Origin of the sequence: Amycolatopsis sp. M39 (assembly GCF_001651785.1) — a bacterium.
GTDB lineage: Bacteria > Actinomycetota > Actinomycetes > Mycobacteriales > Pseudonocardiaceae > Amycolatopsis > Amycolatopsis rubida.
In genome coordinates this window covers 1-56,546 of sequence record NZ_LWSF01000024.1, presented here as the reverse complement: position 1 = coordinate 56,546, position 56,546 = coordinate 1, and the positions used below count along the sequence as shown (strand labels likewise).

The 56,546-nt window shown below is 70.5% G+C and carries 51 protein-coding genes, 1 tRNA gene and 3 pseudogenes; 25 read left to right on the top strand and 30 right to left on the bottom strand.

What is annotated here, in order from left to right:
* Positions 1–11: 11 nt before the first annotated feature.
* The gene (locus A4R44_RS35075; RefSeq protein WP_067590469.1) at positions 12–686 is read left to right on the top strand and encodes a fasciclin domain-containing protein; all 675 of its coding nucleotides are present in this window, start codon (positions 12–14) and stop codon (positions 684–686) included.
* Positions 687–894: 208 nt separating this feature from the next.
* Here the strand turns inward: A4R44_RS35075 and A4R44_RS48475 are convergent, their stop codons facing one another.
* From A4R44_RS48475 to A4R44_RS35045, 9 genes and pseudogenes are all read right to left on the bottom strand, one after another.
* Positions 895–1,116 (bottom strand): hypothetical protein, encoded by a 222-nt coding sequence (locus tag A4R44_RS48475; protein ID WP_157905069.1) that lies wholly within the window; start codon positions 1,114–1,116, stop codon positions 895–897.
* A gap of 176 nt (positions 1,117–1,292) precedes the next feature.
* On the bottom strand, positions 1,293–2,060 hold the full coding sequence (locus tag A4R44_RS35070) for a GAF and ANTAR domain-containing protein (RefSeq protein WP_067590466.1): 768 nt from the start codon (positions 2,058–2,060) through the stop codon (positions 1,293–1,295).
* A gap of 1,649 nt (positions 2,061–3,709) precedes the next feature.
* Positions 3,710–4,069: an HPF/RaiA family ribosome-associated protein gene (locus A4R44_RS35065; RefSeq protein WP_067590463.1), complete on the bottom strand. Its 360-nt coding sequence runs from the start codon at positions 4,067–4,069 to the stop codon at positions 3,710–3,712.
* Between the two features lie 11 nt (positions 4,070–4,080).
* Positions 4,081–4,806 (bottom strand): amidase family protein, encoded by a 726-nt coding sequence (locus A4R44_RS35060; RefSeq protein WP_255366207.1) that lies wholly within the window; start codon positions 4,804–4,806, stop codon positions 4,081–4,083.
* A pseudogene (locus A4R44_RS52740) lies at positions 4,763–5,038 on the bottom strand (amidase family protein); the annotation flags it as partial. The pseudogene A4R44_RS52740 and the gene A4R44_RS35060, both read right to left, overlap by 44 nt.
* On the bottom strand, positions 5,010–5,249 hold the full coding sequence (locus A4R44_RS49485; protein WP_163069793.1) for a hypothetical protein: 240 nt from the start codon (positions 5,247–5,249) through the stop codon (positions 5,010–5,012). The gene A4R44_RS49485 and the pseudogene A4R44_RS52740, both read right to left, overlap by 29 nt.
* Positions 5,250–5,276: 27 nt before the next feature.
* A complete protein-coding gene (locus A4R44_RS35055) occupies positions 5,277–5,789 on the bottom strand; it encodes an SDR family NAD(P)-dependent oxidoreductase (RefSeq protein ID WP_067590457.1) in 513 nt (170 codons plus the stop codon).
* An 87-nt stretch (positions 5,790–5,876) separates the two neighbouring features.
* Positions 5,877–6,848 carry an amidohydrolase family protein gene (locus A4R44_RS35050; RefSeq protein WP_067590453.1) on the bottom strand — a complete coding sequence of 324 codons (972 nt, stop codon included), beginning with the start codon at positions 6,846–6,848 and terminating at the stop codon, positions 5,877–5,879.
* A 25-nt stretch (positions 6,849–6,873) separates the two neighbouring features.
* A complete protein-coding gene (locus tag A4R44_RS35045) occupies positions 6,874–7,485 on the bottom strand; it encodes a TetR/AcrR family transcriptional regulator (RefSeq protein ID WP_067590450.1) in 612 nt (203 codons plus the stop codon).
* 173 nt (positions 7,486–7,658) lie between these two features.
* Here A4R44_RS35045 and A4R44_RS35040 point away from each other — a divergent pair, with 173 nt between their 5' ends.
* Genes A4R44_RS35040 through A4R44_RS35025 form a run of 4 tightly spaced genes read left to right on the top strand, consistent with a single transcriptional unit; the run spans position 7,659 to position 12,277 of the window.
* Entirely contained in the window at positions 7,659–8,549 is an 891-nt protein-coding gene (locus tag A4R44_RS35040) for an alpha/beta fold hydrolase (protein ID WP_232791909.1), read from the top strand.
* Complete coding sequence (locus A4R44_RS35035; RefSeq protein WP_198545553.1) at positions 8,546–9,580, top strand: VOC family protein; 1,035 nt, start codon at positions 8,546–8,548, stop codon at positions 9,578–9,580. Before A4R44_RS35040 ends, A4R44_RS35035 begins: the two co-directional genes overlap by 4 nt.
* A gap of 30 nt (positions 9,581–9,610) precedes the next feature.
* Positions 9,611–11,173 (top strand): bifunctional 3-(3-hydroxy-phenyl)propionate/3-hydroxycinnamic acid hydroxylase, encoded by a 1,563-nt coding sequence (locus tag A4R44_RS35030; RefSeq protein WP_067590447.1) that lies wholly within the window; start codon positions 9,611–9,613, stop codon positions 11,171–11,173.
* Between the two features lie 18 nt (positions 11,174–11,191).
* The gene (locus tag A4R44_RS35025) at positions 11,192–12,277 is read left to right on the top strand and encodes an amidohydrolase family protein (protein WP_067590445.1); all 1,086 of its coding nucleotides are present in this window, start codon (positions 11,192–11,194) and stop codon (positions 12,275–12,277) included.
* Position 12,278: 1 nt separating this feature from the next.
* Here the strand turns inward: A4R44_RS35025 and A4R44_RS35020 are convergent, their stop codons facing one another.
* Complete coding sequence (locus A4R44_RS35020; protein WP_067590442.1) at positions 12,279–12,938, bottom strand: TetR/AcrR family transcriptional regulator; 660 nt, start codon at positions 12,936–12,938, stop codon at positions 12,279–12,281.
* 109 nt (positions 12,939–13,047) lie between these two features.
* On the opposite strand from A4R44_RS35020, the gene A4R44_RS35015 reads away from it, so the two are divergent.
* Together A4R44_RS35015 and A4R44_RS35010 are read left to right on the top strand one after the other, a co-directional pair.
* Positions 13,048–15,759 (top strand): MMPL family transporter, encoded by a 2,712-nt coding sequence (locus A4R44_RS35015; RefSeq protein ID WP_067590439.1) that lies wholly within the window; start codon positions 13,048–13,050, stop codon positions 15,757–15,759.
* Positions 15,759–17,726, top strand: coding sequence for a YhgE/Pip family protein (locus A4R44_RS35010; protein WP_067590436.1), 1,968 nt, complete (start codon positions 15,759–15,761; stop codon positions 17,724–17,726). Before A4R44_RS35015 ends, A4R44_RS35010 begins: the two co-directional genes overlap by 1 nt.
* Positions 17,727–18,118: 392 nt before the next feature.
* On the opposite strand, the gene A4R44_RS48470 is transcribed toward A4R44_RS35010, so the two are convergent.
* Together A4R44_RS48470 and A4R44_RS35005 are read right to left on the bottom strand one after the other, a co-directional pair.
* The gene (locus A4R44_RS48470) at positions 18,119–18,394 is read right to left on the bottom strand and encodes a hypothetical protein (protein WP_157905068.1); all 276 of its coding nucleotides are present in this window, start codon (positions 18,392–18,394) and stop codon (positions 18,119–18,121) included.
* A 134-nt stretch (positions 18,395–18,528) separates the two neighbouring features.
* Positions 18,529–18,602, bottom strand: a tRNA-Ile gene (locus tag A4R44_RS35005).
* A gap of 154 nt (positions 18,603–18,756) precedes the next feature.
* Here A4R44_RS35005 and A4R44_RS35000 point away from each other — a divergent pair.
* Positions 18,757–19,017 carry a hypothetical protein gene (locus tag A4R44_RS35000; RefSeq protein WP_067590434.1) on the top strand — a complete coding sequence of 87 codons (261 nt, stop codon included), beginning with the start codon at positions 18,757–18,759 and terminating at the stop codon, positions 19,015–19,017.
* A gap of 29 nt (positions 19,018–19,046) precedes the next feature.
* Here A4R44_RS35000 and A4R44_RS34995 read toward each other — a convergent pair whose 3' ends face one another.
* Positions 19,047–19,637, bottom strand: a complete 591-nt coding sequence (locus A4R44_RS34995) for a TetR/AcrR family transcriptional regulator (protein WP_067590431.1) — start codon at positions 19,635–19,637, stop codon at positions 19,047–19,049.
* A gap of 45 nt (positions 19,638–19,682) precedes the next feature.
* Here A4R44_RS34995 and A4R44_RS34990 point away from each other — a divergent pair, with 45 nt between their 5' ends.
* The gene (locus A4R44_RS34990) at positions 19,683–20,132 is read left to right on the top strand and encodes an SRPBCC family protein (protein WP_067590428.1); all 450 of its coding nucleotides are present in this window, start codon (positions 19,683–19,685) and stop codon (positions 20,130–20,132) included.
* A 42-nt stretch (positions 20,133–20,174) separates the two neighbouring features.
* Here the strand turns inward: A4R44_RS34990 and infA are convergent, their stop codons facing one another.
* The 3 genes from infA to A4R44_RS51100 all read right to left on the bottom strand — a co-directional run bounded on the left by infA (position 20,175) and on the right by A4R44_RS51100 (position 21,796).
* Positions 20,175–20,396, bottom strand: coding sequence for a translation initiation factor IF-1 (gene infA, locus A4R44_RS34985; RefSeq protein ID WP_037818449.1), 222 nt, complete (start codon positions 20,394–20,396; stop codon positions 20,175–20,177).
* The gene (locus tag A4R44_RS34980) at positions 20,386–21,177 is read right to left on the bottom strand and encodes a GNAT family N-acetyltransferase (protein WP_067590875.1); all 792 of its coding nucleotides are present in this window, start codon (positions 21,175–21,177) and stop codon (positions 20,386–20,388) included. The genes infA and A4R44_RS34980 overlap by 11 nt, the downstream gene beginning before the upstream one ends.
* A gap of 511 nt (positions 21,178–21,688) precedes the next feature.
* Positions 21,689–21,796 carry a hypothetical protein gene (locus A4R44_RS51100; RefSeq protein WP_232791924.1) on the bottom strand — a complete coding sequence of 36 codons (108 nt, stop codon included), beginning with the start codon at positions 21,794–21,796 and terminating at the stop codon, positions 21,689–21,691.
* A 670-nt stretch (positions 21,797–22,466) separates the two neighbouring features.
* On the opposite strand from A4R44_RS51100, the gene soxR reads away from it, so the two are divergent.
* Entirely contained in the window at positions 22,467–22,928 is a 462-nt protein-coding gene (gene soxR / locus A4R44_RS34970) for a redox-sensitive transcriptional activator SoxR (protein WP_067590422.1), read from the top strand.
* A gap of 73 nt (positions 22,929–23,001) precedes the next feature.
* Here soxR and A4R44_RS34965 read toward each other — a convergent pair whose 3' ends face one another.
* Positions 23,002–25,254 (bottom strand): ATP-binding cassette domain-containing protein, encoded by a 2,253-nt coding sequence (locus tag A4R44_RS34965; RefSeq protein WP_067590419.1) that lies wholly within the window; start codon positions 25,252–25,254, stop codon positions 23,002–23,004.
* 900 nt (positions 25,255–26,154) lie between these two features.
* Here A4R44_RS34965 and A4R44_RS34960 point away from each other — a divergent pair.
* Entirely contained in the window at positions 26,155–27,267 is a 1,113-nt protein-coding gene (locus A4R44_RS34960; protein WP_067590416.1) for an aldo/keto reductase, read from the top strand.
* Between the two features lie 1,260 nt (positions 27,268–28,527).
* The gene (gene helR, locus A4R44_RS34955) at positions 28,528–30,699 is read left to right on the top strand and encodes an RNA polymerase recycling motor ATPase HelR (protein WP_198545552.1); all 2,172 of its coding nucleotides are present in this window, start codon (positions 28,528–28,530) and stop codon (positions 30,697–30,699) included.
* A 4-nt stretch (positions 30,700–30,703) separates the two neighbouring features.
* On the opposite strand, the gene A4R44_RS34950 is transcribed toward helR, so the two are convergent.
* The gene (locus tag A4R44_RS34950; RefSeq protein ID WP_067590413.1) at positions 30,704–31,669 is read right to left on the bottom strand and encodes an Lrp/AsnC family transcriptional regulator; all 966 of its coding nucleotides are present in this window, start codon (positions 31,667–31,669) and stop codon (positions 30,704–30,706) included.
* 110 nt (positions 31,670–31,779) lie between these two features.
* Between A4R44_RS34950 and A4R44_RS34945 the strand changes: the two genes are divergently transcribed.
* Positions 31,780–33,192 carry an amidase gene (locus tag A4R44_RS34945; RefSeq protein ID WP_067590410.1) on the top strand — a complete coding sequence of 471 codons (1,413 nt, stop codon included), beginning with the start codon at positions 31,780–31,782 and terminating at the stop codon, positions 33,190–33,192.
* Positions 33,193–33,246: 54 nt separating this feature from the next.
* Here A4R44_RS34945 and A4R44_RS34940 read toward each other — a convergent pair whose 3' ends face one another.
* Positions 33,247–36,372 (bottom strand): BTAD domain-containing putative transcriptional regulator, encoded by a 3,126-nt coding sequence (locus A4R44_RS34940; protein ID WP_067590407.1) that lies wholly within the window; start codon positions 36,370–36,372, stop codon positions 33,247–33,249.
* A gap of 95 nt (positions 36,373–36,467) precedes the next feature.
* Between A4R44_RS34940 and A4R44_RS34935 the strand changes: the two genes are divergently transcribed.
* The 3 genes from A4R44_RS34935 to A4R44_RS34925 all read left to right on the top strand — a co-directional run bounded on the left by A4R44_RS34935 (position 36,468) and on the right by A4R44_RS34925 (position 38,941).
* The gene (locus A4R44_RS34935; RefSeq protein ID WP_067590404.1) at positions 36,468–37,334 is read left to right on the top strand and encodes an NAD(P)-dependent oxidoreductase; all 867 of its coding nucleotides are present in this window, start codon (positions 36,468–36,470) and stop codon (positions 37,332–37,334) included.
* 10 nt (positions 37,335–37,344) lie between these two features.
* Complete coding sequence (locus A4R44_RS34930; RefSeq protein WP_232791908.1) at positions 37,345–38,205, top strand: NAD(P)-dependent oxidoreductase; 861 nt, start codon at positions 37,345–37,347, stop codon at positions 38,203–38,205.
* Positions 38,206–38,347: 142 nt separating this feature from the next.
* Complete coding sequence (locus A4R44_RS34925; RefSeq protein WP_157905067.1) at positions 38,348–38,941, top strand: hypothetical protein; 594 nt, start codon at positions 38,348–38,350, stop codon at positions 38,939–38,941.
* Positions 38,942–38,971: 30 nt separating this feature from the next.
* Here A4R44_RS34925 and A4R44_RS51915 read toward each other — a convergent pair whose 3' ends face one another.
* Positions 38,972–39,100, bottom strand: coding sequence for a hypothetical protein (locus A4R44_RS51915; protein WP_255366206.1), 129 nt, complete (start codon positions 39,098–39,100; stop codon positions 38,972–38,974).
* Between the two features lie 231 nt (positions 39,101–39,331).
* Between A4R44_RS51915 and A4R44_RS34915 the strand changes: the two genes are divergently transcribed.
* Positions 39,332–40,948 (top strand): DUF2079 domain-containing protein, encoded by a 1,617-nt coding sequence (locus A4R44_RS34915; RefSeq protein WP_095213810.1) that lies wholly within the window; start codon positions 39,332–39,334, stop codon positions 40,946–40,948.
* A 111-nt stretch (positions 40,949–41,059) separates the two neighbouring features.
* Here A4R44_RS34915 and A4R44_RS47530 read toward each other — a convergent pair whose 3' ends face one another.
* Positions 41,060–41,935: a hypothetical protein gene (locus tag A4R44_RS47530; protein WP_107648928.1), complete on the bottom strand. Its 876-nt coding sequence runs from the start codon at positions 41,933–41,935 to the stop codon at positions 41,060–41,062.
* Positions 41,936–42,122: 187 nt separating this feature from the next.
* Here A4R44_RS47530 and A4R44_RS34905 point away from each other — a divergent pair, with 187 nt between their 5' ends.
* On the top strand, positions 42,123–42,866 hold the full coding sequence (locus tag A4R44_RS34905; RefSeq protein ID WP_067590389.1) for a trypsin-like serine protease: 744 nt from the start codon (positions 42,123–42,125) through the stop codon (positions 42,864–42,866).
* Positions 42,867–42,924: 58 nt separating this feature from the next.
* Here the strand turns inward: A4R44_RS34905 and A4R44_RS51095 are convergent, their stop codons facing one another.
* The 4 genes and pseudogenes from A4R44_RS51095 to A4R44_RS34890 form a co-directional block, all read right to left on the bottom strand.
* Entirely contained in the window at positions 42,925–43,488 is a 564-nt protein-coding gene (locus A4R44_RS51095) for a hypothetical protein (RefSeq protein ID WP_232791907.1), read from the bottom strand.
* Between the two features lie 103 nt (positions 43,489–43,591).
* Positions 43,592–43,705, bottom strand: a pseudogene (locus A4R44_RS52735) (ATP-dependent DNA ligase); the annotation flags it as partial.
* Positions 43,706–43,794: 89 nt separating this feature from the next.
* Positions 43,795–44,739, bottom strand: a complete 945-nt coding sequence (gene ligD, locus A4R44_RS34895) for a non-homologous end-joining DNA ligase (RefSeq protein ID WP_067590386.1) — start codon at positions 44,737–44,739, stop codon at positions 43,795–43,797.
* Positions 44,736–45,239 carry a DNA polymerase ligase N-terminal domain-containing protein gene (locus A4R44_RS34890; protein ID WP_067590383.1) on the bottom strand — a complete coding sequence of 168 codons (504 nt, stop codon included), beginning with the start codon at positions 45,237–45,239 and terminating at the stop codon, positions 44,736–44,738. The genes ligD and A4R44_RS34890 overlap by 4 nt, the downstream gene beginning before the upstream one ends.
* 65 nt (positions 45,240–45,304) lie before the next feature.
* Between A4R44_RS34890 and A4R44_RS34885 the strand changes: the two are divergent.
* From A4R44_RS34885 to A4R44_RS51090, 5 genes and pseudogenes are all read left to right on the top strand, one after another.
* Positions 45,305–45,998: pseudogene (locus A4R44_RS34885) on the top strand (AAA family ATPase); the annotation flags it as partial.
* Between the two features lie 471 nt (positions 45,999–46,469).
* Positions 46,470–46,877, top strand: a complete 408-nt coding sequence (locus A4R44_RS34880) for a hypothetical protein (protein WP_067590378.1) — start codon at positions 46,470–46,472, stop codon at positions 46,875–46,877.
* 442 nt (positions 46,878–47,319) lie between these two features.
* Positions 47,320–47,661: a hypothetical protein gene (locus tag A4R44_RS34875; RefSeq protein WP_067590375.1), complete on the top strand. Its 342-nt coding sequence runs from the start codon at positions 47,320–47,322 to the stop codon at positions 47,659–47,661.
* A 310-nt stretch (positions 47,662–47,971) separates the two neighbouring features.
* Positions 47,972–48,322, top strand: coding sequence for a hypothetical protein (locus tag A4R44_RS34870; protein WP_067590372.1), 351 nt, complete (start codon positions 47,972–47,974; stop codon positions 48,320–48,322).
* A gap of 110 nt (positions 48,323–48,432) precedes the next feature.
* A complete protein-coding gene (locus A4R44_RS51090) occupies positions 48,433–49,119 on the top strand; it encodes an ANTAR domain-containing protein (protein WP_067590369.1) in 687 nt (228 codons plus the stop codon).
* Here the strand turns inward: A4R44_RS51090 and A4R44_RS34860 are convergent.
* Positions 49,085–50,026, bottom strand: a complete 942-nt coding sequence (locus A4R44_RS34860; RefSeq protein ID WP_067590366.1) for a glycoside hydrolase family 43 protein — start codon at positions 50,024–50,026, stop codon at positions 49,085–49,087. The two genes, A4R44_RS51090 and A4R44_RS34860, sit on opposite strands and share 35 nt — an antisense overlap.
* A gap of 357 nt (positions 50,027–50,383) precedes the next feature.
* Here A4R44_RS34860 and A4R44_RS34855 point away from each other — a divergent pair, with 357 nt between their 5' ends.
* Positions 50,384–51,238: a hypothetical protein gene (locus A4R44_RS34855; RefSeq protein ID WP_067590363.1), complete on the top strand. Its 855-nt coding sequence runs from the start codon at positions 50,384–50,386 to the stop codon at positions 51,236–51,238.
* Between the two features lie 1,152 nt (positions 51,239–52,390).
* On the opposite strand, the gene A4R44_RS34845 is transcribed toward A4R44_RS34855, so the two are convergent.
* Together A4R44_RS34845 and A4R44_RS34840 are read right to left on the bottom strand one after the other, a co-directional pair.
* Positions 52,391–53,218: a DUF3152 domain-containing protein gene (locus A4R44_RS34845; RefSeq protein WP_232791906.1), complete on the bottom strand. Its 828-nt coding sequence runs from the start codon at positions 53,216–53,218 to the stop codon at positions 52,391–52,393.
* A gap of 94 nt (positions 53,219–53,312) precedes the next feature.
* Positions 53,313–54,320: a polysaccharide deacetylase family protein gene (locus tag A4R44_RS34840; protein WP_067590357.1), complete on the bottom strand. Its 1,008-nt coding sequence runs from the start codon at positions 54,318–54,320 to the stop codon at positions 53,313–53,315.
* Between the two features lie 243 nt (positions 54,321–54,563).
* On the opposite strand from A4R44_RS34840, the gene A4R44_RS34835 reads away from it, so the two are divergent.
* Positions 54,564–55,484 carry a hypothetical protein gene (locus tag A4R44_RS34835; RefSeq protein ID WP_067590354.1) on the top strand — a complete coding sequence of 307 codons (921 nt, stop codon included), beginning with the start codon at positions 54,564–54,566 and terminating at the stop codon, positions 55,482–55,484.
* Between the two features lie 52 nt (positions 55,485–55,536).
* Here A4R44_RS34835 and A4R44_RS34830 read toward each other — a convergent pair whose 3' ends face one another.
* Positions 55,537–55,881, bottom strand: coding sequence for a hypothetical protein (locus tag A4R44_RS34830; protein ID WP_067590351.1), 345 nt, complete (start codon positions 55,879–55,881; stop codon positions 55,537–55,539).
* 157 nt (positions 55,882–56,038) lie between these two features.
* On the bottom strand, positions 56,039–56,386 hold the full coding sequence (locus tag A4R44_RS34825) for a WGxxGxxG family protein (protein ID WP_067590347.1): 348 nt from the start codon (positions 56,384–56,386) through the stop codon (positions 56,039–56,041).
* Between the last annotated feature and the right edge of the window lie 160 nt (positions 56,387–56,546).

The window sequence follows — 56,546 nt, the reverse complement described above, 5'->3', positions numbered from 1 at the left end:
GGAGAACACCCGTGAAAACCCTTCGTATCGCCGGAATCGGCCTCACCGCCGCCACCGCGCTCGTCCTCACCGCGTGCAGCGGCACCGACCAGGCCTCCTCGGGAAACAGCTCCTCCAGCGCTCCCGCACCCATGTCGTCCTCGTCGGCGCCGATGTCCAGCAGCGCCTCCGGCGACGGGATGACCACCAACGCCGACGTGTTCGGCCCCGCCTGTGCCAAGCTGCCGCAGGGCAACGCCCCCGGCTCGCTCGACTCGATGGGCCCGCAGCCGGTCGCCAGCGCCGCCTCGACCAACCCCCTGCTGACCAAACTGGTCGCCGCGGTCAAGGCCACCAACCTCGTCGACACCCTCAACAGCCAGCCCGCGATCACCGTGTTCGCCCCGGCCGACAGCGCGTTCCAGGCACTCGGCGACGCGAAGTTCGGCGAACTGGCCAAGAACCCCAGCCAGCTCGCCCCGATCCTGCAATACCACGTGCTGGGCAAGCGCTACGACGCCAAGGGCCTCGCCGCCGCGAGCGACGTCACCTCGCTCAACACCGCAGGCGGACCGCTCAAGGTCGAAGGCACCGGCGACAACATGACCGTCAACGGCGCGAAGGTCCTCTGCGGCAACATCCCCACCAAGAACGCCACCGTCTTCGTGATCGACAAGGTGCTCACCCCGGGCACCAACAAGAACTGACCGCTCCGCCCGCGACCACGGGCCCGGCGTGCCTGCCTCCGAGGGCCGCGCCGGGCTCGTGCCATGCCGGGTTCAGACCCAGCGCCAGAACTCGGGACGGGCTGAGGGCGAGTCGCTGACCCACCCGCAGAGCCGCCGTGAATTCCCGCATCGGCCTGATGTCCGTGAGGGGAACCCTGAGGGAATCTGATTCCCCTCAGGCTTCCCCTCACGGACTTCGCCAATGCTGGTGTTCTTTGTGGACGGTCAGCGGGCCGCGGAATCGCCACGGGCACCGCCCGCCCGGCAACGACGCCGGAGTCACTTGCGCCAGGACGACTCCCGCGAGGATCCCCCAGCCGCCCGGTCCCGCGCCGCCGGCCCAGGCGAGGGTGTCGCCCAGCACACCAAGCCCGCCGCCTCGGCGGCGCTCGCTGCCAGAACGTCGCACGGGCAACTTCGCCCGGGCATTCGCCGCATCGGCACAGACCTGTGCCTGGATCTTCGAAAGCGCGAGCCGGCACCGGAAACGCGCTGCGACCAGAAAACGGGCCGGCACCGGACGCGCCCCTTCCCGAAATGCCGCCCGTGACCCGGCGTCTTGCGCCGGAGCCTGCTCGGAGCCGGTCAGCGATGCGAGTACTTCGCCAGCACCGCAGGTTCGATGGCACCCGTCGAAATGGCGCGAGCGACGTCGGTCAGGCGGAGGTTACGCGCGCGGGAATAGCCGCGCAGCTGGGAGAAGGCTTTGTCCATCGAGACGCCGCTGTGCTCGGCGAGCACGCCCTTGGCCTGTTCGATCACCACCCGGCTGTGCAGGGCGGTCTGCAACTGCCCGGTGAGCTGGTCCCCGCGTTCGATGATGCGCTGCTGCAGGATTCCGATGGTGGCGACGTCCGCCAGCGCCTGCCCGAGTTCGACATCGTCCTGTTCCACGCTGCCCGGTGCGGTGCTCAAAAGAGTCAAGACCCCGACGGGCTGCTCCCGCAGCCGCATCGGAAGAGCCTGGGCGGCCCGGAATCCGCATTCCGCGGCCGCGGCGGCGAACCTCGGCCAGCGCCGCGCCGACGCGGGCAGGTCCGCGTAGGACACCGGAGATCCGCTGCGCGCGCATTCGACACACGGGCCGTCGTCGGTCTCCACCGCGAACAGTTCCAGCAGTTCAGCCCGGTGCGAAGAGGTGGCCACGACCCGCAGACCGCCGGCGGGATCGAGCAGGAGCACGCCGGCCGCCGAGACGTCGAGCAAGTCGACGCACCGCTCGGCGAGCATGCTCAGGAATTCGGCGATGTCGAAATCGGCGACCAAGGTGTCAGCGAGACTCACGAACGCGCGGGACACGCGCCGCTCCCGGCCGGCGAGGGCTTCCTTCGGCGATTTCGGGGTGGGCGACATGAACGTAGTGCCTCCTGTCCTGGTCCGGGCCACCGCCGGGAACTGTCCGGCGAGGCGGCGAGCAGTTCGCGCGGATCAACGACCGACGTCGCGACAACCGGCCGTGGTGCGCACGGGCATAGCCGCGCGACGCCGAGCATGGCCGCCGCATGGCGCCGAATCGCGCGCCGTCGCGGAATCCCGGTGGTCGCGACGTGGGCCGGGCCGGGCGCGACGCTGGCATCGTCGATCTCCCCCCAGCAGTGCGCCGCCGCGGGGGCGAAATCAGGCCGGTGCCCGCCTCGCTGATCCGATCGGACGAGACCGGCGGCGTCGACGCCCAGCGGATCCGCGGCCCGTTCGGCGAGCATGCCGGGGGAACCGAGGACGTCGAAAACGGCGGCCGACGTGTCCGAGCGGAAGGCGAACACAGCTGTCGCGCCCCGTTCGCAAGCCGAACGGGCGAACGCCTGCCGCCGAGCCGGGCTCGGCGGCCGGTCAGCCCGCTCAGCACGGTCGCACCAGCCCCGGGCACCGACAACTCCCGCACGCACCGCTCATCCGCCAGAGTCACCGATGCCGCGGGCCGGACGGCGGGCGGCAGCCAGCAGCGCCCGCCTTCGCTGAGGCCGGCTCTCTACCATCGGTCCTCCTCGACGCTCGACTCGTGCCGCTGCACCCAGCCTACGGCTCCCGCCCGCATGCGGCCCGCCCATCGCGGGCCGCGAGGTCGGCGCGGACAGCCATCCGGACATGCCGCGGCACCAACCCAGGCCGGGAGACCCGCGCACGACGCTTTTCGTTCCGGGTGCGGGCAGCTGCTCGGATGCCGGTCCCGGATCTCGACGGTGCCGCGCGGGTCCCGTACGGGCAGGCCAAGCAGCACGCGATCGGTGAGTTCCTCCTGCGTGGCAAGGAATCCCGTCGGCCCATGCGCGGACGGGCACTTCCGTGCGCCGAGCGCGAGGCCCGCCTGCCATCTCCCCTGGGACACGAAGGCCGGGTCGTGGAGCAGGCAGCCCTCTCCCTTCGCCGGTTCAGGACTTCCGGCCGCGCAGCCACCGCCCGCCGCGCGGAAACGGCTTGCTGCCGTCGTGCGCATGCGTCTCGTGTGGACAGACCGGGCGACCCCGCTCGACCGATCTGTCCAGCGCGGCCGTCTTCTCGCGTTCCGGCCCGGCCGGGCACGCCGTCGCCCGTTTCATCGCGTCCGGCAGCGGGCTGCCCTGCCGGACTCGGAATGGGCTTCCGCATCACCCGGCCGGGCCGGAACAGGACCCGCGTCCGCACTGCTTCACGATCCGGACCGCGGAGGCCGCTTCACCGCAACGGCCGCGATGCTCAGGAAGCCGCCCCTGACGCTCCTGGCTTCGGCAGCGATCGGGACCACGCGGCGCGCGAGGATTGGGGACGGCACCGGCTCGGCTGCTCCCGGATCTTGCCAGCATTGCTCGTGATCAGGACGCGGAACGGTCACGCGCCACATCCGGGGATTCGGGCCGGGAAGCCCGCGAGCCGCTTCGGCCAGAGCCTCGTCCGCTGCCGGGCCGTCATCGAGATGCGCGTCGCGCTGCCGGGCGATCGGCACCCGCGAGGCAACCGGCAACGCAGCGACGTCCCGCCTGCCCCGATCGCGGCGACAGCGGAACAGCACTGCCCGCAGGACCGGGTCAGCCCTGGTTCGCCGACCGTCCGTATCGGACGGTGTCGCCACCCTTGTGGTGTGCCGCCTGGTCGTGCTGACGGTCGAGAATGCCTTCCAGTTTGCGCGTCGCGCCGCGGAGCGCTTCGTCCACCGAGCCCGCGCTGTGGGAGACCACGACGGCGGGCTTTCCTTCAGGCCGGGCCTCCAGCACACACCGGCGGTCCACCCCGCCGGCACCGGCCGCGGCTTCGTCGCTGAGGTGTGCTTCCAGCCGAGTCAGGTGGTCGCTGAACCGCGACAGCGCGGCGCGGAGTTCTTCCTCGGCCCAGCGGTTCAGCTCGGCGCTGCCGGGGACGTTGTTGTCAGTGCTGATCTCGACCTGCATGTGCGGTCCCTTCAGAATGCGGCCGCGGATCCGGGAGCACGGCCTGCGCCATGCTCGCCGGAATCGCCTTCACCGCCTCCGGCCAGCCTACTCCCGGCCCCGAACGCGACCGCGGCGGTTTCCTGCCGCAGCTGTCGTTCCGCCGATTTGTTCGCCGCACCGGGAAACCCGGCTGATTCCGGTTGATTGTCTCCCCTTCGGCGTAGGCTTGCCGGACAAGGCCCGCCCCGCAGGCATCCGCTCCCGGACCGGCCGGACAGGAGCGCCATCGTGAAATACGCCTCGGACAGCTCCGTCGCGGGCACCGCGATCGGCTCGCCGGCCAGGGTGCCCGCTGCGGCCCGGACAGCCTCGTCGACGTCCGATTCGGACACCGGAGTGCCGAACCCTCCGGCCACCACGCCGATGCGCAGTCCGCGGCACTCGCCAGTCAGCGCCTCGGTGTGCTGGTGGGCTGCCACCTCCCGCTGGCGCGGGTCCAGGCCGTCTGAACCGGCCAGTACTTCGAGAAGCACGGCGTTGTCCTCGACAGCGCCGGTGCTCGGGCCCGCGTAGTCGGCGGCGGACTCGATCGGCATGATTCCCGTGCAGGGCCCGAGATCGTGGGCCGGTTTCATGCCGCAGGCGCCCGGCATCCGGATCGATCCGCCCTGGTCGCACCCCACAGCCGCGTCGGCTTCTCCTTGCCGCGACCAATGCACCGCAGCCGTTCGAGGAACCGCCGGCGCTGTGCGCATGGTTGTGCGGGTTCCGGACCTGCCCTCTTTCACTGGTGTGGGAGCCGCCGGAGAAACTGAAGTTCTCGCAGCGCGCTTTGCCGGTGATCGTCGCCCCGGCGTCCAAGAGTCGCGTGACCACGGTCGCGTCGACATCGGGCACGAAATCGCGCAATGGCGATGACCCACCCGTCGCGGAAACTCGGCCAAGAGAATAGTGTCCTTCAGCACAACGCTTTTCCCGGCGTGCCACGCGTTAAGCGGATCGCCAGCGGAATTGGCCATTTCCGATCTCCGCCGCGGTTCTCGGGCCGCGGTTCGACCATTGCGCCCAACGCTCTGCAGGCTTCAAGATTCCAGCTCGGCAGGGTCAGGCAAGACTGGCATTCTTCCTCGGAGAGCCGCGGGCCGAGTCCGGACGCGGCTTCGCGGACTTCCTCCGAGGTAGGCTCGGCGACGGTCACGGCATGTTCCTTCCTCGTCCGGGTACCTCAACTGGCGAGACATCCGCCGTCCACCGGAAGCACGGTTCCGGTGATGAAGGACGAGCCGGACGAACACAACCACGCCACTGCCTCCCCCACCTCGCTCGCCGCGGCGACGCGACCCATCGTGGTGCGGGAAACGACGGCTTCGATCTTGTCCGCGGGAGCGTTGGCGGCCATGCCGGTCTGGATGGGCCCCGGACCGACGGCGTTGACGCGCACGCCCTGTGGCCCGTACTCCGCTGCAGCACTGCGCGTCAGTCCCGCGACGCCGTGCTTGCTGGCCGTGTACACGCTCTGGCCCGCACCCCCGATCAATCCCCAGACCGACGACGTGTTGACGATCGCGCCGCGCGACTCGATCAGGTGCGGGAGTTCGTACTTCATGCAGAGGAACACACCCGTCAAGTTCACCGCGATGACGCGGTGCCACTCGGCTTCGTCCAGGCCAGTAATGAGACCGGGCGCAAAGGTGCCCGCGTTGTTGTGAGCGAAGTCCAATCGGCCGAAGGCGTCCACCGCCGCCCTGATCGGAACGCCGGGTCTGCCGGCCGGACTGCTTTGCCAGGCACCCGACCACCACCGACGCGGGCGCTACGGGCGCAGTCAGCCTTTGAGGCGAGGGAATAGGTTCTCCGAGTTTCCCCGGTCGATCGCCGCCCGCAGACCGGCGTCCAAGGGATAACGTTCGAAGGTCTTGTTCAGGAAACCGACGGCGACCGCGGGAGCGAACGGGAAGTCGCTGCCGTAGGTGATGTGGTCCGGGGACGCCACCTCCAGCAGGCTCGGCAAGGCCGAAGGCGACGCCGAAAGGGCGATGTCGTAGTAAAACTTCCGCAGGACTGAGAGCTGCTTGGGAACCTGGTGCTTTTGGTCGAGCAGCGCCCATGCTTGCTGCGCCTTGTTCTTCGTGTTCAGCATCGTGAGCAGGATGCGGTAGGAAATGGAGGGCACGAACCCGCCCGCGTGCGCGAGGATGAACTTGATCCCCGGGTATTTTTCCATCGACCCCGACAGGATCAGGCTGATCGCGGTGCGCGTGGTGTCGAGCAGGAAGTCCGCGGTGAAGGTGGGGATTCCGGGCACCTCCGGCCCGGGCAGCTCGCCTGGGTGGACGAATACCGTCGCTTGGCGTTCGTGGAGGAATTGCAGCAGCGGCTCGAATCCGGGGTCGCCCAGATAACGGCCGTCGTTGTTGGCCAGCAGGACGATTCCGTCGGCGTGCAGCGTGTCGAGGGCGTATTCGGCTTCGGCGAGTGCGCCTTCGACGTCGGGCAGGGTGAGGGTGGCGAAGAATCCGAACCGGTCTGGCCGGTCGGCGACGACTTCGGCGGCATACTCGTTGACCTCGCGCGCCCAGCGGCGGGCCTCCGGGACGTCTCCGAAGTAGACTCCGGGGGTGGAGAGGGACAGGATTCCGACGGCGATTCCGTGGCCGTCCATGAACTTCAGCGCGGCCGAAGGCGACCAGGACGGCAGGTCGATCCCTCCGGGACGGATTCCCTTCTCCCCCATCCATTTCGCGTAGCGGGGTGGCACGAGGTGCTGGTGCGTGTCGATGCGCTGGGCACGGCTCATCGGAGGCGTCCTTTCTCGGGGTGGATCAGCGAAGCCGGGCGGCGAGGTCGAATACCGCCTGGGCGTGCAGCTCGAACAAGCGCATCAGGTCCACGCCGTCGCCGCCGATTTCCTTCGCGACGAACAGTCCGTCGGCGCCGGCCATGGCGTACGTCGTGAGCAGTTCGACGGAGGCGGAGTCCAGTTCGGGCACGAATTCGGCGATCATGCCCGCGACGCGTTCATGCGCGACTCCGCGCACTTGCAGGAACATCGTCCGGGCGCTGGGTTCTTCGGGGCGGCGTTCGAGGGTGAGCATGAGGCCGAGACGCAAGAAATCCGGGGCGTCGAGAAGCGCCTTCGCGACCTGCTGAGCCAGTCCGGTCACGCGCGCCAGCGGCGTTCCGTCTTCCTCCGGCAGGGACAACGCGGCGAGCCAGCTGTCGAAACTGCGCTCGATGACCGCGGCGATCAGGTCGTCTTTGTCCTTGAAATGCCAGTAGATCGAACTCGCCGGGAGCCCGCATTTCTTGCTCACCAAGGCGATGCTGGTGCCCTCGTAGCCGCGTTCCCCGGCCACTTCGACGGTCGCGTCGAGGATCTTGCGTCGCGACTCCTCGCCGTTCGCTCGCCGGCGTCGCGTGCTTCGTTCGTTCATGCCCACCTCCGATGCTGCTCACCGCACCTTACCGTATCGGTCACTACAGGAAGGGGTTGACCACGCCGTCGACGCGGCTTACCGTAGCGATCGATCCAATTGTAGCGATGACTACAGGAACTGTTCCCGACGCGACGCGGAGGCCCCCGTTGACCGGCTCACCCTCGTCCGCTGTGCCCGCAAGCGCGGTGCGACGCACTGAGCGCACCGTCCTGGCCGGTGCCCGCGACATCTTCCTCACCGAGATCACCGCCGCGGCGAACCCGGCGAATGCGACGCCGGTGGTCCTGCTCCACGGCGGTGGCCCGGGCGCGACCGGCGCGTCCAACTACGCCCGCAACGCCGACGCGCTCGCGGCGGCCGGGCACCGGGTGCTGGTTCCGGACATGCCCGGATACGGGCGGTCGTCGAAGGAACTGGACCATACCGACCCGTTCGGCGACCTCGCGATCTTCGTGCGCGGCTTGCTCGATGCGCTGGACGTGGAGAAGGCGCACGTGGTGGGCAACTCCTACGGCGGGGCGGCGGCGCTGCGGCTGGCGCTCGATCGGCCGGACAGAGTGGAGACGCTCGTGCTGATGGGGCCCGGCGGCATCGGCACGACCCGCCGGCCCCCGACCAAGGGGCTGAACGCGCTGCTGGGGTACTACGGCGGCGAGGGCCCGTCCCGGGCGAAGCTGGCCTCGTTCATTCGCGAGCACCTCGTCTTCGACGCGTCCGAAGTGCCGGAAGAACTGATCGAACTGCGCTATCAGGCCAGCATCGATCCGGAGGTGGTGGCGAATCCGCCCCTGCGCCGCCCCTCCGGACGCGGAGCGCTGCGCACGTTGTGGCGCATGGACTTCACCCGCGACCGCGACCGGCTCGCGCGCTGCCAGACGCCCACGCTGGTCGTGTGGGGCGCCCACGACAGGGTCAACCGGCCGTCCGGCGGACCGTGGCTGGCGCGCACCATGCCGCACTGCGACCTGCATCTGTTCGCCCGCACCGGCCACTGGGCGCAATACGAGCAGGCGCACCGGTTCAACCGGTTGCTGCTCGACTGGCTCGGGGAGGTCAGGTGAGCATTGCGGATACCGGAATCCGCCCGGACGTCTTCGGCGCCGCGCGACTGGGGTACCTCGTCGTCGAGTCGCGGCGGCTGACCGACTGGAACCGCTTCGGGGCCGACGCGATCGGCTTGCACATCGACGAACTCACCCGCGACACCCTGCGTTTCCGTCTCGACGACCGCGAATGCCGATTCCTCGTCCAACGCGGCCCCGCCGAGGACGTCATCGCCGCGGGCTGGGAAATCGACGACCACGAGACCTTCGAGGTCGTACTGGGACGGGTCGCCGCCGCAGGACTTCCCGTCGCTGAAGGCTCCCCGGAGGAGGCCGCTCTGCGCGGGGTCGAACGGCTATGGCGATTCCCCGGCCCGAAAGGCATCGCCACCGAGATCTTCACCCGCGTCCGCACCACCGCCGCGCCGTTGCGGATGCGCAACACCGCGTTCGTCACCGGCCGCTCCGGCATGGGACACCTGGCGATCACCACCACCCGGCCCGAGCAGCTGCACACCTACTGGAACAACCTGCTGGACCTGCGCCTGTCGGACCGGATCGTCGAACGCATCGGCCCGGCGAAGCTGAACATCCGGTTCCTGCGCAGCGGGCAGCGCCACCATTCCATCGCGCTCGCCAACGTCGCCGGACTGGCACTCGACCCGGTCCGCACCTCCGTGCAGCACGTCAACATCGAGATCGCCACCCTCGAAGACCTCCTGGCCAGCTTTCACCGGGTCACCGAACTCGGCTTCGCCATGGCCTGGTCGGTCGGCCAGCACACCAACGACCGGGAGCTGTCCTACTACTGCGTCACCCCGTCGGGATTCGAACTCGAGGTCGGCTGGAACCCGGTCGTCGTCACTCCCGAACGGGAGCAGACCTGGGAACCGACTACCTACCAAGGCATTTCGCTCTGGGGGCACACCGCGGTCGGTGCCAGTGTCGCCGTCCTCATGTCGCGTTTCCAAGCCGCGGTCCGGTCGCTGCACGAGCAGGAGGACACCGTCCCGGCGCTGTCCGCCACCGCGTTGGGTTCCCACCGCTGACATCCGTCTCAGCCAAGGAGGCACCGGGAAGTGTCTGAGATCCCCCACTACGACGTCGCCGTCATCGGGTACGGGCCCACCGGGGTCACTGCCGCCAACCTGCTCGGCGCACAGGGCTTGAAGGTGGTCGTCGTCGAACGCGACGCCGAGGTCTACACCCGGGCCCGCGCCATTTCCACCGACGAGGAGGTCCTGCGTATCTGGCAACAGGCCGGTCTGGCGGAAGAGCTGCAGCGAGACATGCTGGCCGGGCTGCCGATCGACTTCGTCGATCACCGGGGACGGTCGTTCCTGTCCGCTTCCTTCGACCCCGCTGGCCACGGCTACCCGCCTCAGTTGTTCATCTACCAACCGGTCCTGGAAGCCACACTGCGCAAGGGCGTCACGAGGTTCCCGAACGTCGACCTGCTGCTGGCCCACGAATGCCTGCGCGTGCGCCAAGACACCGGCGGCACCGAACTGCTGCTGGCCGAGGACGGCGGCGAGCAGCTCAAGCGAGTGCGCGCCTCCTGGGTCGTCGCCGCGGACGGCGGTTCCAGCCCCACCCGCGGCCAGCTCGGCATCGGTTTCGACGGCCGCACCTACGAGACCCGCTGGGTGGTCATCGACACCGAAGTCAAGCGCGAGTGGCCCGGTCACGACCGGCTGCGCTTCCACTGCGACCCACTCCGCCCCGCAGTGGACTGTCCCACGCCGCTGGGGCACCACCGCTGGGAATTCCCCGTCCTTCCCGGCGAGGACGAAACCGAACTCGTCACCGACGCGGCCGTGTGGCACCTGCTGGGCCGCCAAGGCATCACCCGCGACGAGGTGACCGTGCTGCGGGCGGTGGTCTACAGCCACCACGTCCGCGCCGCCGCCCGCTGGCGCGTCGGCCGCGTCTTCCTCGCCGGCGACGCGGCTCATGCCATGCCGCCGTGGATCGGCCAGGGCATGGCCGCCGGGGTGCGCGACGCGGCCAACCTGTGCTGGAAGCTCGCCGCCGTCCTCCGCGGCGAACTGCCCGAGATCGTGCTGGACTCCTACGAGACTGAGCGCAAACCGCAGGTGCGCGAGGTGACGCGCCGCGCTGTGCTCGTGGGGCGGCTCATCACCGAACGCCGTCGCCCGCTCTGCCGGATCCGCGACACGCTGGTGCGTTCGCTGGCTCGGCTGTCGCCGGTCCGGCGACTCCTCGTCAAGCTGTCCTGGGTGCCCGCTGCGCGCTACCCGCGCGGGTTCCTCGGGAGCGGCAACCCCGCCGTCGGCCACAAGGTGCCCCAGCCGTGGGTGCTCGACAGCGACGGTGCCCGCAGCAGGCTCGACGACGTCCTCGCCGGGAATTGGACCGTGCTGAGCACCCGCACCGCCCTCCCGGATACGGCCTGGACCGCAGCCGTTCGCCTGACAGTTCTGCCTCCCGGAGCACCGCCGGAAAACGAAGCGGTGGTCGACATCGACGGCACGCTGCTCGCCTGGATGCGGACGTACGGGGCGCACACCGTGGCCCTGCGGCCAGACGGCTTCGTCTATGCCGCCGCAGACGCCACCGCCGCGCTCTCCCCGCCACCCGCCGGGCTCCGGCCGCTCGACGCTGATCGCCTGCTGTCCTGACCGGGAAGGATCACCTCCATGAACCGAAAGTTCACCCGTCGCCGCGCGGTCAGCGGTGCCGCCGCCCTGGCCGGTGCCGGTTTGTTCGGCACGGCGGCCGCCCGAGCGATCGGGGCTCCTTCCGGCACCTATCGGATTGATCTGCACGCGCACTTCCTGCCGCCCGAGTACCGGGCTTCCTTGCTGAGCCACGGCTATTTCACCATCGGCGGCTACCCCACCCCCGATTGGTCGCCGGAGTCGGCGCTGGAATTCATGGACCGCTACGGGATCGCCGCCCAAGCACTGTCCATTTCGGACCCCGGAGTGTCGTTCCTCCGCGGCGCGGAAGCTCGTGACATGGCCCGGTACTGCAACACCTACGCCGCGGGCTTGTTCAAGTCCCATCCGACTCGCTTCGGCGGCTTCGCGGTCCTGCCCCTGCCTGACGTGGCAGCGTCGATCGCCGAACTCGAATACGCGCTGACCGTGTTGAAGCTGGACGGCGTCGTATTGCTGTCCTCGTACGACGGCGTATATCTCGGCGACCCCCGATTCGAACCGCTGATGGCCGCTCTCGACCGGCACCAGGCGTACGTTTTCGTCCATCCCGCGTCCGTGTCCCGGGACTCGAAACCGGAACTGCCCCTCCCGGACTTCCTCTACGAGTTCACCTTCGACACCACCCGCGCCGCGACGATGCTGATGTACTCCGGAACGATGCGACGGTATCCCCGCATCAGGTTCCAGCTCGCGCACGCCGGCGGCACTGTCCCCTTCCTGACCTATCGCTTGGGCGTGCTCTCGAAAACCGGGGCCGCCGATGTGTTCCCGCCCGGCGTGCCGCGGCCGTCGGCGTTCGACGTCGCCGAACTGGTCAAGACTTTCTTCTACGACACCGCATTGAGTCCGGCGGCAACGGATATGCGCAGCGTGCTCGCGGCCGGACAGCAATCCCGCGTCGTCTTCGGCAGCGACTGGCCGTTCTCCCAGTTGACCCTGACCGGTTCCGGAGATCCGCAACCCGAACTCGACCAGACTTTTTCCGCCAGCGATCGGCTTCAGATCGAGCGCGCCAACGGCTTGCGCGAACTGCCCCGGCTCGCGCAAGCCGTCGGGTCCTGAGTCACCGGCCCGCGGTCGTCAGCGCCGTCAACAGCCGAGGGAGCACGTCGGTCAGATAGCGGCTGTCGGCCTTGTCGGGGAGTTCGTCGAGAATCGCGCGTTCGAGCATGGTCTCGTACAGCGCCACGACTGTGACGACCGCACTGCGCGGATCGACGGTCAGCCGCATGTCCAGCCGGTCGAGCAGGTTCCGCAAGATGTCGGCGAGGGCCTCGTGGAAGCGGCGTTCGGCGGCCGCGGCCGGCGCGCGCAGGTCCGGCTGGCGGAGCGCCTGGGCGCGGAACTCGGCGTTGAGCAGGTACCACGTCTCGTCCGCCGCGAGGGATTCCATGAACAGCAGACCGGCTTCCCGCAGCACCTCGTCGACGGGACCGCTCGCGGCCCGGTCGACCGCCTCTTCGACGGCGCCGCGCAGCCGCTCGGCGCGTTCCCGCATCTCCACCTCGTAGATCGCGAGGAACAGTTCTTCCTTGCTGGCGAAGTTCGAGTAGAAGGCACCGCGGGTGAAACCGGCACGATCGCAGATCAGCTCGACGGGAGCGTCCCGGATGCCCGTCTCGGCGAACACCTCGTAGGCGGCGGCCATGACTCGCCGCCTCGTTTCCGCACGCCGGCGGGTCATGCGCTTCGGGGTTTCCAGGCTCGCGCCGGTCGTCGCCATGTCGCTCACCCTATCTCCGCCGCTCCCCCGACCAGGTGATCGGATACACGTTGCATCGGATGCACAGTGCATTACGATACACCTTGTATCCGACGTGTTGGGAGCACCCGTGTCGTCCTTCCTCTACCGGCTGGGCCGCACCGCCGCCCGAGCCCGCGTACTCGTGGTGGCGCTGTGGGTCGTGATCCTGGCCGCGGCCGGCGGGGCGGCGCTCGTGGCCAACCAGGGCACCGACGACGCGTTCGCCATCCCTGGCTCGGAGTCCCAGGACGCCCTCGACCACCTCGGCCGCGTCTTTCCGGAGGTCAGCGGCACGTCCGCGCAGCTGGTGCTCGTGGCGCCGGAGGGTGCGAAGGCCGACACCCCGCAGATCCGGGCCGCGGTCGCCCAAGCGGTGAACCGGATCGGGAAGCTGGACCAGGTCGCCACGGTCGTGGACCCGTTCGGCAAGGACGTCACCGGCGCGGTGTCGAAGGACGACCGGGCCGCGCTGATCGCCGTGCCGCTGAAAGTGCAGCTCTCCCAAGTCGATCCGGCCACCAGGACGCAGGTCGCCGGTATCGCCGCCGACCTCGCGAAGGCGACCGGCACGGAGGTCCACACCGGCGGCGACGCGTTTTCCGACCGGGTCCCGAAGCTCAGCCCGACCGAAGGCATCGGCCTGGTCATCGCCTTGCTGGTGCTGGTGCTGATGTTCCGGTCGCTGATCGCCGCGGCGATGCCGCTGGCCACGGCGGTCCTCGGCGTCGGCGTCGCGGGCGGCCTGATCTTCCTGGCCACGCTGGTCGCCCCGATCTCCTCGACCGCGCCGATGCTGGCGGTGATGATCGGGCTCGCCGTCGGGATCGACTACGCCCTGTTCCTGCTCTCCCGGCATCGCGACCAGCTGACGGAAGGCCTCGACGTCGAGGAGTCGATCGCACGGGCCACCGCCACCGCCGGGTCGGCCGTGATCTTCGCCGGGCTGACCGTGGTCATCGCCCTGCTCGGGCTGGCGGTCGCGGGCATCCCGTTCCTGACCACCATGGGCATTGCCGCCGCCGTCGCGGTCGCCTCGGCCGTCGCGATCGCCGTCACGCTGGTGCCCGCGCTGATGTCCTTCGCCGGCACGCGGTTGCGGCCGCGGGACAGGAAACCGCGGCGGCGGAACCGGCGGCGCCAGAAGCCGCGGATCGCGCTCGGGTGGGTCCGGCTCGCGACCAGGGCGCCGCTGGTCACCGTCGTGGTCGTGGTCGCCGGTCTGGCGGTCTGCGCGATCCCGGCCCTGTCCTTGCGGCTGGCGTTGCCGGACAGCGGAACCGAGGAGCACGGCAGCCCCGCGCGCGACACCTACGACGTCGTCAGCGACCATTTCGGGCCCGGCTACAACGGCCCGCTGATCGTCACGGCGGACATCATCACCAGCACCGATCCGGTCGGGCTGATGAACAAGCTCGCCGAGGAGATCCGGCACGTGCCCGGCGTCGCGTCGGTTCCGCTGGCCACTCCGAACCCCAAGGGCGACACCGGCATCGTGCAGGTCATTCCCGCGACCGCACCGGACTCCGTGCAGACCGACGACCTCGTCGCCCGGCTGCGCGGAATGGAGCCGCACTTCCGGGAAACCTACGGCGCGCAGACCGCGGTCACCGGGATCACCGCGGTCGGGATCGACGTGTCCGCGCAACTCGGCGACGCCCTGGTGCCGTTCGGGATCCTGGTGGTCGGCCTCTCGCTGATCCTGCTGGCCATGGTGTTCCGGTCGATCTGGGTTCCGATCAAGGCTACCGCGGGCTATCTGCTGTCGGTCGCCGCGGCGTTCGGCGCGACGTCGTTCGTGTTCGTGCAGGGACACCTCGCGGACGTCCTCAACGTGACGCACGTCGGAAGTGTGATCAGCTTCCTGCCGATCATCCTCATGGGCGTCCTTTTCGGACTCGCCATGGACTACGAGGTCTTCCTCGTCTCCCGCATCCGCGAGGACTACGTCCACCAGGGCGATCCGCACCACGCCATCGAATCCGGGTTCGTTTCCGCGTCACGGGTGGTCGTCGCGGCCGCGGTGATCATGCTCGCCGTCTTCGCCGCGTTCGTGCCCGAAGGCAGCGCCACGATCAAACCGATCGCGTTCAGCCTCGCGGTCGGAGTGTTCATCGACGCCTTCATCGTGCGCATGACCCTGGTGCCCGCGGTCCTCGCGCTGCTGGGCAACCGCGCCTGGGGGTTGCCCCCGAAGCTCGACCGAGCCCTGCCGGTGTTCGACGCGGAGGGCGACGCGCTCGTCCACGAACTGCGCCTGGCCGAGTGGCCCGCGCCAGGCAGCACCGAGGCGGTCAGCGCCCGGGATCTCCGGTTCGAAGACGACCGGGGCGCTCCGGTCTACTCCGGAATCGAGCTGCACGTCCAAGGCGGAGAAGTCCTTGTGCTGCACGGCGCGGGCGCGTGCGGGAAAACAGCTTTGCTGTACACGCTCGCCGGACGGGTCACGAAGTTCACCGGCGATCTGAAGGTGCTCAGGCGCGTCCTGCCGCAGCACGCACACGCCCTTCGCCGGGACGTCGCCGTCGTTCCCTGCCGCGACGAGGAAAACCCGGCGCACCAGATCGCCGAAGCTCTTGAGAGCGACGCCGGGCTTATCGTCGTCGACGACGTCGACCTCGTGCTCCGCACCGATGTCCGCGACCGGGTGCGGGCCCTGCTCGACGATCGCCGCACCCGCTCCGGCGAAACTGCCACCTTCGTGCTCGCCTGCCAGGATCCCGACCGCATCCGGGACCTGCTGCCCGCCGGAGCCACCCGCCTGCACGGTCTCGCCGCCGCCCAGCCCACCGAGGTCCACTGATGCTGAAACCGTTCGCCAACTCCGCCCGCGCACTGGCCACTGGGCCGCTGACCTGGCGCACCTGGGCCGGTCTGATCGCCGTGCCGCTGATCGTCATGGGCTTGCTCACCTGGGCGTTCTGGACGCCGGACGCCAACCACGGCACCGCGAAGGCGGCCGTGGTGAACTACGACGAACCGGTGCAGGTCAATGGGCAGACGATCCCGCTCGGCCGTCAGCTCGCCGGATACCTGACCCACAGCGAGGATTCCTCGTACACGTGGGTGCTCACCGACGCCGACGATGCCGCCTCCGGCCTGGCTGACGGCAGCTACGCGGCCACAGTCACGATCCCGAAGGACTTTTCGGCCCGCGCCACCTCCAGCGCCACCGGCAAACCGCTCGAAGCCCGGCAGGCGCGACTACAGGTGCAGACATCCGACGCCGCCGGGGTCACCGATCCCAGCGTGGCGACGCACATCGCCACGGCCACCCAGGACACCCTCAACCAGCAAGTCGTGGAAACCTACCTGGACAACGTGTATGTCGGGTTCACGACGCTGCACAAGCAGGTCGGACAGGCCGCCGACGGGGCGGCCCAGCTGGCCGACGGCAACCGGCAGCTGGCCGAGGCCGCCGGTCAGCTCAACGACGGCGCCGGCCAGCTAGCCCACGGGACCGAGCAGCTCGCCGCGGGGTCCGGAAAGCTGGCCTCCGGACTCACCCAAGCCGAACGGGACACCGCGCAACTGCCCGCCCTGACCCGCCAACTGGCCACCGGGGCCGACCAGGTCGCCGACGGCAACGAACAACTCGCCAGCGTCGTCGTGCCGCTGGCCAACCGGATCATCACTGCCATCGACGCGCTCCCCTCGGCCGACAGCGCCGCGAAACAGTTCCGGCAGCTGGCCGGCCAATGCCCCGCCAACGGCGGTTCGGCCTCCTTCTGCCGCGACCTGAGCCGGACCGCGGACGAGTTCACCACTGACGCGCAGGAGATCGACGGTGCCAAGGCTGCCGTCCGGGCCAACGCCGTGAAGGCACGCGATTCCATCCAGGCCCTTGCCGCCGGAGCCCGCAAGGTCGCCGACGGCAATGCCCAGCTGGCCGCGAAATCCGGCCAGCTCGCCGCCGGAATCGCGTCCGCCGCGGACGGTGCCCGCCAGCTCGACAACGGTGTCCGGCAAGCGAATTCCGGTGCCCACCAGCTCGCCACCGGCACCGGGCAACTGACCGACGGCGCCAAGAAAGCCGACCGCGGCGCCCACGAACTGGCCACCCAGCTCGACAACGGCCGCGATCAAGTCCCCAGCTACACCAACGCCGAACGCGCACACCTCACAACAGTCGCCGCCGCCCCGAGCACCTCAGCCGCCGACGGAACCTCGACCGGAACCCTGGCCCTCACCCTGTTCGCCGCTTTGGGCCTCTGGGCACTGGCACTGGCCACCTACCTCATCACCCGCGCCGTCCCCGACGCAGTGCTCACCGCCCGCGAACCCACCTGGCGGATCATCCTGCGCGCCGCCATCCCCGGCGCTACCGCCGCCGGGCTCGCCGCCGTCGCCATCACCGCGATCGCGGTCCCCGTGCTCAAACTCGGCCTCGGCCGCACCGTCGGGTTCTTGCTGATCGCACTGCTGGCCGCGTCGGCGTTCGTCGCCCTCAACCAGGCGGCGACGGCGATCTTCGGCCGCGCCGGCCGGATCGCTTCACTGGCGGTACTGGTCCTTGCCGGAGCGACCGGTGTGGTCTCGACACTTCCGGGACCGCTGTACGCACTCGCCGGCTACCTGCCCACCCACGGCGCGGTGCTCGCGTTGCGAGCCGCTGCCACCGACGGCACCGGACTGGCGACCGGCGTCGCCCAGCTCGCCGCCTGGCTGCTGGTCGGCGGTCTCGTTTCGATCCTGGTCACCGACCGCCGCCGGTACCTTTCCGCCCGAAGCATCCGGCTCCGGCGCACTCGCGCGCTGTCCGCCACTTGATCGGGAGGACGCAGCGGAGTCACGGCGGGCGGCCTCGCGATCTTCGACCTCGTGCGGCCCATTCCCCACTCGTTGAGCGACCAGCTGCTGCCCGAACTCGGATCGAACCAAGGCGAAGCTCCCCAATCCCCTCGATCCGGCTGGTCACCACATCACCAGCTTGCAAGAACCCGCTGCGGCTGACGACCCATCCCGACGCCAGACTGGGTCCCGGGGAGAACGATTTCGCCAGGCAGCACCAAAAATGATCGCCCGGTCCCGCAGCTCGGCACATTTATGTCCCGTTTGTGGTGGCCAGCAGCGCCTTCAGCCCATTTCCACGCAGGACCGCCGGAGAATTACCCGGAACGTGCAGGACCTCCGTTGTGGAAGAACGGCGAAAACTCGACAATTTATTCCACTTCGTCGAGACAGCGGCAGAACTGCTGAAGGCGCCGGTACTGTTTTGCGATGCAACTGTGCGGCAGCGACTCGCCGATGCCGAAATTTGGCCGTTGACGAAGATATTCGAAATACCGCTCCAGCTCCCGGCGCCACCGAAGCCGAGGTAGCCGTCGATCGTTGAGCCGGCACGGTTCTTGACCCTCAGATGCGCCCTCCAGCCCGAGACGAGCTCCCGGATGTCCTCCGGGCTCCAGCACCTCCAGCGGTGCCTCGACGGCGGCCATGAAAACAGGCTTACTCGAACAATCCCTTGGGTTACCAGCGCCGCGCTCGTCTCCGGCGCTCCCGCGAGACCTCGCATCAAGATCGTTTTTGAGCCTGTTTTCGCAGGTCAGACTCTATACAAGGACGGGCAGAGTGGGCCGGGTCGGGCTCGAACCGACGGCCAAGGGATTATGAGTCCCCTGCTCTAACCAACTGAGCTACCGGCCCCTGGGTTCGCTTCCGCAGGTCGATCCCCCCAGTTCACGTCAACTTAGCACAGGCCCCGCGCGGGCCGGGGGCGTAGGCCGATCGGGTCGAGACTGCTCGCGGTGGCCCCGGGGTCGCCTAGATTGCTGGGGTCGGGCCCCGAGAGGAGACCGCCATGCCCATTCCCGGACGGGTTCCGCTCGCGCTTCTCGACGCTCTCGCCGCCGGGCTCGGGCTGGGCTATCTCGCCCGCGACCATCGCGACGCCCTGATCTCGCACGGGCCGGTCCTGTCGATCGCCGCGGTGGTCGGGATTGCGGTAATCGTGGTGGCATACCGCGGATACCGTGTGCTTCGCCGTACGAACACCCGCATGGAGGCGTTGATCGCGGACGAGCTATCCCGGCGCAGGCCGTCGCCCCGGCCGCGGCGATGACGCGGGATCCGGTGCGGTCACGGGGGAAATTACCTGCCCAGCACGATAATGGCGCCGTACAGGCCGGGGGCGAGCGCGTCGGCGAGGCCGCCGGGCGGCACTGTTTCGCGCAGAAGGTGCAGCCAGGCGAAGACCGAGCCGAGCAGCATCGCGTGCACAACGGGCACTTCGGGGCGGCGCGCCAGTTCGCCGCGGGCGAGCGCGCGGTCGAGCACTTCGACCAGATAAGCCCGCTCTCGCACCAGGAACAGCTCGCCCAGCCGGGTGGCAGGTGCGTCTTCGGTGCGGAGATCGGCAAGCAGGCCGGGCAGGGCGTTGCGCACTTGCGGTCCGTCCAAAGCGGACTGAATGTCGGCGAGAACGCCTGTTACGTCGCCGCGCAAGGTGCCGGTGTCGGGCGGCGCCGCGAGGGTGTCGTCGTGCACGACCGCGGCGAAGACGAGTTCCGCCTTGGACTTCCAGCGCCGGTAGAGCGCGGCCTTGCCGACCCCGGCGCGCGCCGCGATCGCGTCGACGGTGCACCGCTGGTAGCCGACCTCCTCCAGCAGCTCGTTGACCGCGGCCCGCACCGCCGCGTCGATTCCCTGCTCCCGCGGCCGTCCGCGCCGGTTGTGCGTCATAGCGCACAGTTTACGAGACTGCCAGTTCCGTATATCTTCGGGGGCATGATCTGGGACAAAACCTCCGCCCGCACGCTCGCCGCCGACCCGGCCGCGCTCTGGGACGTCCTCGCCGACGTCGAGAACTGGCCGCGCTGGGACCCGGACGTCGCGCGCGTCGTGCTGCACGGGCCGGTCGCGCCGGGTTCGACCGGATTCCTTTACCCCAGCGGCGGATTCCGCGGCAGCGTGCACGCGAAAATCGCGAAGGACTTCACCTTCACGAGCTGGCGGCCCGGACACGAGTTCACGCTCTGCCAGCCCGTTCCGCTCGGGAAGATGGACCTCCGGCTGAGCGTCGCGGCCGTCCCTGGCGGAACCGAACTGACCCAGCGCATCGTCCTCGACACCCCGCTGCGCGCGGTCATGGTGCGGATCATCGGCGCCGACGTCGTGGCGAACTTCGGCCGGAAATGCGACGCGCTGGCCCGGCTCGCCGCCGCGAAACCGAGCTGACCGCCCTGGCGGCCCCGGCCGGGACCGCCAGGGCGGACCGGTCTAGTTCCGGTACCGGAACAGGATCCGGCCCCGGTCGAGGTCGTAGGGGCTCAGCTCCACCAGAACCCGGTCGAACGGGACGATCTTGATGAAGTTCTTCCTGATCTTGCCGCTGATGTGGGCCAGCACGTGGTGCCCGTTCGCCAGTTCGACGGTGAACCGGGCGTCGCGCAGGCACTCGACCACGGTTCCCTCGACTTCGATCCCGCCCTTACCGGCCATGGCGCATCAGCTCCACCGTGCTGTTCGCCCGCCGCGCGCCGATGCCCTCGAACAGCGCGGTCGCCGCTCCGTTGGCCTCGTTCACCTCAGCCGACGCCGTCGGGATTCCCGCTCGGTGCAGGGTGCCGAGCGTGTGAAGCAACAGTCCGCGCGCGATGCCGCGGCGTTGCCGATCCGCACGGACGGCGATGAGTCCGATCCGGGGCAGGCGCGTTACCTGAACCACGCGGAGCAGACCCGCGTACTCGCCGTCCTCGACAGCCACGGCGTACTTCGACGGGTCTACGACGGTGTCGCCAGCCGTGCGAGGCAGCACCTCGGCCGGCATCTCCGACCAGCCCGCAGTCGCCTCGACCTCGGCGCGGATAACGCGGTCCAGCTCGCGCAACGGACCCTCGTCAGCGGATCCGGCAGGCACGACCGTGACGCCCGGCGGCAGCACGACCGGCCCGGTGACGTGCGGATCCGTGGGCACGACGTACTCCCACTCGCGCCGCCGGACCGTCAGACCGGCCCGTCGCCAGCCGTCCAGCAGTTCGCGGTCGGCTTCGTCGACCACGGTGTGGAGCTGGTCCGGCAGCGCGGCCAGCATCTCGCGGGCCAGCTGGTCGAAGACCGAGCGATGCCAGGCGTCGACGCTGAGGAAAACCCGCCCGTCGGGCCGGGCGGTGGCTTCAGCGCGACCGGCCGGCCGACCGTCGTCCAACGCCTGCCAGAGTCCCGGTTCGACCCGGGTGACGCGCACCGCGGGTTCGCCCGCGGTGAAACGCACAGTGTCCATGATGGTCACCTTTCGGAGTGCCTTTGCTCAAGGCGCTCCTGGCAACCCCTACGTCAGTCGCCCGACCGTGACGACACGGGGAGCACCCACATCGAAACAGCGTTCATGGGTCTCACCTCCTGGCGTCGAGTCACGGTCGGGGCGAACCATAACGGCACGCGACTGCCCCGTCCACCGAATTAAGTTCTCCTCAGCCGATCCGCGGCACCACCTTGCCGCGATCGTGTCCGGCGGCCAGGTCGCGATGGGCGCTCGCGGCGGCGTCGAGCGGGTGCTTCGCCCGGACGGTCACCCGCGGGCACAAATCGAACAGCCCGCGAAGCCGCTGGGCGGACCGGTCGCGATCCCGTCCGGAGGCGGTCGAGTTCGCCTTCGCCGCACACCATTGGCGTGGCGTCCCGCGTGCGGAAATATTCCTGATTCTCCTCGCTGCCGGTCCCTGTCACGCGCGAACCGTTGTGGCGCGCCAACTGGACCGCCGTCGAGCCAGCACCGCCAGCCGTGCCGTGAATCACGATCGGCTCACCGGACCGCGCTCCGCGTAGCAGCCCAGCACCCGGAGTCCGGCAACCTGTTGCCCTGTCTCGAATTCGGTCACCCCGGCACCGGCCTGGACGATCGGCCCGGCACACTCGGTGCCCAGGATCTGCGGGAACTCGACGGTCGCGCCCGGTGGCGTCCACTCGCACCAGCACCTCCCCCGGGCTCGTGACCAGCGTCGGCACCTGGCGGATGGTCAGCCGTTCCGCAGGCCCGAACTTGCCGATCGCCGCAGCGCGCATCAGACCGCCGTTCGCTGCCTCCCGGACCAATTCCGCCAGTTCCTCGACGCTGCGCGCCCGGCGAGAAGGTGGTCGCCACGCACGATCGTCGGCACAGAACGGACCCCGCGCGACTGTCCCTCTTCGTGATCCGCCAGCACTTCCGCCACGTACTTCTCGTCGCGCTCCACTCCGATTTCCACCTCCGCAAGCACGTCCCAATCCGCGAGGCAAGGTTGTCCCGCAGATGCGCGGCGAACATCGCCTCCCACGCCGCGGCCAGCTTCAGCACCCGGTGCGCGGGCCGGGAATCGAGCGCCGACGCGGTGTTTATGCGGATGGCCAGCCCAGCCGCACGTCCCGCCTGCTCGACCCGGTCCGGGACACCGGACACAGCACGTCCGCCCGTACTCGCAGGGTCGCAGTCGGCACAGAATCCCCTTCGCTCGCGATCGCCCCCTTCTGCCGGGCGGTGCTTACAGTGGACTTCATCAAGCGAACTTGATGTCAAGCACGGAAAGAGCTGCCATGCCCCAGATCACGCGCGAGGTCGTCTGGCTGAAGCCGGGACAGATCGCCGAACGCGCCGGTGTGAGCGTCCCGACGCTGCACTATTACGAGAGCCGCGGGCTCATCGCGAGCAGGCGCACGAGCGGCAACCGGCGCGAGTACCGGCGCGACACGCTGCGCATGATCGCCTTCATCCGGACCGCCCAGCGGGTCGGGGTGTCGCTGGAGGAGATCAAGGACGCGCTCGCCGAACTGCCGGACCAGCGCATCCCCACCAAACGCGACTGGGCGCGCATCTCCCGCCGCTGGCACGACCGCCTCACCGCGCGGATCGAGGAGCTGACCGCGCTGCGCGACCGGTTCTCCGACTGCATCGGCTGCGGGTGCCTGTCGCTGAAATCCTGCCCGTACTCGAATCCGGACGACGTTCTCGGGCAGGGAGGCACCGGGGCACGCCGGTTTCCCGGCTACGGGTCGTGAGGGGAACTCTGAGGGAATCCAGATTCCCTGAGGATTCCCCTCACGGACGGAACCGGAGGGGCGGCGGGGCGGCCTAACCGCGGAGCGCGGCCCGGAAGTAGCGTCCGGTCGCGCCGTCGTGCTCGGCGAGTCCCTTCGGCGTGCCGGTGTAGAGCACCTGGCCGCCGTTCTCGCCCGCGCCGGGACCCAGGTCGAGCACCCAGTCCGCCGCGGCGACGACGTGCAGCGAATGCTCGACCACGACGAGTGTCCGGCCCTCGTCGACGAGCCGATCCAGCAGCGCCACCATCCGCGTGGTGTCGCTGGGGTGCAGGCCGGCGGTGGGTTCGTCGACGAGCAGGTCGTCGCTGGTCGAGTCGAGCTGACGGGCGAGTTTTAGCCGTTGCCGCTCGCCGCCGGAGAGCGTGTCGAGTGTGCGGCCGCTCGCGAGGTGCCCGAGGCCCAGTTCGCCGAGCAGCGCGGCCAGCCGGACCACGTCCGGATGCGGCACGTACCGGGCCAGCGCCGACACCGGCGTGCTCAGCACCTCCAGCACCGTCCGTCCGTCGAGCCGCGTTTCCAGTGCCTCGGGGCGGAATCCGGTCGCGTCGCACTCCTCGCAAGGCGTGTCGACGTCCTCCAGGAACGCCAGGTCGGTGCGCCGCACGCCGGTGCCGCGGCAAGCCGGGCACCCGCCCCGCGACCGCGGGTTGAACAGCTTCGGCGACTCTCCGCTCACCTCGGCGAACGCGCGCTGCACCGGATCGGCCAGCCCGAGCCAGGTACCGACCGTCGACCGGGTCGTCGCGACGATCTGGCTCTGGTCGACGACCGTGAACCGCGGCTGCCGCTCGGCGAGTTCGCCCGCCAGCGTCGACTTCCCGGACCCCGCCACCCCGGTGATCACCGTGAGCACGCCCATCGGCACGTCGACGTCGATGTTGCGCAGGGTGTGCCGGTCCAGCCCGCGCAACGGCAGCCAGCCGGTGGGTTCCCGCAGAGTGTCCTTGAGCCGGACACCGGTGCGCAACGCCCGCGCGGTCGTCGTGTCCGCCTTCCGCAACTTCGCCGGCGGCCCGTGGAACACCACGCGCCCGCCCGCTTCGCCAGCTCCCGGACCCAAGTCGATCACATGGTCCGCCGCCACCATCACCGCTTCGTGGTGATCCACCACCAGCACCGTGTTGCCGTGGTCGCGCAGCCGCCGCAGTACGTCGACCAGTGACGCGACGTCGGCCGGATGCAGCCCGTCCGTCGGTTCGTCCAGGACGTAGGTGAGGTCGGTGAGGCTCGAACCCAAGTGCCGCACCAGCTTCAGCCGCTGGGACTCGCCGCCGGACAACGTCGGCGTCGCGCGGTAGCAGTGCAGATGCCCGAGGCCGAGCGTGATCATCGACTCCAGCCGCAACCGCAGCGCCGCCACCAGCGGACGTGCCCACTCGTGGTCCAGTCCGGCGCAGAATTCCAGCAGCCCCGCCGCGTCGCGGTATCCGAGGTCCACAATGGACACCCCGTGGATCCGGCTCTCCCGCGCGGCCGGAGCGAGCCTGCTGCCGCCGCACTCCGGGCACGGCCGCTGCCGGGTCACCTCGGCGAGTGCCGTCCGCACCGCGGGCCCCATCTTGGCCTCGCGTTCCACGAGCAGCCGCCGGATCCGCGGCACCATCGACTGGTACTTCGCGCTGGCCGGGAAGCGAGGCAAGGGATGCGGCGGCTTCTGCGTCGGCCCATGCAGCAGGAACTGGACCAGTTTCTCAGGCCATTCCCGCAACGGCAGATCGTTGTCGAAGAATCCCGAGTAGACATAGCGCTTCCAGATCCAGCTGCCGACGGCGAAACTGGGGAAGACCATCGCCCCGTCGTTGAGCGACCGGCCGCGGTCGATCATCCGCTCGCCGTCGATGTCGGTGACCGTGCCGAGTCCCGCGCAAGCCGGGCACATGCCGGACGGATCGTTGAACGAGTAGGCGGGCGAGTATCCCGCGGACGGTTCGCCCAAGCGGGAGAACAACATCCGCAGCATCGTCCACACCTCGGTGGCGGTGCCGACAGTGGACCGCGAATTCGTCCCGAGCGGCCGCTGGTCCACCACGACGACGGTGGTGAGCCCGCTGAGCGAACTGGCCTCCGGGGCCGGATCGTGCGGCAGCTTGGTCCGGACGAAGGCGGGCATCGTCGAGTACAACTGCCGCCGCGACTCGGCCGCCAGCGTCGCGAACGCGAGCGACGACTTGCCGGACCCGGAAACGCCGGTGACCGCGACCAGCTGGTGCTTCGGGATGTCCACGTCCACGTCGGCCAGGTTGTGCGTGCGCACACCGCGGAGGCTGATCATGTTCGACGGCATGCCTTGCAGCCTACGTCCCGGCGCGGGTTGAGGAGGGATGGGTTGAGCCGGGCCTTCGCCGGACGATTTCCGGCGGGGCGGGGTCGACTGTGCTGGTTCGGTGAAGCGCTCGGCCATGCGAAGGCAGCCAGGCCGTCGCCAAACAGGCTCCCGCAAGACGGGATGGGCGTGCTGGCTCGAAGAAGCGAACCGGGCCATCGCCGGACACGTTTCCGTGGGCGAGGGCGGGCGATGCCCGCCCGGGGAAGCGCTTGGCGGGGTGAGCCGGGCAGGCGCCACATGCCCGCTTGGCGAGCGGGGCAGACGCCAGGCACATGCCCGCTTGAGGAGGCGGGGCGAGCCGGGCAGGCGCTAGGCACATGCCCGCTTGGCGAGCCGGGGCGAGCCGGGCAGGCGCCAGGCACATGCCCGCTTGGCGAGCCGGGGCGAGCCGGGCAGGCACCAGGCACATGCCCGCTTGGCAAGCCGGGCAGACGCCAGGCACATGCCCGCGAGGCGAGGCGAGCGGTGCTCGTTCGTGGAAGTACCTGGCGGGCACGAGAAGGCAAGTTTCGGTGCTGGATTATTCGGTACGGAACATTCGGTTTGGGGCCGCCGGTGGTTCTTCGCCGCGGTGCAGGGGCTTTGCTTTGCGATCGGGTCAAGACGGAACAGCGCACCCTCGCCAGTCTCCGCGCACTCCAGGCCGAGGTGCTCGCGTGGCTCTTCGACCGTGAGCACTCCCTCGGCCGGCACCGGCTTGTTCCAGCCTGGCTCGCACCGTGCTCCACTCGGCACCGAACGCATCCGGCCGCGCTGGCCCTGAACTTTGGACTTGCTAGTCCATTTTTCCGAAGGCACCCTGGCCGAGCCAGGCGGGCACGGCCCGCGCGTGTTTTCGGGAACGGAGCGAGGACCCCGATGTCTCTTGACCAGTACTACTTGCTCGGCCGGTCCGGATTGCGGGTCAGCAGGCTCGCGCTCGGCACGATGAACTTCGGCGTCGACGGGTTTCACGCCGCTTACGGGAAGCCCGAAGAGGAGGCGCAGCCGATCTTCCGCAGGTACGTCGAGGAAGGCGGCAACTTCATCGACACCGCGGACTTCTACACCGCGGGCGAGAGCGAGCGGCTGCTCGGCAAGTTCATCGCCGAGACGGGCGGGCGGGACCGGCTCGTGCTGACGTCGAAGTTCACCAACAGCGTCGACCCGGGCGATCCGAACGCGGGCGGCAACGGGCGCAAGCACATGATCCGGTCGGCAGAGGCGTCGCTGCGCCGGCTGGGCACCGACTATCTCGACCTGTTCCTGCTGCACACGTGGGATCGGATCACGCCGGTCGAGGAGGTGCTGCGCACGTTCGACGATCTGGTGCGGGCGGGGAAGATCCGGTACGCCGGGTTGTCGGACGTCCCGGCTTGGTACGCGAGCCGCGCGCAGACCCTCGCCGACGCGCATTCGCTGCCGCCGATGATCAACTTGCAGCTGCCGTATTCGCTGATCGAGCGGACGATCGAAACCGAGCACGTCCCGGCGGGTCTGGAGCTGGGCCTGGGAATCACCGCGTGGAGCCCGCTCGGCAGCGGCTTCCTGAGCGGCAAATACCGCAGCTCGCCGAACGGCCTGAGCGGCGAGGGCCGCTTGACCGGCGAGGGCGCAACCGCGGCCGGGAACTGGACCGCGCGGCAGTGGGAGCTGCTGAAGACGCTCGAAACGGTCGCGGACGAGCTGAACGTGACGATGGCGCAGGCCGCGATCAACTGGGTGGCGACGCGGCCCGGCATCGCGTCGGCGATCGTCGGGGCGAGCGGCGCGGAGCAACTGGACGCGACGATGCACGCGCTCGACTTCACCCTGTCCGCCGACCTGCGCCACGCCCTGGACCGCGCGAGCGAGGTGCCGCCTGCCGGGCCGTACCGGATGTTCACGCCGGACTACCAGTCATGGCTGATCAACCCCGGCACGAAGGTGGGCGACAAGCCGGAGGGGTATCAGCCGGTGCTGCGGAACTGGGTGCCGGCGAAGCAGCCGTGAACCGCGCGGGATTCCGCGCGCCGCAAGAAACGATTCCCTCCGCCCTTTTCAAGATATAGCGCACCCCGGGGCTTGCCGCAAGCCACGGGGGATGCCGCAGAATCACTGCTCGACCACGAAGTCCGGCTGTCGGGAGCGAGTGTGGGATTGGTGCGGGCACGATCAGGCCCGGGCGTGCGCGGGAATGTCCTGCCGCGGCGGATCCGCCCGGAGCGGCAGCCGAGAACGCATTCGCGCGGCTCGGCACGGCCGCCACTGTCCGGTCCGTTTCGGCTGGCCGATTGTGCTCGGCCGAACCGTTCGCCGTCGCCGAATCGGCCCGTCTCCAGGAACGCGGCACGAAGGCTCGCGGAACTGGATGCGCGCCCGCACCTGGCTCGCCCGCCACCGCATAGCGCGGGGGCGCCTGGGGATTCGGCTCAGCCTCCGACGCTCGACCTGCCGCCCCGCGACCTCCGCACACTCTCCGCGCGCGAGAGCGCTCAGGGGTGTCGGCTGGCCACACTCGCGGCTGGAGCGCATCGCCTCGGGCAGGTCGCCACGCCGTGCGAGGTCGTCGCCTCAGACGAGGCCGTCACCGCGGCCGGGATCGCCAACCCTGGCAAGGCCGCCACGCCGAGCGGGATCGCCACCGCACGCAAGGCCGCCACGCCAAACGCAATCGCCAACCCTGGCAAGGCCTCGCGCCGAGTGGAATCTTTACCTGGGGCGGGATCGCCGCCGCGGCCTGGATCGCCACGGCAGGCGAGGTCGCCACGCCGGGGGGATCGTCAGCTCGGGCGAGGCCGCCACGTCGTTCGCGCTGATCGGGCCTGGAGCCGGGTCTCCCGCTGGCCTGCGGACCGCGGCGCAGCTCTGACTGGCACAGTCTGGCCGTCTGGCGTCCTGAGGCTGGCCGTCTGGCAAACCCGGCCGCCGAACTCGGATCGGGCCGCGCGGGTCCGCCAGCACAAGCCCGTCAACCCGCGCCCGTCAGCACAGGTCAGCCAGCACAGGTCCGCCAGCACAGGTCAGCCAGCACAGGTCAGCCAGCACAGGTCAGCTCACCCGCCAAACCAGGCCAGACCCGCCCATCCGACCCGCTCCAGCCAAACCGGACCGCTCAGCTCACCACGCGAGAAAACCGCGAGAAACCGCGAGAAAACACCACTCCACCGGACCACTTGACAGAAGGTGGACAATAAAAAATCGACGCGTCTTCACCAAGCAATCAGAAGTTCGCGCCGAATCTGGGTTCAAAATAACAGCAGCGAGGGGCACGTGTCAACTCAGGGGTACGAAGAAGAACTGCGGTCCGAACAGGACTACGTCGCCGGGCTGTACCGGCGGCTCGACGGCGAGCGCAGGCGGGCCAAGGAGCGCTACACCGCTGCCCTCAAACGAAACGACGAGGCTCCGGGCGAGCGCGACGTCGAGGTGCGTGCGCTCGCTCGCGAAACGCGGCGGCTTTCGGTCGCCGACTCCGGGTTGTGTTTCGGGCGGCTCGACACGGTCGAAGGCGACCATTCCTACATCGGCCGGATCGGGCTTTTCGACGAGGACGACGAGTACAAACCCGTTCTTCTCGACTGGCGCGCGCCGGCGTCGAGCGCGTTTTACACCGCTACCGCGGCCACGCCCGAGGACATGCGGCGACGGCGGCAATTCCACACGCGCGGGCGGCAGATCACCTCGTTCGCCGACGAGGTTTTCGGCCAGCCGGGCAGCGGGGAGGAGAACGACGCCCTGCTCGCCGCGGTCAACGCGCCCCGCGGCGAGGGGATGCGGGACATCGTCGCGACCATCCAGGCCGAGCAGGACCGCATCATCCGGCTCGACCATCCCGGCGTCCTGGTCATCGAGGGAGGGCCGGGAACCGGGAAAACCGTCGTGGCGCTCCACCGCGTCGCGTATCTGCTGTACACGCGGCGCGAACGGATGGAGCGCCACGGCGTCCTCGTCCTCGGGCCCAATCCGTCGTTCCTGAACCACATCGGGCGCGTGCTGCCGTCGCTCGGCGAGTCCGACGTGGTGTTCACCACCCCGGGCGGGCTGCTTCCGGGGCTGCGCGCGCACGCCGAGGACGAGCCGGAAACCGCGCGGTTCAAGGGGTCTCTGCGGATGCTCGACGTACTCGGCGCGGCGGTCGCGGACCGGCAGGAGCTGCCCGCCGAACCCATCCTGATCGAACTCCGCGACACCACCGTCCGGATCGACGCGGCGACCGCCGAGTGGGCCCGCGACGAGGCGCGGCAGAGCGGGCGGCCGCACAACGAGGCGCGGGCGGTGTTCGTCGAGATCGTCACGTACGTGCTCACCGAACGCGCCATGACCCGCATCGGGCACGGTTGGCTCACTCGCGAGGACAAGGAGGAATGGGAGGATCTCCGTTCCACGCTCGGCGAAGAACTCCTCGCCGCCCCGGCGTTCGGCAAGGCGATCGACCGCCTCTGGCCGATCCTGACTCCGGAAAGCGTGCTGACCACGCTGTACTCCTCCCCCGCTCGGCTCACCGCGGCCGGGGCCGGCCGGGCGCTGCTGCGCGAGCCGGGCGAGCCATGGACGGTGTCGGACGTCCCGCTCCTGGACGAGCTGATCGACCTCCTCGGCAAGGCTCCGGACCGGGCGAAACGGAAGGAGGACGCGGCCGAACGCGAGGCGGAGGCCGAGTACGCGGCCGGCGTGCTGGACATCATGCGGCTCGACCGCGAGGAGATGGACGAGGACATCGGCCTGTCCGCGGAGCACCTGCTCCACGACACCGATCTGGCCGCGCGGTTCGTCGAGCACGACACCCGCGACCTCGCCGAACGCGCCGCGGCGGACCGGGACTGGACCTACCGGCACGTCGTGGTCGACGAGGCGCAGGAGCTGTCCGAAATGGACTGGCGGGCGCTGATGCGACGGTGCCCGAGCCGGTCGTTCACGGTGGTCGGCGACGTGGCGCAGCGGCGGTCGGCGGCGGGTGCGCTCGACTGGGGCACGATGCTGGATCCGTACGTCCCGGGCCGCTGGGTCTACCGTTCGCTCACCGTCAGCTACCGCACCCCGGCGGAAATCATGGCCGTCGCGGCGGCGGTGCTGGCCGAGTTCGCGCCGGGGGCCGAACCGCCGGAATCGGTGCGCGCGTGCGGGGTCCGGCCGTGGTCGAGGAAGGTCGCTGACGACGAATTGCCCGCCGCGGTCGAGGAATTCGTCCGCGACGAGGCGGGCCGGGAAGGAACGAGCGTCGTGATCGGGCCGCCGGACGTGCCGGGCGCGGTGGCGGCGTCGGAGACGAAGGGGCTGGAGTACGACGCCGTGCTTCTCGTGGACCCGGACCGGATTCTCGAGGACGGACCACGCGGCGCGGCTGAGCTGTATGTCGCGTTGACCCGGGCGACCCAACGACTCGGCGTGCTGCACCGAGGCGCGTTGCCGCCGGTGCTGAACGGGCTGGAGGAACGAGGCTGACCGGTCAGGAGCGCAGCTCGGGCGCGAGGACGCTGCTGCGCTTCAACGCCTTCAGCACCACCCCGGTATGCACCGAATCCGCCTGCCGGGACCAGCCGGAGCTGCCGACGAACTCGTGCAACGCGGCGATGTCGGGCAAGGTCACGTCAGCGAGCAGCTGATACTCGCCCGTCATCGCCGCCGCGTAGCGCACGTACGGCGAGCCCAGCAGGGCGCGTCCGATGCCGTCGACGTCGTGCGGGCGGCAGCGGATCCACAGCAGCGCCTCGACCGGCAGGCCGAGCACAGCCGGCTCCACCACCGCTCGGATGAACACCTTTTCCTCCTGCCGCAACGCTTCCAGCCGGCGGCGGACGGTCGATTCCGAGATCCCGGCGGCGCGGGCAAGTTCCTCGTGGGTCCGCCGGCCGTCCTCTCGCAACGCGCGCATGATCGCGCGTTCGTCGCTGCTGAAGGCGACACCGTCGGGCTGCCGGGGCTGCGGAGTCGGCTGCGGCAGCGACGAGATCGCCTCCGTCTCGGCCGGGCTCAGCAGGCCGGGCTGCCATTCGTGGATGGTGCGGTAGTAGCGGGTGACGGTATCGGCCGTCAGATCGTGCAAGCCGGGGATTGCCGCCATTTCGTCGAACATGAAGGTCGGCAGCCGGTCGCGGTCGCAGAAGACCTCGGCGACCAGTTCGCCCGGTCCGGTGATCAGGTAGCAGAAGCTCGTCTCCGGCCGTCCCGCGAGCGCGGTGCCCGCGGGACGGCCGAGCCCGGCCCGGCAGCGACCGCGCACCAGCAGCGGCACGCCGTGCGGCGAAACGGCGACAACCGTCACGACGCCGGTGCGCAGCAGGTGGGTCCCGCGACGGGCCACCGTGCGCTCCGGCGCGTCCAGCACCTCGGCGATCCGCCGCCAGGACGCGCGGCCGTCGACTTGCAGCGCGCCGGCGATCCGGCGGTCGAGCGGGTCCAACCGTGCGGTCATCAGCCAATACTGTGGCTGATTCCGTCATTTGTCGAGCAAGACTTGTCCGGCCCCGGCACCACGCGCGAGGCTGAGGTCGCGAACGGACATCGGGGTCAGGAAGGAAGCCAGTGAGCGCCGAGGAGATCTGCTACTTGCCCGCCCGCGAACTGGCCCGGCGGCTGCGTATCCGCGAACTGTCCGCCCGCGAGGTGCTGCAGGCGCACCTCGACCGGATCGAGCAGGTCAACCCCCAGATCAACGCGATCGTCACGCTCACCGCCGAGCGCGCGCTGAGCGAGGCCGCGGCCGCCGACGAACGTCTCGCGCACGGCGAGGAGGTCGGTCCGCTGCACGGGATTCCGGTGGCGCACAAGGACACGCACGACGTCGCCGGGGTCCGCACCACCTACGGCTCCCCCATTTTCGCCGACCACGTTCCCGACAGCGACACCCTCGTCGTCGAGCGGATCCGGAACGCGGGCGCGATCACGCTCGGCAAGACGAACACGCCGGAGTTCGGGGCCGGTTCGCACACGATGAACTCGGTTTTCGGGGCCACGCGCAACCCGTACCGGCGCGAGCTGTCCGCGGGCGGCAGCAGCGGCGGCGCGGCGGCAGCGCTGGCCGCAGGCCTGCAACCGCTCGCCGAGGGCAGCGATATGGGCGGTTCGCTGCGCAATCCGGCGTCGTTCTGCAACGTCGTCGGCCTGCGTCCGTCACCCGGCCGCGTGCCGACCTGGCCCGCGGCGCTGCCTTGGGAGGCGCTGGGCGTGCAGGGGCCGATGGGCCGGACGGTCGCCGACGTCGCGCTGCTCCTCTCGGTGATCGCCGGGCACGACGAGCGCAACCCGATCGCGCTCGACCAGCCCGCCGCGCCGTTCGCCGGATCGCTCGACGCCGACCTCGCCGGGCTGCGCGTGGCGTGGTCGCCGGATCTGGGCGGGCTGCCGGTCGACCCGGCGGTCACCGCCGTACTGGAACCGGCGGTGCGGGTGTTCGCCGAACTCGGCTGCCGCGTCGACCCGGCCTGCCCGGACCTCGCCGCGGCGGACGAGGTGTTCCGCACCCTGCGCGGATGGCTTTTCCACACCGGGTTCAGCGGTCTGCTCGAAGAACATCCGGACAAGATGAAGCAGACGCTCGCCGGCAACATCGCTTTCGGCGCGACGCTTTCCGGTGCCGACATCGCACGCGCGCAGACGCGGCAGCTGCAGCTCATCACCGGAATGCGCGAGTTCTTCACGGAATACGATCTGCTGCTCGCGCCGGTGAGCCAGGTACCACCGTTCCCGGTGGAGTGGGAGTACCCGGAAACCGTTGCCGGGCAACCGATGCACGACTACCTGGAGTGGATGCGCTCGGCGTACTCGATCTCCGCGACCGGGTGCCCGGCGCTGTCGGTGCCCGCGGGGTTCACCGGCGACGGACGTCCGGTGGGGCTGCAGATCATCGCGCCGTTGCGGGGCGAGTTAAGGCTGTTGCGGGCCGCGCACGCTTTCGAGCAGGCGACCGGGCACGGAAACCGGCGGCCCGTCTTCTGAAACCGGCACCGCATCGATGCCGTGCGAAGGTCGGTGGAGGACTCCTTGGGGGAATCAGATTCCCTCAAGGAGTCCTTCACCGACTGCAAGCGGTGCTCCCCGTTCGCCGCCCGCGCCGAACTCGGCCGCGAATTCCGCCGCGCCGAGAACCTCGATCGCGCGGGCGGTGATGCGGTCCACGTCCGTGCGCTCCGCGGCAGGCAGCGGTGCGCCGATCCCAGCACGGGAAGCCGCGGCCGCGCCCAGCAACCGCGCGGCTTCGCGAGCCGCACCGGCCAGTGCGTGCGCGCCCGCCAACCCCTCCAGCGCCAGCGCGATCGCTCGCGGATCCCCCGTCCGGCGGGCGATCTCGTACCCTTCCCGATGCCGCAGCAACGCCGTCGCCGGATCTCCGCGCGATTCGGCGACGAAACCGAGTTCCGCGAGGATCAACGTGTTCCCCGGTTCGAAATCGACCTGCTTGTTCCACTCGATCAGCGTCCGCAAATACTGCTCGGCGAGATCGAGGTCGCCCGCGCGCCGGGCGCCGAGGGCCAGCCCGGTCAGCGCATACATCTCCCCCGGCGTGAAGCCGTGCTCCGCGGCGACCTGGCGAGCCCGGTCATGCAGTTCGCGGGCGGCGGCATAGTCCTTGCGCAGCAACGCAGCCCGGCCCAGCCACGACAGCTGGTAGGAAGCTTCCGGCCACAAGCCCAGTTCCTCGGCGATCCGCAATCCTTCGGCGTGGACCGCCTCAGCGCGCGCGTAGTTCCCGGCAAGGGAGCTGAGTGCGCCCCGCGCGAAAATCGCCTGGAGCTGACCCCATTTGTCGCCGATTTCGGCGAACAGTTCCGCACAGCGGTCGGCGTAACGCCACGCTTCCGCGATCTCGCCTCTCGACAGCGCCTGACTCGCGCGGTCACCGCTGGCCGCGGCGATCCCCCACCGGTCGTCGGCTGCTTCGAAGGCGGCGAGCGCGTCCAGGGTCAGCGGTTCCGCACCGGGCAGATCGGCCACTGTGGACAGTGCGTAGCCGATGAACCATTTGGCCCGGGCGCTCATCGGCAGCTCGGCCACGGGGCGCCAGTCGGGCCGGTCGCCGGCGAGGACGGCGAGTGCGGTGAGCGTCGCCCGCGCTTCCGTGCGCAGGTCCGCTTCGCCGCCGGGCAGGCTGAGGGCGGCGCGCAGGGAGCGCATCGCCTCGGCCATCCGGCCGCGCAGGAATCGGTACCAGGCCAACCGGTTCGCCAGCCGCAACGCCTCGTCGGCGTTCCCCCAGCCGGCCAGATTCTCCGCTGCGGCACGGAGGTTCGGCAGGTCCGCGTCGAGCCGCTGCAGCCAGCGCCGTTGGTCCCGGGCGCGGAGACCGGCGTCCGCGGCACCGGCGAGCTGGACGTAATACTCCGCGTGCCGACGCCGCGTCTTCTCGACCTCGCCGGCGTCGCGCAGCCGTTCCAGGCCGTACACCGCCACCGACTCAAGCAACCGGTACCGCGCGTTCGCGGGCACGACCAGCGAGCGGTCGACGAGCTTCGCCAGCAGACCCAGCACCTCGCCTTCTTCGACACCGTCGCCCGCGCAGACCGCCTCGGCCGCGTCCAGCGAGCAATCCTCGGTGTGCACCGACAATCTTTGCAGTACAAGGCGTTCCTGCTCGCTCAGGAGTTCCCAGCTCCAGTCGATCATCGCGCGCAGCGTCTGCTGCCGGGCGGGCACACCCCGGCGGGCAGTGTCCAGCAGGCGGAACCGATCGTCCAGACGGCGCAGCAACTCCGGCACGCCCAGCGCGCGCACGCGGGTCGCGGCGAGTTCGAGTGCCAGCGGCAATCCGTCCAGCTTCCGGCAAATCTCGGCGACCGCGCCCGCGTCGGCACTGTCCACAGTGCACCCAGTGTCGGCGACCCGTGCGGCAAACAGTCGCGCGGCGCTGTCGTGGTCCAGCGGGGGCACCGGGAACTGCGTTTCCCCGGCGAGCCCGAGCGGTTCCCGGCTGGTGGCGAGGATCCGCAGCCCGGGCGCGGCCGCCAGCAGCCGTCCGGCGGTCGCGGCGACCGGCTCGATCAGCTGTTCGCAGTTGTCCAGGACGATCAGGGTTTCCTTGCCGCGCAAGGACTCGGCCAGCCGTCGCGCCGGGTCCGCCCGCGCGGGCGCGGCCGCGTCCCGGATCCCGAGCGTCGCGGCGATCGCCTCCACCACCCACTCGATCGGCGGGCACTGGCTCAGCGCGCATTCGTGCCGGTCCATGCCGGTCAGTTCCACGAGCCACGCTCCCGCGGCGAAACCGCCGCCGAGCCGGTGCGCGGTCTCCAGCGCGAGCCGGGTCTTGCCGACGCCGCCGGGTCCGGTGAGCGTCACCAGCCGGGATTCGCGGACGAGCGTGCTGACCGCCTTGGCCGCGGCGGCCCGGCCGACCAGTTCGGTGAGCGGGACCGGAAGCTGCGGGACGACGGCGGTCAGGGCCGGGTCCTGTGCCAGGATCGACCGGTGCAGCGCGGTGAGTTCAGGGCCGGGATCGAGGCCTAGCTCGTCGGCGAGACGGCGGCGGAGTTCGTCATAGGAGGCCAGCGCCTCGCTCTGCCGCCCCGCCGCATACAGCGCGCGCAGCTGGAGAGCGCGCAGACGTTCGCGCAACGGATGCTGCCGGACCAGGTCGGCGAGTTCCGCGGTCAGCGCAGCATGTTCGCCGGCACTGAGCCGCGCGTCGGCGAGGTTTTCTTGCGCGACAAGGCGATCCTCTTCAAGACGCTGGATCACCGGCTTCGCGAAGGCTTCGTCGGCGAACTCGGCGAGCGTCGGGCCCCGCCACAACGCCAGCGCTTCGGTGAGCAGATCGGCCTTCGACCGCGGGTCCTCCGCCGTGCTCGCCGCCGCGGTCAACGCACGGAAGCGTCCGACGTCGACCGCTTCCGGTTCGGTCCGCAGGACGTAGCCGGGGGCCTGGTACACCAGCGCGCTGCCGTACCCCGGTTCGGCGCGTTCGAGCGCGCGGCGCAGCTGCGAGACCTTCGTCTGCAGGGTGTTGACCGGATTGCCGGGCAGCTGGTCGCCCCACAGGTCGTCCGCCAGGCGGTCCGCCGGCACCGGAGTGCCCTCGTGCACGAGCAGGACCGCGAGCAGGGTCCGGACCTTGGCCTCGGGTACCCGCACCGGCCGGCCGTCGTCGCTGCTCACGGCCAAGGGCCCCAGGATGCCGAATCGCACGGATCCACCGTAACCGCATCCGTGCGCGGACCCCCAGCGAACCGTGCGCGGCCCTCGGCACCGTGGTCGGCAGATCAACGAACTGGAGGGACGACATGTCCGGGAACGCGACCTCGGCGACTGTGCTGGGGCTCGGTGCGATGGGCGGCGCGCTGGCCGGTGCGCTGCTGGGTGCGGGACGGCCGGTGACGGTCTGGAACCGCTCCGCGGACAAGACGAAGCCGCTGGTGGAGCGGGGTGCGGTGGCGGCGGAGTCGGCCGCCGAGGCGGTCGCGGCGAGCGAGCTGGTGATCGTCTGCCTGCTGGACGACGCGTCGGTGCGCGAGGTGCTCGCGACGGCCTCGCCGGCGGGCCGGACGGTGGTGAACCTGACCAACGGCACCCCGCGACAGGCCCGTGAGCTGGCCGAATGGGTCACCGAGCGGGGCGGGACGTTCCTCGACGGCGGCATCATGGCGGTTCCGCCGATGATCGGGCAGCCCGGCGCGTTCGTGTTCTACAGCGGGCCCAAGGACGTGTTCGACACGCACCGCGCGGCGTTCGACACGTTCGGCGGCAGCAACTACGTCGGCGAGGACCCGGGGCTGGCGGCGTTGCACGACCTCGCGCTGCTGTCGGGGATGTATGGCCAGTTCACCGGCATTTTGCAGGCCTACGCGCTGATCCGCAGCGAAGGGCTCTCGGCGGTCGAATTCGCGCCGTTGCTGAGCGGGTGGCTGACCGCGATGAGCAGCTTCGTCCAGCAGGCCGCCGTGGAGGTCGACAGCGGCGACTACGCCCAGGACGTCGTGTCGAACCTGGGGATGCAGGCTGCCGCGTTCGAGAACCTGCCTATCGCGGCCGCTGACCAGGGCGTCAGCTCCGAACTGCTCGCGCCGCTGCACCAGCTGCTCCTGCGCCGGGCCGCCGACGGCCACGGCGCGGAAAACCTGACGAGCGTCATCGAACTGCTGAAGAAATAAGGAGAACTCGGTGAGTGTGACAATGATCGGCCTCGGCCCGATGGGTCAGGCCATGGTGCGGTCCTACCTGGCGGCGGGCCACGACGTGACGGTGTGGAACCGCACAGCGAGCCGGGCCGACGACGTGGTGGCCGCTGGCGCGAAACGCGCGGGGACCGTCGCGGACGCGCTGGCCGCGAACGAACTGGTGCTCCTCAGTCTCACTGATTATCAGGCGATGTACGACATTCTCGCGCCGACCGAGGACGCGCTGCGCGGGAAGATCGTGGTGAACCTCAGCTCGGACACGCCGGAGCGGACGCGGGTGGCCGCGGAATGGCTCGCCGCGCGCGGCGCGGAGATGATCGCCGGCGGGATCATGGTGCCCGCGCAGGTCGTCGGCACCGAGAGTTCGTTCGTGTTCTACAGCGGCGCGGAGCCGACGTTCGAGCGGATCGAACCGACGCTGCGCGTCATCGGACGGCCCGGCTACCGTGGCGCGGACCCGGGCCTGGCGCAGCTGTACTACCAGTCGTTGCTGGACCTGTTCCTCACGACGCTCTCGGCGTTCCTGCACTCCGCCGCGCTCGTCGGCACCGCCGGGGTGCCCGCCGCGACGCTGGTGCCGTACGCGAAGGAGCTCCTGACGCTGGTGCAGACGTCGCTGGACGAGGCGGCGAAGAACGTCGACAGCGGCAGCCACCCCGGCGACGAGGCGAACGCCAAGATGATGGGCGCGACGGCCGACCACATCCTCGCCGCCAGCCGGGACGCGGGCATCGACGTGGGCCTGCCCGCCGCGGTGAAGGAACACTACGACCGCGCTGCCGCCGCCGGACACGGCCGGGACAGCTGGACCAGCCTGTTCGAGGTGATCCGCGGCCAGGCGTGAGCACCCGCGGTCTGGGAAACCGTCGTTCGGCGCGAGCGAAGTCGCTGGCCCCGCCCGCGGACGGATCCGCGCCGGACGGCGGCCTCCTGGACGCAGAGCCGCGCTGGGGAGGCGCGGACCAGGGGCGGTTTCGATGCTGCGCATGATTTTCACCGCCGAGGACCTGTGCCGGGTGCGAGTGGCGAGGAGCGCGCAGCCGACGCAGGAGCTGATCTTGAGCATCAACAGTCTCCGGGTCCTCACCAGCCCCCCGGAGATCCGCGGCTGGAGAACAGCGCTCCTGAACGGTGCCCGGCGCGCCCCCGCTCACTGGCGCTGCCTGACGGCCGCCGCGGAACTGGTTCCGGCCGGGAACTTCCCGGGCTTGCGGACGCCCGCGCTGGACGAAACGGACGTCGGCGCGCACTTCGAAACCATCCTGTCCCAGCCGAAATCCGCCCTGCGCGAGGACATCGCGTCGTGCACGCTCTGCGCGAGTACAGCGACCTGGTCCTCGGGCCTGTGCGGCCGATCCTGGACCGCCGGGTCGAAGCCGACCGCACCCGATACGCCGACCACCTGCTGGGCGGCGTCGAGGCGCTGCTGGCGAACCTGCGCTATCCGCGCGACCGCACTGGGCGGCCGGGACCGGTCCTGGGGGACGGACGCGGGCGCGGCCGCTGTGCGAATCGGCGGCGGAAGCTTCGACTACGGCGTTTCCCGAGCCGCGGCAGGTGCGGGTTCACGCATTTGGTGAACGCCGAGCAGCACACCGCCGATCCACTGCTCATGAGGCACGGCGGCGCACCACGTCCCCCAGCGTCGCGGGCTGCGCGGCCCGGCCGCGGACCAGTGCGTTCTCCATGACCACGACGTCCGAACCGGTCCGGACCTCCCCGTCTTCCGCGGTGGGCACCGCGGACGGGGGCCGCGCAGACGCCAGCCGTGACGAAGACACGACGAGCGGCCTCGATCCCCGCGAACCGCGCATCGATTGTCCGTACTGTCCCGTTACTGCTGGAAAGGAGAGCGACGACACTCTTGCCCAAACCACCCCGGAGGCGGTAAAAGCAGCAGGTCACACCGCGAAACCCGCCGCCGGAAGCGGGCACGTCACCGGGTGGCCCCCAACTCGCCAGGAGAGGTCTTGACCGCGCTCGCTTCCCCCGCCGCCGTGCTGCCCGCCGCCCGAAGACCCCGCGCCGGAATCGCCGCGCTGACTGTCTTCGCCGCCGTCCCCGCCGCGCTGGCGCTGTGGACCGCCCTGCACGCCCCGCGCGCTCACGTCCTTCTCGACTACTGGCACGTCCTGGCGAAAATCACCGACGACCGCGGGCACCTCGTGCTGGACCAGGTGTTCACCTACCACCTCGACCAGCCCTTCGTCCTCCCCTCGCTGCTCTTCTACGCAGACGCCGCCTGGTTCGGCGGCGACAACCGCGTCCTCACCGTCCTCACCGTCGCCCTCGTCGCCGGGATCGGCGCGTGCCTGTACTCGATGCTGCCCGCATCCCTGTCCCCGCACCGGAAAGCAGCACTCGCCGCCGGGATGTCGTGGCTGCTGTTCACCTCGCACCTGGCCGAGATCTGGCTGCAAGGCACCAACGGCATCAGCTGGATCCCCGCGGTGTTCTTCACGGTCCTCGCCGCCTCCCAAGCCCACCGCGGCCGCGGCTGGACCGCCGCGACCGCCGCGCTTCTCGCCAGCCTCAGCTTCGGAGCCGGACTGCCCGCGTTCTTCGTCGTCGCCGCGATCTTCCTGCTCCGCCGCGAAAACCGAGCCGCAACCATCGCCATGGCCGCTGCCGGAGTTGTTGTCCTGACCGGGTGGCTGCTCACCAAACCCAACAGCGCCCAATCCCTTGCCACCACCGCGCTCGACCCCGACGGCCGCCTCTCCGCCGCCACCGCCGCGCTCGGCAGCCTCTGGTCCGGCGACCAAGCCGTCCTCGCCGTCCTCGCCGGAGCCCTCACCACAGCACTCCTCACCGCCTGCGCCATCGCCGCGAAACACGACCCGCGCGCCGCAGGATGGATCGGCATCGCCGGATACGCCGCCGCCCTCGCCGCACTCGTCGCCCTCGGCCGCACCAGCCCCCTCGCCCCCGGCGGAAACATCGGCCTGATCAGCCGCTACGCCATCACCAGCACCCTCGCGCTCATCGCCCTCCTCGTCCTCGCGACACTCGTCCGTCCGCGATGGCCGGTCACCGCGCTCGTCATCGGCATCTGCGCGATCTCCCTGACCACCCACGCCCTCGGCGGAACCAAAGCCGACCTCACCCGCCGCGGCTACGCCCCGCTCGCCCTCGCCCCCCTCGCCCTGCGCACCGAAGCCACCGACGTCCTCGACCAGCTCCACATCCAACGCGACGTCATCCCCGCCGCGAAAGCCCTCGCCGCCTACCCCTTCAACCCCAGCTTCACCCTCGGCTGCCACGGACCCGAACTCGGCACCGCCATCAACCCCAGCACCGCCACCGACCTCCCCGTCGCCCACGGAGCCGTCACCACCACACACCCCGCCGGCGGCGCCCTCATCACCGGCTGGACCGACCTGCACCCCGACTGCATCCTCGTCACCGACCCCACCGGCACCGTCACCGGCGGCGGAATCACCGGCCTGCCCTCCCCCGCCCCAGGCATCCCCGACGGCAACGCCTGGCAAGCCACCGCACGCCCCGGCACCGGACCGGTCGCCGTCTACGCGGCACAAGGCGGCCGCGTCTACCGGCTGCACGAATCCGCCGCCACGCCCGGCTGACCGCCGCGCCGGCCACCCGGCTCGGACACCCCGAGGCCGCCGATCGAATCAGCGGCTTCCGTCCGTCCACAATGGACATACCGACGAAGTCCTCAACGGACGGTCACCGGGTCACCACCGCCACCGCACTCCGTGAATCCCGGCCCCCTGCCCGGTCCGGATCACGTGCGCGGGCACGCCGGGCCGCACCCGGACCTCGGCGGTCTCCAGTTCCGGCCCGGTCGGCGAATCCTGCCGGTACGAAAGGCATTCCGCGGGCAATGCCGCCGGATCGAAATGCACTTCCAGCAGGTGTTCCGCGATCGGCAGCCGGAACCGCCGGTCGTAGCGCGCATCCGGTTCCTCGTCCCGGAACGCGAACCGGTACTCGACGATCCCCGTCTCGCCCGGGGCGAGCGGGTGGTCGAGGACCAGTTCCGTCACCGAGAACGCCTGCTCCGGCGTCGCCCGCACGCAGCCAGGGCGGCAGTACCGCGCCGACACCAGTTCCGGCGACTGGCCGGGCGTGAACCCCCGCAGCGCGACGATGCGCACGAACGCCGGTTCGTCCAGCGCCCGCAGCACTTCCCGCACGTGGAGGCTGCGCATCCGTCCGGCGGCGTCGACATGCAGTGTCTCGTGCACGCTGACCGATTCCGGCGAAGAGTCCTCGAACGAGTTCAGCACCATCGGAAGCAGGCTGCGGTTCTCCCACAACCGGTCCCACCGCGCCGCGCGCGGGGCCGGGCTGCCGGTGCGCGGCCGGTCCAGCAGCGCGCGCAGCGCCCCCGGCGGCACGTCCAGCACCGGCTCCAGCAAAGCCAGCGCCCGCAAGGATTCCGGCCGTTCCGGGCGGCTGCGGCCGGTACGCCACGAACTGAGCGTGGTCGTGCTGACCGGCACGCCGGACGCCGCGAGCCGTTCGCGCAGCCGCGCCAGGCCGAGACCGCNCTCGGCCAGTGCCTGGGCCAGCCGCTCCCCACCCGGAGCCGGGGCGAACAACCGCATTTCGCCTCTCCTGGAAAAAACGGACCGGTCGAACCGGATTCTCGGCATCCGTTCACCGGTTGGCAACCCGCCGAAAGTCGCGTAGCCGCCGCTTGCCCGCTACGGGCGGTTCGGCGGATTCCGCCGCGCGACCGCGCTGCTTACGTTCGAAAGCGTCCCCCATCGGAAACTGTCCCCAAGGAGCGACATGCGCGCACTCACCCGGGCCCTCGCCGTCCTGACCGGTTCCTGCGCGGTGCTCGGCGCGTTCGCCGTGACCCCCGCGTCCGCGAGCACCGCAACGCCCGATGCCCAGCCGTCGATCATCGGCGGAAGCACGGCGCAGAACCCCGGCTACATCACGCGGTTCAACGGCCACGCGAACGGCTACACCTTCTTCTGCACCAGCACGCTGATCGGAAGCCGCTGGGTCCTCACCGCGAAGCACTGCATGTACGACAACAACGGGCAGCGCCTCACCGACATCGACCTGTACATCGGTTCCAACAGCGCCAGCGGCGGAGTGCACGCCAAGGCCGCCTCCACCTACCTCTACTCCGGCGGCGACCTGGCATTGATCAAGCTGAACACCGACGGCGGCAGCACGTACGCCCGCCTTGCCAGCAGCTCCAGCGACGCCCAGGAAGGCGACAGCGCCACCGTGTACGGCTGGGGCGCGACGCAGAGCAGCGATGAGGGCAACCACCAGTCGAGCGTGCTGAAGAAGGCCGTGGTCACCGTCTCGGACACCCAGGACAGCGACAACGCCGGCGGACCCGCGATCACCGCGAGGACCCCGAACGGCGCGGTGGCCGGGGGCGACTCGGGCGGCCCGATGGTCGACGGCGGCGTCCAGGTCGGGGTGTGCTCGACGAGCGACCGCTCCAGCGTCACGACCTACGGCAGCGTGGCCGCGGGGCGTAACTGGATCCGGCAGACCTCCGGCGTCTGATCGTCGCCGTACCGCGCTGGAGGGATCGCGCGCGGTCCCTCCAGCGCGGCCGGCAGCCTCAGCCGAACTTCTCCCACGCCTTCTCCGCCGACCCGGCGTTCTTCTCCATCCCGCGCCACGGGTCGTCCTTCCGCGCCAGCCGCCGGCGCAGTTTGCCCGGGCCCCAGCCGTCCGGCTCGGCCTTGCCGAGTTCCGTCCAGTCCAGCGGGGTCGCCGAGGCCGCGCCGGGGCGGGCGCGCAGGGAATACGGGGCCACGAAGGTCTGGGCGTAGCCGTTGCGGTTCGCGTCGACAAAGATGCGGTCGCCGCGCTGGTCCTTGCGCTGGGCGGTGGTCAGGCGATCCGGGTCGGCAGCCGCGACCCGGTCCGCCAACGCTCGCGAGAGTTCCAGGACGACATCCGTGGCGGCCGTGGCATCGAGGGGCGCCGCCACGTGGAAGCCGCGGCCTCCCGTGGCCTGCACGTACGCGGCGAGGCCGACCTCGGCGTAGTGGTCGCGGATGCGGCGGGCCGCCGTGCGCAGGTCGGCGACGTCGGTGCCCTCCGGCGGGTCCAGGTCGAGCACCAGTAGGTCCGGCTTCTCCGGCGCGTCCACAGTGGACAGCCAGACGTGGAACTCCACCGTGGCCTGGCCTGCCAGGTACAGCAGGGAATNGCAGGGAATCCTCGTCGTCGCACACGACGTACTCGTCGGTGCCGCCGCCCCGGCGCGGCACGCGCACGGTGCGCAGCCACGACGGGAAGTACTCGCCCGGGTGCTTCTGGAACCACCCCTCAGCCTCGATTCCGTCCGGATACCGCCGCAGCGTGAGCGGCCGGCCGCGCAGATGCGGCAGCATCGCGGGCGCCACCGTGCGGTAGTGCTCGACGACATCGCCTTTGGTGAGCCCCTCACCGGGATAGAAAACCTTGTCGGGGCGGGAAATCTTCACGGACGCTCCCGGATCACGTCGGACGGCTTCTTGTCGTGGCGCAGGCCGGTGAACCTCGGGTGGCGCAACCGGCCGTCGCGGGTCCACTCGGAGAAGCCGATCTGGGCGACCAGCTCGGGCCGCACCCAGTGCGCACCCGGCTCGCGCACCCGATCGGCGAACGGCGAACTGCCGGTTTCGCGCCGGGCCAGCTCGGCGTGCAGCGAGGTCAAAAGCTGGTGGCCGAAGCCGGTGCCGACCTTGCCCGCGTACCGCAGCTGCCCCTTCTCGTGATAGCCCAGCAGCAGCGCGCCGAAGCCGACGCGGCTGCCCTGCGGGGCGGTGAACCCGCCGATCACCATCTCCTGGCCTTGCTGGCACTTGAATTTCAGCCAGTCCGGCGAACGGCCACCGTGGTACGGCGCGTCGGCGCGCTTCGCGATCACGCCCTCCCAGCCGCGCCGGCACGCGTCCTCGAAGTACTTCTCGCCTTCGGTGTTGCGGTGCGCGGACAGGCGGAGGGGATCGTCGAAAGCGAAAGCGTCGCGCAGGATCGACTTGCGCTGACGCAGTGGGAGCGGCGTGGTGTCCTGCTCGTCGTAGTACAGAAGATCGAACAGGTAGTAGTAGACGCGCACGCCGGTCGCTCGCGCGCGCTCCGGATCAGTCAGGTGGATGCGCGGCTGGAGTGCGGCGAAACTGGTCTGGCCGCCGTCGAACGCGACGATCTCCCCGTCCGCGACGAACCGCGGTCCGCCTTGCGCGGCAAGCGCTTCCACGATCTCCGGGTACGCGTTGTCCATCACTTTGCGATTGCGGGAGTACAGCGTGGGGGTGCCGCTGTCGCGCACGCAGATGGCGCGCACGCCGTCGAGCTTGCGCTCGTAGATCCAGCCTTCGTCGGAGAAGCGGCGGTCGGTGAGCGTGGCGAGGGCCGGCTCGCGCCAGCCAGGTCCGGTCATTCGAGGTCCCGGTTGGTACAGCCGGTAAGCTGGGTCTTCGCGAGTTTGCGACGGCAGTCGGCGCCCTCGTCGTCCTTTTTCCTCAGCCGCCACTGCTCCTGGCCGGACGAATCGCGGCGGAGCAAGGAGAAGGCACCTCGCAGCTTCTCGCCGTGCAGGCCGACCCCCTCTTCGAGGGCTAGTTCGAAGGTGCCGGTGTCCCGCCCGATCACAGTGCCGCCGCCGTACTCGCCGGCGGGGACGGAGCCCTCGAACCGGGCATAGTCGAGCGGGTGATCCCCGGCGCGGATGGCGAGCCGCCCGTCCGACGGGTTCAGCGACGGACACTTCGGCACCGGCCACGAGACGAGGACGCCGCCGATCTCCGGACGGAAGTCGAACGCGTCGCACCGCTGGACGAGGAACACCGGTTCGGCGTTCGCGCGGCCCCCGCCCGGCTCCAGTCTCCGCCGCAGGCCGCGTTTGGCGCGGTATTCGGCCAGCCGGCCCTTCGAGGACATCCCACCACCTCCGCTCGCCCGGGTGCCCGCGCGCCGGGAGCGCGAAACGCGGCTGGCCGCCTCAGGTGCGCGAAAAGCGCTCACCGGGGACCCAACCGGACCGGCCGTCCGGCAGCTTCCTGTTCCTCGGCCCCACCGGCGTCGGCAAGACCGAACTCGCGCAGGCGCTAGCCGGCGACCAGGACAGCATGGTGCGCATCGACCTGAGCGAGTACTCCGAGCGCCACGCCGTCAGCAGGCTGATCGGTTCGCTGCCCGGGTACGTCGGAGCCGACCGCCAGCTCACCGAGCCGGTGCGGCGCCGCCCGCACTCCGTGGTGCTGCTCGACGAGGTCGAGAAGGCGCATCCGGACCTGTTCACCGTGCTGCTGCAGGTCCTCGACGACGGCCGCGGCCGCACGTCCGGCTTCGCCAGCACCGTGCCCATCATGATCGGCAACCTCAGCTCGGACCTGGCCGGCAGCTCGACCCACGGCGCGTTCGGCTTCGTCCAGCCCGCCGACGAACTGCGCGAACGCCTGATGCGGCGGCTGCGCGCATCGTTCCGCCCGGAGTTGCTCAACCGGATCGACGAGATCGTCGTCTTCCGCCCGCTGGAGGCCGACCAGCTCGACTGGATCACGGGGCTGCTGCCTGTGCGCGCGAAACGGGGTTCCCACGCACAGGGCCGCACCGTCGAGTTCACGCCGGTGCGGATCAGCGAGCTGGGCTTCGGACCGCAGTTCGGCGCACGTCCCGCTGCGGCGGGCGATCCAGCGACTGGGCTTCGCCCTCGGCGACGGTCTGCTGCGCGGCCTCACTCCGCTCGAAGTCCTCTTCGCGGCCGTCGCGGTATTCGTCGTCCGGCCGCTCACCGGGATCGGTTCGCTCATCCGCTCCACAGCCCGCGGCCGCGCCGCGCTCGCGTTCTTCGACGTGCGCGGGATCGGCACTCTCGACTACCTCGCTCGCGAACTCCACCAAGCCGGCCTGTCCGGTGCCGGTGATGCGGCGGGTCGAGGAGAAAGGGGGCGCACGTGCCCCGGTGCCTGTGGGGCGGAACGGACAGCCGGCGGGCAAAAAGACCCGCGGCAACGCGCTCGCGGTGAAATCACTAATGGGGAATATTCCACCAACGGGCTTTTCCCGCGAATCATCACATCGGGCGGGAATGGCTGCGACGAGACCGGGAATCCGGTTCAGTGAAACCGGCCTCGGTTTCATCCGAGAAGTTCAGAAAGGAAGTCGACCATGAACAGGACTGTGCGCCGGACGCTCGTCGCCGGAGCTCTCGCCCTGCCGCTGACCTTGGGAGCCGCCGGAATCGCCTCAGCCGACACGTACACCGCGAGCACGGCGACGGCAGGCCCGGCCGGCGCCTCCCACAGCTCGATCTACAGCTCCACCGGCAGCAATCCGCACTACGCCGGCGGCTCCGCCACCTATTACCGGGAAAACGCCAGCGCGACCGAAGACGGCGCGAGCAGCGATTACACCTACGCCGCCGCGGACTCCCGCGGCGGCGTCCGCTATGCCCACGGCGAAAACACCGCCGGCCCGGAGGGAGCCACTTCCTCCCACGTCAGCGCGAGCGCCGGCGGCGGGCACCGGAACCATCACCACCATAGCCCGGGCCTGCGCGGAGGCCGGGAACGGTAACTTCCCGCTCCGTGCCGCATGAGGCTGGTCCAGCCAGCCGGAGCCGGCGGCGACCCACCCCGAAGGGCCGCCGCCGGCTCCTGTGCGCGCCGGAACCGAGGAAATGCGCGAGTCTTCTCAGCCCGCGGCATTTCCCTCCCGCTCGCCCGGCCCAAGACCAGCTCGTTTCGAATCCGCGCGCGACCCCCTGGAAAAACCCGGCGCCCTCTCCCCGAGGACGGCGCAGGGCTTTTCGCCGCGTGTTCTCTTTGCTGGCAAGAAAGCGGCGGACGGCTTCCCCCATTGGGTTACGGAAATCCCGGTCAGGGAATCGCGGCCCGACACGATGGTGGAACGAAGTGGAACCCGCTCGCCTTCCGCCAGTAGGTTTCTCGACGCACCCGGGCGGACGGAACGCCCCGTCCGCCCGACGCGATCCTCATTCCCCAAGGAGCACAACCCCATGCTGAAGAAAATCGGTTTCGCCACGGGCGCGGTCGCGGCCGGCATCCTGCTGTTCGGCGGAACCGCCTCGGCCGGAACCCCGGGCCCGCACCACGGCGCGGACGGCCAGGCCGGCCTGGCGAACCTCGACAACACCGACGTGCTGCACACCGTGAACGCCACCCTCGGGCTCTGCGGCAACGACGTGAACGTGCTCGGCGTCCAGGTTCCGGTCCGGCACTCGCTCGACGGCATCGGCGTGCCGGTCCTGTCCCCCGGAGCGAACAAGGCGGCGGGCCAGTCCCCGTACAACTGCGCCGCGGGTGCGGTGACCGACGGCGGCAGCGTCCAGCACCACTGAGCCTTCGCGCCCCGGCCCGCTCGCGGAAGACGGCCGGGGCGCGAAGTCCGGCGGTTCGCCGCCGCGTCGTGCGGGCCCGCCCGGGCCGGGAACGTGCCCGACATTCCCGGGCCTGGCCCAGGGGGCCGCGACGCGCGGCGACGCCGGCACGGCGGGGCCGGCGCGCACGTGCCCAGGGGCGCGCCGGCCTCGCCTGGAACGAGAACCGCCGCTTCCGCGATTCCCGGCCGCGGCGCGGAATTCGCCGCGGCCGTTTCCCTGTTCTTCCCGCCGAAGTGCGGCGGGTTGTTGTTGGCAAGGAGTTTCACCAGTGATCAAGCAGCTCGGTTTCGTCGCCACGGCTCTCGCCGCCGGGATGGCCGTCCTCGGCGGGTCGGCTTCCGCGGCCGGGGTCAGCGTGTCGGGCCCGCCGGCCGGCCCCGACGGCCAGGTCGGTCTCGGCAACGTGCAGAACCTGGACGCGGTGCACAACCTGAACCTCGTCGGCGGAGTGTGCGGCAACGACGTCAACGTGCTCGGCGTGCAGGTGCCGGTGCGCCACGTGGCCCAGGGCATCAACGTGCCGGTGCTCTCCCCCGGCGAGAACGAGGCCGCGGGCAAGGCGCCGTACAACTGCGCCTCCGGCACCGTCGTCGACGGCGGTTCGGCTCAGGGCCGCTGACCGCGGGCCGGCGGCCGCCGCGGGCCCCGCGCCCGCGGCGGCCGCTTCGCGGCATCCGGGCTCCGGCGCGCCGCGCCGGAGCCCTTCCGTTATGCGCACTGGAGGTTTCGGTGAAAGCGGTGCTGGGCCAGGCGCGCGGTCCCCTTTCCGTAGGGGTCGAACGCGGGCCGTCGGTCGTGACGGTGACCGCGGTCGGCGAAGTGGACCGGGACACGACGCCGCTGTGGCGGGAGGCGTGGAACGGGCTGTGGCGCGCCGGAGTGACCGCGCCGGTGGTGCTCGCGGACCTCACCCGCGTCACCTTTTTCGGTTCGAGCGGAAGCATTGTCCTGCGAGAAGTGCACGACGAGGCCCGGAAGGCCGGTTTGACGCTGGTGGTCGCGGCGTCCCGTCCGGTGCGGCGGTCGTCGCAGATCATCGGGATCGACGCGCGGATAGCACTGTGCACCACCCTGGACGAGGCACGCGCCCACGCGACCCGCGCCGAAAAGCGCATCGCCCACTGGGAGCCGATGCCGCCGCCGCGCGAGGGCGCGAGTCCGGCGGAACTCGTGCGGCACCTCCGCGCCGAGAACAAGCAGCTGCGCGAAGCCCTGGACAGTCGTGTCGTACTGGAACAGGCCAAAGGCATGCTGATGGCCCGGCACGAGATCACCCCCGACGAGGCGTTCGAGCTGCTGCGGCAGCTTTCCCAGCACACCAACGTCAAGCTCCGCGACCTCGCCGCGCAGGTGCTCGACACCGCGGTCCCCGCGGCCGGCCTCAGCCGAGCTGCGGGATGTCGCCGGGGAACCTGATCGGCAGCCGGTACAGGCCGCGCGCCTGCCGTCCGCCGTTGAGCCACCCGTGGAAATAGATGTTCCCGTCGACCACATCGGCACCGCCCGGTCCGTCGACGGCGCCGCCGAGCCGCTCGGTGGAGAGAAACGGGGCGTCTGCCTTCACGAACGGGCCCGCGAGCGTCGGCGCCGTGGCGTAACCGGTGTGGTAGCCGGAACTCTGGAACGTATCGGCGGAGTAGAACAGCAGGTACCGGGAAGACGTCTTCACCATCGCGGGCGCCTCGACCACGTTCTTCTCCGAGCTGAGATCGGCGCGCAGCAGTTCCGTGCGGGAGCCGGAAAGCGTCCGCCCGTCCGGGCTCAGCTTCTGCGACCAGATCGCCGCCGGCGGACCGGAGGCCGCCCCGTTCGCCTTGTACAGCAGGTGCCGGGAGCCGTCTGAGTCGAGGAAGGTCTGCGGATCGATGTCGCCGCCGTCCGCGGGCACGCAGACGAGCGGCTCGCCGCGATCCGGCTGGTACGGGCCCGCGGGTTGCGCGGAAGTCGCCGTGCCGACGCACATCGGCCCGTTCGGGAGGCGGGACGCGGCGAAGTACAGCACGAAGGTCCCGTCCGCCGCCTCGGAGACGTCCGGCGCCCAGAACCCGCCGTCCGGCTTCGCCCACTTCGGCACGGAGCCGAGCGCGTCGCCGACGATCCGCCACGGGCCTTCCGGCGCCGGCGCGCTCGCCACCGGGATTTTCCCGGCCCCGGCGGTCGTCGAGAACGCCAGGTATCCCGAGCCGGTCTTGACGACGTCGGGGTCCGGGAAATCCTGTCCCAGCAGGAGCTGCGGCGCACTGGCCGCGGACGCGGCCGGACAGTGGGCACAGCCGAGGAGAACGGCGACGAGCACGGCGCCGGCCCGGCGTAAGGAACACATGCCCTCGATTGTCTTCGCCCGCTGACGACATCGCCCGCTCGTCCCGGAGCTGCCACTGGGAAGGGTGTACGCCGCGCCTTCCGCTCCGGTGAACCGCGCGGGACAACCTGTCACCCTGGCGTGCAAGTCGGTTTACCTTGCCGGTAAAGGGGATTCCCAGGTGTACGCCGGTTTTTCGGTGCTGCCGGACGGAAGCGCCGGCACCCGGGCGGGCGGATCGCTTTCCTCGGGCGGCAATTCGCGCCAGGCTGGGGGTAACGTCAGTCCGGCCGGCAGGACGCCGGTCGTCCCAGCGCTCGTTCGCGGCACCAGTCTTTCACTTCGGGCGCTTTCCCCTTGGAAAGGAAACAAACTGCCATGTCGATGAAACGGACGTTGCTGTCCGGGTTGGTCCTCGCTCCGCTGTGCCTCGCGCTGCCCGGCACCGCGGCGGCCGCCGCCGGCCCGGCCGAGACGCTGCCGCTCACCACCGGCTGGTGGCCCAATCAGTCCAGCAGCGAGGAGGAGTCGGCCGTGTTCGCGGGCATCGGCGGCGCGGGCGTGCTGCACCACGAGTCCGGCGTCGACGAGTGGGGCAACCGGTGGAGCGAGCACGACGGCAGCCTCGCGGGCATCGGCGGCGCCGCCGTGCTGCACGGGTCGCGGGAAACGAGCGGGCACCCCGGCCGCCCGCTCTGGCCCGCGCAGGACACTGTGCGCACCCAGCGCTCGGTTCCTGTCGCGGCTTCGCCCGGCCACGCGGCCGCCCCGGCTTCCGCATCGACCGCCGAGCCGGCCAAAGCCGTTGTCCCGGCGAAGGCAGCCCCCTCTTCCCCGACCAAGAAAGCGGCCGCGCGGACAGCTGGCACTGCCCCGGTGCGCACGATCCGCGAGGCGGCCCCGGCCGTGGCTGACCGCGATGCCGCGGCGGGCTCTCCGGCCCGTCACCACCGGGAAGGCCGGGGCTCGTCGTATCACGAAGAAGCCACTTCAGCCGGTCCGGAAGGGGCGACTTCGGCGCAGGTGAGCAGCCACGCGGGACGCGACCACGCCTGGTACAGCGCTTCGGAACTCGCTGCGGGCCCGGCCGGAGCCACCTCGGCCGGGGTCGCCGCGCTCGCGGTGCCCGGAGCGGCCGGGTACCGGACGTGGGACGTCGGGGCAGGCCCGACCGGCGCCTACAGCCATTCGACCGGGGCCGCGGCGGATGTCCGCGAGCCTGACCTCGACTGATCCGGCGAGCACGACCGGACATCACCGCAAAGGGCTGGTGCGCTCGCACCGGCCCTTTGCCGTGTCCGGTGTTTCGCGGAGTTCGGGGCGGCTTCGCCCGCTGCCGCCAGACGGGCGAAGCCGCGGTCGATCCATCGCGGGAGTTCTCACGCACGGTAATTATTCACCGGCCCCAGCAGGACGCCGGGACCCTTCGATCGTGAGGTTTCACGCCGGGAGAGCCGGGTAACCAGAACAATTTCCTGGCGCGAGAAAAGACACTCTTCGGAATGCTCTTCCGGAAACAAGCGCTTTCCGCGGGATCGATCCGATATTGTCGTGCTCGCCGGGAGCGAACCGACCCCGAACCGCTTCGCTCCCGGCACTGGTGACGCGACGCCGGCCGCACCAGAGACGCAGAGGAGATCGTGGTTCAGATTGCGGCGAGTCGCCAGATTATTTCGCCGGATCCAGTAGCCACGGCAGCCCTTCTCGGCGTTTTTCGCAGCCGGCGAGCCCAGTGCGGGGCGGAGCGACCCCGCTCCGCCCTGTCGGCGTTTTCCCTTGCGACGGGCCGGATTCGGCTCCTTCCGGCGCACCCGTACTATCGTCACCGGTTCAGCCAGGAGCCGCGGAAGGACGCACCCGTGAGGTGTGCTCGCCCCCGGCCGTCCTTCCCTGCTCATGCCCAGCTTTTTTCGCGCGGTCGGACGGATCCCGCCCGCGGACTCGGGGGAGGAATGGACAGTCACCTGATGATCGGCGCCCCGGGCGCCACGTACACCCCGCGCCTGGTGGCCATCGCCGGCGACCGGCTCATCCACCCGGCCGATCCGCGCAACGACCTCGCGCGGATCGTGCTGCGCTGGGAACGGGCGTGGGTCCCGGAAACCTGGGCCGCGCGCCAATACTTCGCGGCCCTCGGCATCGGCGACGACGAAGCGCCGCGCTACACCGACCAGGACGTCACCGGCTGGCTGCTGCTCCAGCCGCGGCCCGGGGACACTCGCCTTAAGGCGGTACCCCGGGTGCTCTCTCACCAGCCGGCCCGTCACTGCCGCGTCAGTCCTGGTTCGCTGCCACGTAGCGGCGCTGTTTTCTTCCGCATTCTGCCGAAAGTTCACGCAGCCGCAATCCCCTTCGGAACAAGGTTTGCCTGGGGCCTCGCCGCGCTCAGGGCGTCGAGGCGACCCATTCGTGCGGCCGGCAGATTTTGCCGTCCGGCCGGACCGGCGAGGCACCGCCGGGGTCGGATCGGTTGAGCTGCGCGAGATAAGCGTTCGACAGCCCGAAGGTCTGCTGCATCATCACCGGAGCCGGAGCACCGGCGGCGGGACAGCCGACGTGGCCGTGGCCTAGAGCGTGCCCGACCTCGTGGTTGACCGCGTAGCGCCGGTAGCCCGGCAAGTCGCTGTCGTAGGAGTGCGCGCCGCGGATCCAGCGCGCCAGATTGATGACCACGCGCTTGCGCTTCGGGAGGTTGCAGGACGTGTCGTACGGGATCGCGAAGCCGCACAGGTCCGGCCGACGGCTGGTGCCCGGACTGGTCAAGCTGACCCGGAAGTCCGGCTCCTCGCTGGGATCGTCGAGCCGGCGCAGCGACACGTCTCCCAGCCCGGTCCAGCTGCGCGGGTCCGCGAGAATCGTGTCGACGGCGGCGGCGAACGACGCGTCGCCGGCGGTCGGCCGGATGCCGTCCTCGACCTCGACGGTGTAAGTCAGCAGCCGGCGCCCGGTGCCCGCCGTCGTACCGCTCGCGCCGGGGACGACGTGCCAGGTTCCCGCGCCGGACGCGGCGAACGACGCGCCGCCGGGAAGCGCCGCCGAGTCGACGGGACGGGAGGCGGTGGCCGGGGACGGCCGGTACACCGGTCTGGCTTTGCCCGTCGCTCGCGGCGGCGGCACTGCGGCCGGGATCAGCATCGCCGCACAGGACAGGACCAAGGCGGACGCGACCGCGCACAGCGGCCGCCACGTCGCGCCCCGCCCTCCGCTCGGCACCAAGGGCGCGGGAGGCACCGCCGGCGGGCGCTGTCGTGTCCGGGCCGGCGGCTCCGGGGAGCGCGGCCGGCTCGCGGAACGGCGCGGCCCGGGTTCAGTAGGCAAGGCAGGTCTTCGGGCAAGAGGAGGCGAAGACCGCTTCCGAGCGCGGGTAGGAGACCACCGCCGGATCGCCGTCGGAGGTGTAGCGGCGCCCGGACGGCGAAGCCAGTTCGTCCAGCCAGTGCGCGGAACCGTAGCCGGCGTCCCGGCCGGTCGATTGCGAGCGGATCCGCGGGATCGAGCCGGGGTCGAACCGGCGGGAGTACGGCGACGGCGCGGGACCGGCTCCGACGAGCAGCACGCCGGTGTAGGAGTAGCCGTCACCGTGTTGCGCGAGGCCGGCCTGAAGCGGTCGGCTGCCGTACGGCAAGGCGAGAGTGGACGGGACGTATCCCGGGACTGCCTTCTGGATCAAAGCGGCCTCGGCGCGGATCGCGTCCTGCGCGGCCTCGGCGGAGACGGTGCGGAGATTGGCGTGCGCGAGCGTGTGGTTGCCGATTTCGAAGCCGTGCTGGTTCAGCCAGCTCAGCGTGTGCGCGCCGTCGGGATCGCCGAAGGGACGCTGGTTGACGTACAAGCTCGCCACCGGGGTGAAACCGGGGTGCCTGGCCGCGACGTCGAACAGGATCCCGATCGCGGAGCCAGGTGCCGGATGGCCTTGCGGCGTCAACGTGAACACACTGGGGTCGCCGTCGTCGAAGGTGAGCACGACGGGGTGGGTGCCGGCGGGCAGGTCGAGCCTGCGGGCGGTCAGGGCCGCCGTGGTGACGGGGACGTAGCGTTCGCGGGCCAGCCGCTCCAGTTCCGCCGTGAAGTCGGCCGGGGTGCGCTCGTACACCGACTTCGGGTTCGCGGTCAGCCGGTGGTACATCAGCACCGGGATCCGGCCGAGTTCGTCGGCTCCGGTCTTTCGCGCTTCGTCGGCGGTCAGGCGATGGTGCGCCGCTGCCGGTTTCAGTGCCGGCGACGGAGGCGGAGCGGGGTCGGCCGCCGGGGCCCCGCAGGCGGCGAGACCGCCGAGGACGGTGAGCGCGGCCCCGAGCCGCGGAAGTGCGCGCATCGCCCGATTCTGCTGTCGGAACGTGGCCGTCGCGAGCAGATTGCGCCGGTCGGGTGAACGCGATTTCCTTGGCTCAACGGGGAAAACCCCAGTTTCCACAGGTAGCGGACGCGTGCCCGCGGACCCCCCGGGCACGATGTGATGATCGACGGGAATCGCGTTTGTCCCGGAGCCTCCGGGGAAACTCCCCGGAGTGCGCCCGAATCCGAGTGCGCACCGCCGAATCGCCCCGAAGGAGCCTGGATGCCCGACGCCGGGATGCCCCGCCGAGCTTTGCTCGCCCTCGCGGTCGCCGGTCTCGGCGCGAGCGCCTGCGGCGGGCCGTCCGCGGCGAAGACGGTCGCGCCGCCCGCCGCCTCGGGGACCGCGAGCACCCCGCCGCCCCGGCCGCCGAACGCGCTGGCCACGAGCAGGCTGATCGGTTTCTGCGGGGCGCCCGGCAGTCGCGCCCTCGGGGAAATGACCGGAGATCTCGCGGCCGCGGGCCGGAAACTCGCCCAGCAGATCCAGTCCTTCCCGCGCGAGAGCCCGGTGACTCCGGTGGCGGAGCTCGTCGCTACCACCGCGCACCCGGTCCCCGGCGCCGACGGAATGTACCGCAGCCGTTGCGCGGACTCGGCCGTGCGGGAATATCTCGACGAGACGCGTGCGCTGAAAGGCTTGCTGCTGCTGAACATCCAGCCCGGCCGAGCCGATTTCCTTCCCGAAGTGCGGGCCTACGAGCACTGGCTGACCGAGCCGGACGTCGGCGTCGCGCTGGACCCAGAATGGGCGGTCGAGCCCGGCGCCGTGCCCGGCCGCGAATTCGGCCGGACCACCGGGACGGAACTGGACGGCGTCGCCGCGTACCTCGGCGATCTCGCCCGGCGCGCGCACATTCCGGACAAAGTCATGGTCTACCATCAGGTCGCCGCCTCGGTCGTGCGCGACGAGGCGAGCCTCCGCCCGCACCCCGGCGTGTCGGTCGTGAAGGTCGTCGACGGGATCGGCGGCGCCGCGGCGAAAACGGCGACCTGGAAAACGCTGATGAAAACCAAACCGGGCCACGTGCTGCCCGGGTTCAAACTGTTCTTCCACGAGGACACCCGCCGCGGCAACGCCCTGATGACTCCGGCCGAGGTCCTCGCGCTGACCCCTCAGCCGGCTTACGTCGTCTACGAGTGAGCACGCGGGTCCGCCGGCAATTTCCTGGTGCGGCGCTGAACCGCGTCGGATTTCACTGCCGCGCCGCGAGATTCCGGCGAGCGGGACGACACCGGAAGCGGCGGCGTCCGGGGGCGAACCGGTCGCCGGTGTCGGCGAGCAAGCGGAGGTGCGCGGCCCGCCGGACCGTGCACCGCGCCCGGCCGAGCAACCGCCGGGAGGAGCAGATGCGGCAGAAGCCGCGTTCGTCGGGTTCGTGCGCGGCAAGCAGGTCCCGCCACGCGCCGGTCAACTGGGGAATCACGGTGTCGGCCAGGGTGGTTTTCGACGGGTCGTCCGCCTGCTCCACGAGAAGGTCCAAGTAGTCGAGACGCTCCCGCACCGCCGCACGCAGTGCCGAATCCGGAACTTCGTCCACGATCGTCCTTCTCGCCAGGGGAGCCCGTTTCCTCGCCTCGGCCGCGTCGGCACCCCTGGTGGTGCCGACGGAGACCGGGCAGCTCCGACGCGACCGTGCCGCACGGGAGCTGCCGATCGCTTTTCCTTGCGGCACTCCGTGGTCGGCCGACGCGGGCTTACGCACCTGGCGGATTGCGCCGCGGTCCGGCGGGCGGATACGTGTTCGCGGGCGGAGCCTGCCGGTCCGGAGCGGCCGGGTATCCCGCCATCGCGCCCGGCTTGGGGCCGCGGCGCGCGAGGCCCGCCAGACCGATCAGGCCCACCAGCCCAAGCAGGCCCCACAACCCGTTGTTGCCATTGTCGTGGTCGTAGTTGGTATTTCCGTTGTCGTCGGTGTTCTGCGTTTGCGCCGGGTGCGCGGACCCGGGTGCCGCGCCGGCGGCGTCAGCGGATCCGGCAGCGACCAGCGGGATCACCACCGCGGCGAACAGAGCGCAAACCTGGCGGCGGACTTGGGCGGTCATCGGGAATTCCCCTTTCGGAGGATGCGGGTGAGCTGGCCTCGGCGGCGCTGGACAGTCCGCGCGGCCGAGGCGGCCAGGTGCCGAGCCGTCTCGCTCAGCCGCCGGCCCGAACTCCTAATCGGTAGTAGGGGTGTTTCTTCCGGCTCGTGACGCGGGTCGG

Bases quoted from the DNA above. Each gene is read 5' to 3' on its own strand.
- A4R44_RS35070 (WP_067590466.1), bottom strand. From the start codon at position 2,060: ATGTCGCCCACCCCGAAATCGCCGAAGGAAGCCCTCGCCGGCCGGGAG.
- A4R44_RS35065 (WP_067590463.1), bottom strand. From the start codon at position 4,069: ATGCAGGTCGAGATCAGCACTGACAACAACGTCCCCGGCAGCGCCGAG.
- A4R44_RS35060 (WP_255366207.1), bottom strand. From the start codon at position 4,806: ATGCGCACAGCGCCGGCGGTTCCTCGAACGGCTGCGGTGCATTGGTCG.
- A4R44_RS35050 (WP_067590453.1), bottom strand. From the start codon at position 6,848: ATGAGCCGTGCCCAGCGCATCGACACGCACCAGCACCTCGTGCCACCC.
- A4R44_RS35045 (WP_067590450.1), bottom strand. From the start codon at position 7,485: ATGAACGAACGAAGCACGCGACGCCGGCGAGCGAACGGCGAGGAGTCG.
- A4R44_RS35025 (WP_067590445.1), top strand. From the start codon at position 11,192: ATGAACCGAAAGTTCACCCGTCGCCGCGCGGTCAGCGGTGCCGCCGCC.
- A4R44_RS35020 (WP_067590442.1), bottom strand. From the start codon at position 12,938: ATGGCGACGACCGGCGCGAGCCTGGAAACCCCGAAGCGCATGACCCGC.
- A4R44_RS35010 (WP_067590436.1), top strand. From the start codon at position 15,759: ATGCTGAAACCGTTCGCCAACTCCGCCCGCGCACTGGCCACTGGGCCG.
- A4R44_RS48470 (WP_157905068.1), bottom strand. From the start codon at position 18,394: ATGGCCGCCGTCGAGGCACCGCTGGAGGTGCTGGAGCCCGGAGGACAT.
- A4R44_RS35000 (WP_067590434.1), top strand. From the start codon at position 18,757: ATGCCCATTCCCGGACGGGTTCCGCTCGCGCTTCTCGACGCTCTCGCC.
- A4R44_RS34995 (WP_067590431.1), bottom strand. From the start codon at position 19,637: ATGACGCACAACCGGCGCGGACGGCCGCGGGAGCAGGGAATCGACGCG.
- A4R44_RS34990 (WP_067590428.1), top strand. From the start codon at position 19,683: ATGATCTGGGACAAAACCTCCGCCCGCACGCTCGCCGCCGACCCGGCC.
- infA (WP_037818449.1), bottom strand. From the start codon at position 20,396: ATGGCCGGTAAGGGCGGGATCGAAGTCGAGGGAACCGTGGTCGAGTGC.
- A4R44_RS34980 (WP_067590875.1), bottom strand. From the start codon at position 21,177: ATGGACACTGTGCGTTTCACCGCGGGCGAACCCGCGGTGCGCGTCACC.
- soxR (WP_067590422.1), top strand. From the start codon at position 22,467: ATGCCCCAGATCACGCGCGAGGTCGTCTGGCTGAAGCCGGGACAGATC.
- A4R44_RS34965 (WP_067590419.1), bottom strand. From the start codon at position 25,254: ATGCCGTCGAACATGATCAGCCTCCGCGGTGTGCGCACGCACAACCTG.
- A4R44_RS34960 (WP_067590416.1), top strand. From the start codon at position 26,155: ATGTCTCTTGACCAGTACTACTTGCTCGGCCGGTCCGGATTGCGGGTC.
- A4R44_RS34950 (WP_067590413.1), bottom strand. From the start codon at position 31,669: ATGACCGCACGGTTGGACCCGCTCGACCGCCGGATCGCCGGCGCGCTG.
- A4R44_RS34935 (WP_067590404.1), top strand. From the start codon at position 36,468: ATGTCCGGGAACGCGACCTCGGCGACTGTGCTGGGGCTCGGTGCGATG.
- A4R44_RS34925 (WP_157905067.1), top strand. From the start codon at position 38,348: ATGATTTTCACCGCCGAGGACCTGTGCCGGGTGCGAGTGGCGAGGAGC.
- A4R44_RS34905 (WP_067590389.1), top strand. From the start codon at position 42,123: ATGCGCGCACTCACCCGGGCCCTCGCCGTCCTGACCGGTTCCTGCGCG.
- ligD (WP_067590386.1), bottom strand. From the start codon at position 44,739: ATGACCGGACCTGGCTGGCGCGAGCCGGCCCTCGCCACGCTCACCGAC.
- A4R44_RS34890 (WP_067590383.1), bottom strand. From the start codon at position 45,239: ATGTCCTCGAAGGGCCGGCTGGCCGAATACCGCGCCAAACGCGGCCTG.
- A4R44_RS34880 (WP_067590378.1), top strand. From the start codon at position 46,470: ATGAACAGGACTGTGCGCCGGACGCTCGTCGCCGGAGCTCTCGCCCTG.
- A4R44_RS34875 (WP_067590375.1), top strand. From the start codon at position 47,320: ATGCTGAAGAAAATCGGTTTCGCCACGGGCGCGGTCGCGGCCGGCATC.
- A4R44_RS34860 (WP_067590366.1), bottom strand. From the start codon at position 50,026: ATGTGTTCCTTACGCCGGGCCGGCGCCGTGCTCGTCGCCGTTCTCCTC.
- A4R44_RS34855 (WP_067590363.1), top strand. From the start codon at position 50,384: ATGTCGATGAAACGGACGTTGCTGTCCGGGTTGGTCCTCGCTCCGCTG.
- A4R44_RS34840 (WP_067590357.1), bottom strand. From the start codon at position 54,320: ATGCGCGCACTTCCGCGGCTCGGGGCCGCGCTCACCGTCCTCGGCGGT.
- A4R44_RS34835 (WP_067590354.1), top strand. From the start codon at position 54,564: ATGCCCGACGCCGGGATGCCCCGCCGAGCTTTGCTCGCCCTCGCGGTC.
- A4R44_RS34825 (WP_067590347.1), bottom strand. From the start codon at position 56,386: ATGACCGCCCAAGTCCGCCGCCAGGTTTGCGCTCTGTTCGCCGCGGTG.